64 protein-coding genes, 2 tRNA genes and 3 pseudogenes (1 of these 69 running past the window's edge) are annotated in these 56240 nt (G+C 52.4%); 11 read left to right on the top strand and 58 right to left on the bottom strand.

Translation table 11 applies throughout. The annotated features are described in order from the left end of the window. The first annotated feature begins 312 nt into the window (after window positions 1–312). From M1136_04590 to M1136_04605, 4 genes are all read left to right on the top strand, one after another. Entirely contained in the window at window positions 313–1563 is a 1251-nt protein-coding gene (locus tag M1136_04590) for an argininosuccinate synthase (GenBank protein MCL5074918.1), read from the top strand. Between the two features lie 160 nt (window positions 1564–1723). Continuing rightward, on the top strand, window positions 1724–3163 hold the full coding sequence (argH, locus tag M1136_04595) for an argininosuccinate lyase (protein ID MCL5074919.1): 1440 nt from the start codon (window positions 1724–1726) through the stop codon (window positions 3161–3163). A gap of 244 nt (window positions 3164–3407) precedes the next feature. Further along, window positions 3408–4760, top strand: a complete 1353-nt coding sequence (gene glmU, locus M1136_04600) for a bifunctional UDP-N-acetylglucosamine diphosphorylase/glucosamine-1-phosphate N-acetyltransferase GlmU (protein ID MCL5074920.1) — start codon at window positions 3408–3410, stop codon at window positions 4758–4760. A gap of 57 nt (window positions 4761–4817) precedes the next feature. Next, window positions 4818–6101, top strand: coding sequence for a hemolysin family protein (locus M1136_04605; GenBank protein MCL5074921.1), 1284 nt, complete (start codon window positions 4818–4820; stop codon window positions 6099–6101). A 125-nt stretch (window positions 6102–6226) separates the two neighbouring features. On the opposite strand, the gene M1136_04610 is transcribed toward M1136_04605, so the two are convergent. The 11 genes from M1136_04610 to rplS form a co-directional block, all read right to left on the bottom strand. Continuing rightward, entirely contained in the window at window positions 6227–7417 is a 1191-nt protein-coding gene (locus M1136_04610) for an LL-diaminopimelate aminotransferase (GenBank protein ID MCL5074922.1), read from the bottom strand. Next, the gene (gene dapF / locus M1136_04615; protein ID MCL5074923.1) at window positions 7401–8240 is read right to left on the bottom strand and encodes a diaminopimelate epimerase; all 840 of its coding nucleotides are present in this window, start codon (window positions 8238–8240) and stop codon (window positions 7401–7403) included. The genes M1136_04610 and dapF overlap by 17 nt, the downstream gene beginning before the upstream one ends. Window positions 8241–8260: 20 nt before the next feature. Continuing rightward, on the bottom strand, window positions 8261–9505 hold the full coding sequence (lysA, locus tag M1136_04620; GenBank protein MCL5074924.1) for a diaminopimelate decarboxylase: 1245 nt from the start codon (window positions 9503–9505) through the stop codon (window positions 8261–8263). Then, the gene (dapB, locus tag M1136_04625; GenBank protein MCL5074925.1) at window positions 9502–10317 is read right to left on the bottom strand and encodes a 4-hydroxy-tetrahydrodipicolinate reductase; all 816 of its coding nucleotides are present in this window, start codon (window positions 10315–10317) and stop codon (window positions 9502–9504) included. Before dapB ends, lysA begins: the two co-directional genes overlap by 4 nt. Before the next feature lie 5 nt (window positions 10318–10322). Continuing rightward, on the bottom strand, window positions 10323–11204 hold the full coding sequence (dapA, locus tag M1136_04630) for a 4-hydroxy-tetrahydrodipicolinate synthase (protein ID MCL5074926.1): 882 nt from the start codon (window positions 11202–11204) through the stop codon (window positions 10323–10325). Window positions 11205–11209: 5 nt separating this feature from the next. Continuing rightward, the gene (locus M1136_04635) at window positions 11210–12430 is read right to left on the bottom strand and encodes an aspartate kinase (GenBank protein ID MCL5074927.1); all 1221 of its coding nucleotides are present in this window, start codon (window positions 12428–12430) and stop codon (window positions 11210–11212) included. Between the two features lie 5 nt (window positions 12431–12435). Further along, window positions 12436–13458: an aspartate-semialdehyde dehydrogenase gene (locus M1136_04640; GenBank protein MCL5074928.1), complete on the bottom strand. Its 1023-nt coding sequence runs from the start codon at window positions 13456–13458 to the stop codon at window positions 12436–12438. A gap of 197 nt (window positions 13459–13655) precedes the next feature. Continuing rightward, entirely contained in the window at window positions 13656–14591 is a 936-nt protein-coding gene (locus M1136_04645) for a HEAT repeat domain-containing protein (protein ID MCL5074929.1), read from the bottom strand. Window positions 14592–14676: 85 nt separating this feature from the next. Then, window positions 14677–15066 (bottom strand): YraN family protein, encoded by a 390-nt coding sequence (locus M1136_04650; GenBank protein MCL5074930.1) that lies wholly within the window; start codon window positions 15064–15066, stop codon window positions 14677–14679. Next, on the bottom strand, window positions 15066–15662 hold the full coding sequence (locus tag M1136_04655; GenBank protein ID MCL5074931.1) for a ribonuclease HII: 597 nt from the start codon (window positions 15660–15662) through the stop codon (window positions 15066–15068). Before M1136_04655 ends, M1136_04650 begins: the two co-directional genes overlap by 1 nt. Before the next feature lie 137 nt (window positions 15663–15799). After that, window positions 15800–16144, bottom strand: a complete 345-nt coding sequence (rplS, locus tag M1136_04660) for a 50S ribosomal protein L19 (protein MCL5074932.1) — start codon at window positions 16142–16144, stop codon at window positions 15800–15802. Between the two features lie 319 nt (window positions 16145–16463). Between rplS and M1136_04665 the strand changes: the two genes are divergently transcribed. Continuing rightward, window positions 16464–17579 carry a glycosyltransferase family 4 protein gene (locus M1136_04665; GenBank protein MCL5074933.1) on the top strand — a complete coding sequence of 372 codons (1116 nt, stop codon included), beginning with the start codon at window positions 16464–16466 and terminating at the stop codon, window positions 17577–17579. Here M1136_04665 and tgt read toward each other — a convergent pair. Continuing rightward, window positions 17574–18752: a tRNA guanosine(34) transglycosylase Tgt gene (tgt, locus tag M1136_04670; protein MCL5074934.1), complete on the bottom strand. Its 1179-nt coding sequence runs from the start codon at window positions 18750–18752 to the stop codon at window positions 17574–17576. The two genes, M1136_04665 and tgt, sit on opposite strands and share 6 nt — an antisense overlap. 202 nt (window positions 18753–18954) lie before the next feature. Here tgt and M1136_04675 point away from each other — a divergent pair, with 202 nt between their 5' ends. The 4 genes from M1136_04675 (at window position 18955) to M1136_04690 (ending at window position 24962) form a co-directional block, all read left to right on the top strand. Continuing rightward, the gene (locus M1136_04675; GenBank protein MCL5074935.1) at window positions 18955–20178 is read left to right on the top strand and encodes an exonuclease SbcCD subunit D; all 1224 of its coding nucleotides are present in this window, start codon (window positions 18955–18957) and stop codon (window positions 20176–20178) included. Further along, window positions 20175–22733 (top strand): SMC family ATPase, encoded by a 2559-nt coding sequence (locus M1136_04680; GenBank protein MCL5074936.1) that lies wholly within the window; start codon window positions 20175–20177, stop codon window positions 22731–22733. Before M1136_04675 ends, M1136_04680 begins: the two co-directional genes overlap by 4 nt. Before the next feature lie 131 nt (window positions 22734–22864). Next, window positions 22865–23608, top strand: a complete 744-nt coding sequence (locus tag M1136_04685; protein ID MCL5074937.1) for a glycerophosphodiester phosphodiesterase — start codon at window positions 22865–22867, stop codon at window positions 23606–23608. Further along, window positions 23601–24962 (top strand): hypothetical protein, encoded by a 1362-nt coding sequence (locus M1136_04690; protein MCL5074938.1) that lies wholly within the window; start codon window positions 23601–23603, stop codon window positions 24960–24962. Before M1136_04685 ends, M1136_04690 begins: the two co-directional genes overlap by 8 nt. On the opposite strand, the gene M1136_04695 is transcribed toward M1136_04690, so the two are convergent. Continuing rightward, window positions 24963–25640, bottom strand: a complete 678-nt coding sequence (locus tag M1136_04695; protein MCL5074939.1) for an endonuclease III — start codon at window positions 25638–25640, stop codon at window positions 24963–24965. Between the two features lie 263 nt (window positions 25641–25903). Here M1136_04695 and M1136_04700 point away from each other — a divergent pair, with 263 nt between their 5' ends. Next, window positions 25904–28111 (top strand): UvrD-helicase domain-containing protein, encoded by a 2208-nt coding sequence (locus M1136_04700; GenBank protein MCL5074940.1) that lies wholly within the window; start codon window positions 25904–25906, stop codon window positions 28109–28111. Window positions 28112–28290: 179 nt separating this feature from the next. After that, window positions 28291–28680 (top strand): OsmC family protein, encoded by a 390-nt coding sequence (locus tag M1136_04705; GenBank protein MCL5074941.1) that lies wholly within the window; start codon window positions 28291–28293, stop codon window positions 28678–28680. A gap of 12 nt (window positions 28681–28692) precedes the next feature. On the opposite strand, the gene rpsI is transcribed toward M1136_04705, so the two are convergent. From rpsI to radA, 45 genes and pseudogenes are all read right to left on the bottom strand, one after another. Beyond that, on the bottom strand, window positions 28693–29100 hold the full coding sequence (rpsI, locus tag M1136_04710; GenBank protein ID MCL5074942.1) for a 30S ribosomal protein S9: 408 nt from the start codon (window positions 29098–29100) through the stop codon (window positions 28693–28695). Between the two features lies 1 nt (window position 29101). After that, a complete protein-coding gene (gene rplM / locus M1136_04715) occupies window positions 29102–29572 on the bottom strand; it encodes a 50S ribosomal protein L13 (GenBank protein MCL5074943.1) in 471 nt (156 codons plus the stop codon). A 39-nt stretch (window positions 29573–29611) separates the two neighbouring features. Then, the gene (gene truA / locus M1136_04720) at window positions 29612–30331 is read right to left on the bottom strand and encodes a tRNA pseudouridine(38-40) synthase TruA (GenBank protein ID MCL5074944.1); all 720 of its coding nucleotides are present in this window, start codon (window positions 30329–30331) and stop codon (window positions 29612–29614) included. A 61-nt stretch (window positions 30332–30392) separates the two neighbouring features. Beyond that, complete coding sequence (rplQ, locus tag M1136_04725) at window positions 30393–30734, bottom strand: 50S ribosomal protein L17 (GenBank protein MCL5074945.1); 342 nt, start codon at window positions 30732–30734, stop codon at window positions 30393–30395. A gap of 266 nt (window positions 30735–31000) precedes the next feature. Next, window positions 31001–31918: pseudogene (locus M1136_04730) on the bottom strand (DNA-directed RNA polymerase subunit alpha). 74 nt (window positions 31919–31992) lie between these two features. After that, complete coding sequence (gene rpsD / locus M1136_04735) at window positions 31993–32625, bottom strand: 30S ribosomal protein S4 (GenBank protein ID MCL5074946.1); 633 nt, start codon at window positions 32623–32625, stop codon at window positions 31993–31995. 93 nt (window positions 32626–32718) lie between these two features. Beyond that, complete coding sequence (gene rpsK / locus M1136_04740; protein MCL5074947.1) at window positions 32719–33114, bottom strand: 30S ribosomal protein S11; 396 nt, start codon at window positions 33112–33114, stop codon at window positions 32719–32721. Between the two features lie 151 nt (window positions 33115–33265). Then, complete coding sequence (gene rpsM, locus M1136_04745; GenBank protein ID MCL5074948.1) at window positions 33266–33649, bottom strand: 30S ribosomal protein S13; 384 nt, start codon at window positions 33647–33649, stop codon at window positions 33266–33268. Window positions 33650–33738: 89 nt separating this feature from the next. Next, on the bottom strand, window positions 33739–33852 hold the full coding sequence (gene rpmJ, locus M1136_04750; GenBank protein ID MCL5074949.1) for a 50S ribosomal protein L36: 114 nt from the start codon (window positions 33850–33852) through the stop codon (window positions 33739–33741). Between the two features lie 63 nt (window positions 33853–33915). Beyond that, window positions 33916–34134, bottom strand: a complete 219-nt coding sequence (gene infA, locus M1136_04755; GenBank protein ID MCL5074950.1) for a translation initiation factor IF-1 — start codon at window positions 34132–34134, stop codon at window positions 33916–33918. Between the two features lie 20 nt (window positions 34135–34154). Continuing rightward, window positions 34155–34907 (bottom strand): type I methionyl aminopeptidase, encoded by a 753-nt coding sequence (gene map, locus M1136_04760; GenBank protein ID MCL5074951.1) that lies wholly within the window; start codon window positions 34905–34907, stop codon window positions 34155–34157. A gap of 3 nt (window positions 34908–34910) precedes the next feature. Continuing rightward, window positions 34911–35564: an adenylate kinase gene (locus tag M1136_04765; GenBank protein ID MCL5074952.1), complete on the bottom strand. Its 654-nt coding sequence runs from the start codon at window positions 35562–35564 to the stop codon at window positions 34911–34913. A gap of 7 nt (window positions 35565–35571) precedes the next feature. Then, window positions 35572–36846 (bottom strand): preprotein translocase subunit SecY, encoded by a 1275-nt coding sequence (gene secY / locus M1136_04770; protein ID MCL5074953.1) that lies wholly within the window; start codon window positions 36844–36846, stop codon window positions 35572–35574. Between the two features lie 88 nt (window positions 36847–36934). After that, window positions 36935–37375: pseudogene (gene rplO, locus M1136_04775) on the bottom strand (50S ribosomal protein L15). A gap of 4 nt (window positions 37376–37379) precedes the next feature. Continuing rightward, on the bottom strand, window positions 37380–37565 hold the full coding sequence (rpmD, locus tag M1136_04780) for a 50S ribosomal protein L30 (protein ID MCL5074954.1): 186 nt from the start codon (window positions 37563–37565) through the stop codon (window positions 37380–37382). A gap of 194 nt (window positions 37566–37759) precedes the next feature. Next, window positions 37760–38236 (bottom strand): annotated as a pseudogene (rpsE, locus tag M1136_04785) (30S ribosomal protein S5). A gap of 63 nt (window positions 38237–38299) precedes the next feature. Continuing rightward, complete coding sequence (gene rplR, locus M1136_04790) at window positions 38300–38668, bottom strand: 50S ribosomal protein L18 (GenBank protein MCL5074955.1); 369 nt, start codon at window positions 38666–38668, stop codon at window positions 38300–38302. A gap of 33 nt (window positions 38669–38701) precedes the next feature. After that, complete coding sequence (gene rplF, locus M1136_04795; GenBank protein ID MCL5074956.1) at window positions 38702–39286, bottom strand: 50S ribosomal protein L6; 585 nt, start codon at window positions 39284–39286, stop codon at window positions 38702–38704. A gap of 19 nt (window positions 39287–39305) precedes the next feature. Continuing rightward, complete coding sequence (rpsH, locus tag M1136_04800) at window positions 39306–39704, bottom strand: 30S ribosomal protein S8 (protein MCL5074957.1); 399 nt, start codon at window positions 39702–39704, stop codon at window positions 39306–39308. A gap of 39 nt (window positions 39705–39743) precedes the next feature. After that, a complete protein-coding gene (locus M1136_04805) occupies window positions 39744–39929 on the bottom strand; it encodes a type Z 30S ribosomal protein S14 (GenBank protein ID MCL5074958.1) in 186 nt (61 codons plus the stop codon). Window positions 39930–39945: 16 nt separating this feature from the next. After that, window positions 39946–40437 (bottom strand): 50S ribosomal protein L5, encoded by a 492-nt coding sequence (gene rplE, locus M1136_04810; GenBank protein ID MCL5074959.1) that lies wholly within the window; start codon window positions 40435–40437, stop codon window positions 39946–39948. A gap of 132 nt (window positions 40438–40569) precedes the next feature. Continuing rightward, window positions 40570–40881, bottom strand: coding sequence for a 50S ribosomal protein L24 (rplX, locus tag M1136_04815; protein ID MCL5074960.1), 312 nt, complete (start codon window positions 40879–40881; stop codon window positions 40570–40572). A gap of 27 nt (window positions 40882–40908) precedes the next feature. Next, entirely contained in the window at window positions 40909–41277 is a 369-nt protein-coding gene (gene rplN / locus M1136_04820) for a 50S ribosomal protein L14 (protein MCL5074961.1), read from the bottom strand. Beyond that, the gene (gene rpsQ / locus M1136_04825; GenBank protein MCL5074962.1) at window positions 41258–41560 is read right to left on the bottom strand and encodes a 30S ribosomal protein S17; all 303 of its coding nucleotides are present in this window, start codon (window positions 41558–41560) and stop codon (window positions 41258–41260) included. Before rpsQ ends, rplN begins: the two co-directional genes overlap by 20 nt. 138 nt (window positions 41561–41698) lie before the next feature. Beyond that, window positions 41699–41890, bottom strand: a complete 192-nt coding sequence (gene rpmC / locus M1136_04830) for a 50S ribosomal protein L29 (protein ID MCL5074963.1) — start codon at window positions 41888–41890, stop codon at window positions 41699–41701. A 116-nt stretch (window positions 41891–42006) separates the two neighbouring features. Further along, a complete protein-coding gene (rplP, locus tag M1136_04835) occupies window positions 42007–42435 on the bottom strand; it encodes a 50S ribosomal protein L16 (protein MCL5074964.1) in 429 nt (142 codons plus the stop codon). 84 nt (window positions 42436–42519) lie between these two features. Further along, window positions 42520–43188 (bottom strand): 30S ribosomal protein S3, encoded by a 669-nt coding sequence (rpsC, locus tag M1136_04840; GenBank protein MCL5074965.1) that lies wholly within the window; start codon window positions 43186–43188, stop codon window positions 42520–42522. Next, on the bottom strand, window positions 43189–43530 hold the full coding sequence (gene rplV / locus M1136_04845; protein MCL5074966.1) for a 50S ribosomal protein L22: 342 nt from the start codon (window positions 43528–43530) through the stop codon (window positions 43189–43191). A gap of 17 nt (window positions 43531–43547) precedes the next feature. After that, entirely contained in the window at window positions 43548–43835 is a 288-nt protein-coding gene (gene rpsS, locus M1136_04850) for a 30S ribosomal protein S19 (protein MCL5074967.1), read from the bottom strand. A gap of 20 nt (window positions 43836–43855) precedes the next feature. Further along, window positions 43856–44692, bottom strand: a complete 837-nt coding sequence (gene rplB, locus M1136_04855) for a 50S ribosomal protein L2 (GenBank protein MCL5074968.1) — start codon at window positions 44690–44692, stop codon at window positions 43856–43858. A gap of 26 nt (window positions 44693–44718) precedes the next feature. Continuing rightward, window positions 44719–45003 carry a 50S ribosomal protein L23 gene (rplW, locus tag M1136_04860; GenBank protein MCL5074969.1) on the bottom strand — a complete coding sequence of 95 codons (285 nt, stop codon included), beginning with the start codon at window positions 45001–45003 and terminating at the stop codon, window positions 44719–44721. 36 nt (window positions 45004–45039) lie between these two features. Beyond that, complete coding sequence (rplD, locus tag M1136_04865; protein MCL5074970.1) at window positions 45040–45660, bottom strand: 50S ribosomal protein L4; 621 nt, start codon at window positions 45658–45660, stop codon at window positions 45040–45042. A gap of 41 nt (window positions 45661–45701) precedes the next feature. After that, entirely contained in the window at window positions 45702–46346 is a 645-nt protein-coding gene (gene rplC / locus M1136_04870) for a 50S ribosomal protein L3 (GenBank protein MCL5074971.1), read from the bottom strand. Window positions 46347–46399: 53 nt separating this feature from the next. Next, the gene (gene rpsJ, locus M1136_04875) at window positions 46400–46708 is read right to left on the bottom strand and encodes a 30S ribosomal protein S10 (GenBank protein ID MCL5074972.1); all 309 of its coding nucleotides are present in this window, start codon (window positions 46706–46708) and stop codon (window positions 46400–46402) included. Between the two features lie 3 nt (window positions 46709–46711). Further along, window positions 46712–47914 carry an elongation factor Tu gene (gene tuf, locus M1136_04880; protein ID MCL5074973.1) on the bottom strand — a complete coding sequence of 401 codons (1203 nt, stop codon included), beginning with the start codon at window positions 47912–47914 and terminating at the stop codon, window positions 46712–46714. A 54-nt stretch (window positions 47915–47968) separates the two neighbouring features. Continuing rightward, window positions 47969–48044, bottom strand: a tRNA-Thr gene (locus M1136_04885). 168 nt (window positions 48045–48212) lie between these two features. After that, window positions 48213–48288 (bottom strand) — tRNA-Thr (locus tag M1136_04890). 84 nt (window positions 48289–48372) lie between these two features. Continuing rightward, window positions 48373–49626 (bottom strand): MFS transporter, encoded by a 1254-nt coding sequence (locus M1136_04895; protein ID MCL5074974.1) that lies wholly within the window; start codon window positions 49624–49626, stop codon window positions 48373–48375. Beyond that, entirely contained in the window at window positions 49623–50375 is a 753-nt protein-coding gene (gene rlmB / locus M1136_04900) for a 23S rRNA (guanosine(2251)-2'-O)-methyltransferase RlmB (GenBank protein MCL5074975.1), read from the bottom strand. Before rlmB ends, M1136_04895 begins: the two co-directional genes overlap by 4 nt. Window positions 50376–50386: 11 nt before the next feature. Next, entirely contained in the window at window positions 50387–51778 is a 1392-nt protein-coding gene (cysS, locus tag M1136_04905; protein MCL5074976.1) for a cysteine--tRNA ligase, read from the bottom strand. Beyond that, window positions 51775–52488: a serine O-acetyltransferase gene (cysE, locus tag M1136_04910; protein MCL5074977.1), complete on the bottom strand. Its 714-nt coding sequence runs from the start codon at window positions 52486–52488 to the stop codon at window positions 51775–51777. The genes cysS and cysE overlap by 4 nt, the downstream gene beginning before the upstream one ends. 186 nt (window positions 52489–52674) lie before the next feature. Then, window positions 52675–53151, bottom strand: coding sequence for a 2-C-methyl-D-erythritol 2,4-cyclodiphosphate synthase (gene ispF / locus M1136_04915; protein ID MCL5074978.1), 477 nt, complete (start codon window positions 53149–53151; stop codon window positions 52675–52677). Window positions 53152–53179: 28 nt separating this feature from the next. Further along, a complete protein-coding gene (gene ispD, locus M1136_04920; GenBank protein MCL5074979.1) occupies window positions 53180–53899 on the bottom strand; it encodes a 2-C-methyl-D-erythritol 4-phosphate cytidylyltransferase in 720 nt (239 codons plus the stop codon). A 32-nt stretch (window positions 53900–53931) separates the two neighbouring features. Beyond that, entirely contained in the window at window positions 53932–54981 is a 1050-nt protein-coding gene (locus M1136_04925; GenBank protein ID MCL5074980.1) for a PIN domain nuclease, read from the bottom strand. A gap of 275 nt (window positions 54982–55256) precedes the next feature. After that, window positions 55257–56240 carry the 3' portion of a DNA repair protein RadA gene (gene radA / locus M1136_04930; protein ID MCL5074981.1) on the bottom strand. It continues 399 nt past the right edge of the window, so only the last 984 of its 1383 coding nucleotides appear in the window; the start codon falls outside the window, past its right edge; the stop codon is at window positions 55257–55259.

Here is a 56240-nt window from a genome sequence, read left to right on the forward strand (position 1 = left end):
CTGTATAGTACCAGCTGGTTCTCCCCTTGTGCTAGGCTGGGGATGGGACTTATCCACAACTTGGCCAACTTATGAGTCTCCCTCCCCCAGACCCCCTCCCTCATACTACGACTACTACTCATACCCCTGTACATCATGTATCTGAACTGGAAGGGGGGTTGTGTTGCATCCCATGACCTCCTTGTCAAATTGACAAAATAGAGGGGGTATATTAACATTGGCGTATTCTTGAACTATGTTGGATATCACCTTCCTGGACTAAAAGAGTATTGGTAAGAGGCAGAGAACGCCGATGATCGAGAGGAGACACGTATGGAGAGGGTAATCCTGGCCTATTCAGGCGGTTTAGATACTTCGGTAGCTATCAGATGGCTGGCTGAAAAATACAGCCTGGAGGTGATAGCCCTTACCGTTGACCTGGGGGCTAATGATCGTGACCTGGAAATGATCAGGGAGAAAGCATTAAAAATCGGTGCGATCAAGGCCGTGGTTGTAGATGCAAAGGAGCTTTTTGTGCGCCATTTCGTCTTCCCTGCGCTACAAGCTGGGGCCATCTACGAGGGCCAGTATCCCTTGGCCACAGCCCTGGCTCGACCATTGATTGCTAAGCTGATGGTTGACCTGGCTCGTGCAGAAGGGGCAACAGCCGTAGCCCACGGCTGTACTGGAAAAGGCAATGACCAGGTCCGTTTCGACGTCTCCGTAACCGCCCTGGCCCCTGAACTGAGAGTCATTGCTCCTATCAGGGAGTGGAAGATGTCACGCGAGGAGGAGATAGAGTATGCACTTAAGCACAATATACCGGTACCGGCGACGGTGCGCTCCCCTTACAGCACTGACCAAAACCTTTGGGGTCGGAGCATCGAGTGTGGCGTCCTGGAAGATCCCTGGGCGGAACCACCTGAAGAGGTATACGAATGGACGCGTCGGATAGAGGATACACCTGTGGAGCCGCTCTACTTGGAAATAGAGTTTGAGAAGGGCATCCCGGTGGCCATAGATGGGAAACGCCTGGACGGAGTGTCGCTTATCAGTAATCTGAACTATTTGGCTGGTGAACACGGCGTAGGGCGCATTGATCACATTGAGAATCGCCTCATCGGTATCAAGTCGCGTGAGATATACGAGGCCCCGGCCGCGGTCGTGTTGCATAAGGCACATCAGAGCCTGGAAGATTTAACACTGACCAAGGACGCTGCCCGCTTCAAGTCCAAGGTTGCGGCTGAATATGCTGACCTTATCTACAACGGATTATGGTTCTCTTCCCTTCACCAGGATCTAGCCGCCTATGTGGCCAGCTCACAACGTCACGTGACAGGCACAATCAGGATGAAACTATTTAGGGGAACCAGTCAGGTAGTGGGGCGCCATTCGCCAAAATCACTGTATAGCTATTCCTTAGCCACCTACGACAAAGGCGACCTCTTCGATTACCGGGCGGCGGAGGGCTTCATTAAGCTCTGGGGATTGCCTTTGAAGACACAAGCCCAGGTGCAGCTCTTCACCCCAGCGGCTGAGATCCCTGAGATTATGCCTCCAGAGGTGGGGATCAAAAACCCTTGAATCAGGGGAAATCCAGAGGGATGATACCTCTCTAGGCGAGGTTCGTGGGGCATTTTCTCTCCCGCTTAAGTCTTAAAGGCTGGGGTCTTTAAGCTGAGGGGTGCCGTTAAACACCTCTCAGCTTAAAGATCATTTGAATCAGGTTTGAAAGGCGATCAAGATGAAGTTATGGGGTGGAAGATTTGCCAAGGATACCAGCCGGCTGGTTGAGGAATTTACTGCCTCTATCCCCTTCGATCAGCGCCTCTACCGTTATGACATCGCCGGCAGCATCGCTCACTGTCGCATGCTGGCTAAGCAGCAAATCCTCTCCTCTGAAGAGGCGGAGACGATCTGTGCTGGCCTGCACGAGATCCTAGGCGAGATTGAGGGTGGACGATTGCAGTTTTGCCTTGATCTGGAAGACATCCACCTTACGATAGAGGCCCGCCTGCAAGAGAAGATTGGTGATCTGGCAGGCAAACTGCATACTGCTCGCAGTCGGAACGATCAGATCGCCCTTGACCTCTGTCTCTATCTGCGAGAAGCGATCGCTGACTCGGTTGAGCGACTCATCGGTTTGCAAAAAGCCATTCTTGATCTGGCTAAGAAGCATTGCGACGTAATCTTACCCGGCTATACTCATTTGCAGCGTGCCCAGCCGGTTCTCCTGCCCCATCATCTCCTGGCCTATTTCGAGATGTTCCAGCGAGACATCGCACGTCTCCAGGACTGCTACCAGCGTACTGATGTCTTGCCCCTTGGTTCTGGAGCTCTGGCTGGCGTTCCTTATCCGATCGATCGAGAGAGCCTAGCTCAGGAGCTACACTTTGCCTCCATAAGTCGCAACAGCATTGACGCCGTCAGCGACCGTGATTTCGTCATTGAATATTTGGCTGCTGCTAGTTTGTCTATGATGCATCTGTCACGCCTGGCTGAAGATCTTATCCTTTGGTCATCAAGCGAATTCGGCTTCATCGAGCTCGACGATGCCTACTGCACTGGCAGCAGCATTATGCCTCAAAAAAAGAACCCTGATGTGGCTGAGCTGGTGCGAGCCAAGACCAGCCGTCTCTACGGCCACCTGGTTGCTATGCTGGTGGTGCTTAAGGCCCTTCCCTTATCCTATAATCGGGATTTGCAAGAGGATAAGGAAGCCCTTTTCGATACTGTTGATACTTTGCTCTCGTGTCTAGCTATCTTTAGTCCCTTGCTCCAAACGATGAAGATACGTGCGACGCGCATGCGCACCGCGGCTGAGGCTGATTTCTCTTTAGCTACAGACATTGCCGACTATCTGGTACGGCAGGGGCTACCCTTTCGCCAAGCCCATGAGGTGGTCGGAAAGATGGTCTCCTGGTGCCTGGCTAACGGCCGGACCTTCGCAGATATGACCATTGAGGACTATCGCCGTTTCTCCCCCCTTTTTGCAGAAGATGTGTATCAGATCACGGTAGAAACAGCTGTGGCAGCGCGGGATTGTCCTGGGGGCACCGCTCCGAGACGAGTGGGCGAAGCCATTGAGGCAGACGAAGAGAGATTGAACCAGAATGCTGCCTGGCTTCAGAAAGTGAAACAGGATATCATCCTTCCCCTAATCTTTCGGCCCCACCAAACTTGACATTTAGACGATCGTCCCTTAGTATGTTCTCAGGCAGAGGTAAAGAGGTCTGCATAGGAAAGTCGTCGCGGCTCATCTTGTTGGCGAGGATGTTATTGTCACGTACGAGAGTGGCACCAATTCTAGCTTAGATAACAATGGTTAATCCATGGCGTTACAAACGGATAGTCGCCATCTCCAGCGAGGGTGACTACGCTCCGGTGAGTGATGGATTAACCATTATTTATTTAGAGGAGATGCGCCAGTGATAGGGGTCGTAGTTTTGGCGGCCGGACAAGGCGTACGCATGAATTCTAAATTGCCTAAGGTGTTGCACCGTCTCGCCGGCAAACAGATGATCACCTATGTCCTCGAGGCGGTACAGTCTATCGATGCCAAAGAGGTCGTCGTCGTGCTCGGCCGTGGTGGGGGGCAGGTGCGCCAAACACTTGGCGACACTCTCACTTTCGTCGAGCAAAACGAACCGTTGGGCACTGGACACGCCGTTTGGCAAGCCCAATCACGGTTGCAGGGCAGGGTTGAGACAGTGTTGGTGCTTTATGGTGATACGCCCTTGATCCGTGGAGCTACTCTTCAACATCTAAGCGATACTCACACCCAAAGTAGGGCCTGCATAACTATGCTTACCGGCATGGTCGACGATCCCATCGGCTATGGTCGGATCGTGCGCAGCGCAGATGGGCGGATGATGGCCATCGTTGAGGAGGAGGCAGCTAACTCCGAGCAGAAACTGATCAAAGAGGTTAACGGTGGTGTCTATTGCTTTACCGCTGATTGGCTATGGCAAAACCTATCTCTCCTCCCTATCAGCCGCAAGGGAGAATACTATCTGACGGATCTGGTCAGCATCGCCGTTGGTCAAAGGCAACTTGTAGAGACCTGTCCTGTCACCGATCTTGCTGAACTTAAAGGAATCAATAACCGCGTACAGCTTGCCGAGGCCGAAGAGGAGCTACGCTGGCGTGTGCGCCGAGATTTGATGCTCTCCGGAGTAACCCTGATCCAGCCGAGCTCCATTTTCATCGATGCCGATGTCCAGATAGGGCGAGATACGATTATCTACCCGAATACCTTTCTGGAGGGAAAGACGCGGATTGGCGAAGATTGCCTTATCGGTCCCAATAGCCATGTCATTGATTCTAGTATTGGCGACCGCTGCCGCATCGTCGCTTCGATGCTGGAGGAGGTTAGCGTTGCCGAAGGGGTTAATATCGGTCCGTTCTCTCACCTGCGTCTTGGTGCTCACCTGGCCGCTGACGTATTTGTAGGTAATTTTGCTGAGATCAAAAAGTCGCGATTGGGCCGCGCGACACAGGTGCATCACTTCAGCTATTTGGGGGATGCCATCATCGGTGAGCGCGCTAACATTGGGGCGGGCACTGTGACCTGCAACTATGATAGTGAGACGAAGAGGAAGAGCAGCACGGTGATCGAGGATGACGCAGCCATCGGCAGTGATACGTTGCTGGTAGCACCGGTACGGGTAGGAGCTGGGGCGGTGACCGGTTCTGGAGCTGTTGTTACCAAGGATGTGCCCCCAGGTCACCTGGTTGTTGGGGTGCCAGCCAGGGTGAAGCGGAAGGTGAAGAATATCTGAGGGGTTGCCTTCCTGCTAACCATCCCGCACATTGGCACCATTTGGAGTTGATTCGTCTTGGATTCTGAAACGTGGTTCGAAGCGGCCGTCGTAGTGGTAGCCTTGTTGTTAGCGGCCTTCGCCGCTGCCGCGGAGACTGCTGTACGCTCTATAAGCAAGACTAGAATTCAACATCAATTGGAGCTGCGTGGCTCGCGCAGCCAGGCCTTGAAGGAGCTCCTGGAGAGCCCCGTCGTCTTGGGGTCTACGGTAATAATTATCAATACCCTCGCCATGATCACCGCCGCCAGCTTTACTACTATCCTGGCGATGAGATTAGCACCAGGCAATTACCTTAACCTTGCAGCTATAGTTGTGACCTTCGTGATCGTTCTCGTCTTCTGTCAAGCGGTGCCTAGAAGTTTGGCCATGCATAATCCGGAGGTAACCTCCTTATGGGTAGCTGGCCCAATGCAGGTTCTGGCCACCATCATGCGCCCAATCGTTATATTGCTCAGTGGCGCCACCTGCTCGATTGAGAGGTTCCTTGGACTCAAGCCCACTCATGGTCCACTGGTTACGGAGGAGGAGCTGCGGATACTTGTAGGGGCTCGTGAAGGCGAAGGCCTTATTGAAGAGGATGAGAAAGAGATGATCCGTGGTGTCTTCGAGCTGGAGGAGACCACAGCGCGAGAGATAATGGTTCCACGCATAGACATCTTCGCTGTTGAGGCGGAGATGACTCTGGCTGAGCTCCTTCCCCATATCATCGATAATGGCTATTCTCGAGTGCCGGTGTACGAAGAGACTATAGATAACATAATCGGTGTCGTCTACGTCAAAGACATCTTCAAATACGTACAGGAAAGCAATCTGTCCATCAAAGTGAAGGAGATCGTGCGTCCAGCCTATTTCATACCAGATTCGAAAAAGATCGATGAGCTTCTCCGCGAGCTCCAGCAGCGAAAGGTGCACATGGCCATCGTCGTTGACGAGTATGGCGGTACGGCCGGACTGGTAACCATAGAGGATTTGCTTGAGGAGATCGTCGGGGAAATTCAGGACGAGTACGACCGCGAGGAGGTTAAGATTCAACAGATAAGTGAGGAGGAAGCCATCTTCGATGCCGCCATCACTGTTCATGACGTCAATGAGATACTCTCTCTTCAGCTTGATGAGGAGGAGGTAGATACTATTGGTGGACTCGTCTACAACAGGCTAGGCAAGATACCTCTACCCGGTGATGAGGTGAAGGTAGACGACGTAACCGTCTCTGTTATCTCCACTGATGGCCGCCGCATCAGGAAGGTTAGAGTCAAGCGCTCGGCGGCAGAGCAGCCGCTAGATGCAGCAGACGCTTAAATGCGAAGGGCAAGGGGCAGACGGGCTTTACCTTATTACCTCAGAGAGGGTCACAGATCTCCTCTAGTCCTCCCTCGGGGGTTCAAGGGTATTACTTAATAACCCATAGAAGCCTCATGATGAGACTACTGTAGAGCCTCCTGGATGCGTCGTCCTGCCTCGGCCAGGCGCTGAGTATCAGCTGTCAAGGCCATTCGCACATAGCCCTCACCATGAGGACCGAATCCACTGCCTGGGGTGCAAACGATGCCGGCCTTTTCGATCAAAAAAGCAACAAATTGGGCTGAGGTGAACCCCATCGGCACGGGTGCCCAGACGTAGAAGGTAGCTTTGGTTTTCTCTGTGACCAAACCTGCCGCATACAGGGCAACGATCAGGACGTCACGCCGCTCCTGGTAGATTCGGCTGTTTGCCTGCCCCACGGACTCTGCCTGACTCAAGGCTACGATCCCTGCCTGCTGGACGGCCTGGAATGCCCCAGAATCTAGATTGCTCTTAACTTTACCTAGGGCCCCAATGATCTCTGCTTTGCCAACGGCGAATCCGATTCGCCAGCCCGTCATATTAAATGTCTTGGAGAGGGAATGAAATTCAATGCCCACTTCTTTAGCTCCCGGGGACTGAAGGAAGCTGGGCGGGCGGTAGCCATCGAAGCTTATCTCTGAATAGGTGTTATCTTGGGCGATCACCACATTGTATCGCTGGGCGAACTCTACCACCTGCGCGTAGAAGTCGGAGGGGGCTACAGCGCCGGTCGGGTTGTTTGGATAATTGAGAAACATTAGTTTGGCCCTGGTCGCTGTTTCGGGGGGAATGGCCTTCAGGTCGGGTAGGAAATCATTCTCGCGGAGAAGGGGCATAAAGTAGGGCTGCCCGCTGGCAAAGACGGTTCCCGATTGGTAAACGGGATACGCCGGATCTGGAATCAAGACGATATCGCCCGGATCGACGAGGGCTAGAGGTAGATGTCCGATCCCTTCTTTAGCCCCGATTAGGGTCAACACCTCGCTTCCGGGGTCCAAATCTACGGAGAAACGCCTCTTATACCACTCGGCGCAAGCCTGGCGGAAGGAAGGGAGGCCCTCTGATTCCGGATAGCGCTGATTGAGGGGATCAGCTGCCGCCCTGGCCAGGGCCTCGACTATCTCGGGTGGTGTCGGCAGGTCCGGGTCGCCGATGCCCAGATTGATGATATCTACTCCTTTGGCGACGACCTCTTTTTTCTTGCGATCGATCTCCAGGAATAAATAAGGGGGTATCTGTTGGAGTCGCTGAGCTACAGAGACAGGAACACCCATCTTAATCTCCTGGCTCATAGAAATATTCTCCTAGACAGATGTACTTGGCCTCGCCTGTCATATAGACCGGTTCGTCCCTTCCAGACCAGCGGACGCCCAGGTTTCCACCGTTAAGGATCAGCGTGACCTCGGGATCGACTAACCCATGGATTTGCGCCGCTACGGTGCTGGCACAAGCCCCGCTGCCACAGGCGAGGGTCTCTCCAACTCCCCGTTCCCAAACGCGCATCCTTATCGTCCGGCGATCCAGCACGGCGCAGAATTCTACGTTCGTCCGCTGGGGGAAAAGAGGGTGCTTTTCAAGAAGTGGCCCGATCTGCTCCACTGCTAGCCTTTCCACCTCTCCCTGCTTGGGGAAAAAGATTACGGCGTGAGGATTACCCATAGAAAGGCAAGTAATCCGGTAAGCCTTACCAGCGACCTCGAGGGGATAGTCTTTAATGATAGTTTCTTCCAGGTTCACTGGGATGCGTGATGGCTCGAAGACTGGTCGTCCCATATCGACAGTGATACCCCGCACCTCGCCGTGCTCTATGTTCAGGAAGATATCCTTTGGGCCGGCCAAGGTGTCGATGATCAATCGCCCTTTCTCTGTCCAGTCTCGATCGTAGACGTAGCGGGCCAGACAGCGGATGCCGTTGCCACACATCTCTGCCTCGCTGCCATCAGGATTGAATATTCTCATCCTGAAGTCGGCTGATTTTGAAGTGTCCAGGGCGATTAAACCATCTGCTCCGACACCAAAATGACGGTCGCATACCTTCACGGCCAGGTCTTTCCAATCAAGATTCGGTTCACCCTGCGCGTCGACCAGAATAAAATCATTCCCCACACCGTGCATCTTGCAAAACTTGACCTTAATCACGCCTGATCCTCCCCCCGCACAAGATCCTCATAGGTCTCCCGTCTCCTAACTAATTTCCAGTGGTCACCGCTTACCAGTACTTCAGCGGCACGTGGTCTAGCATTGTAATTTGAAGACATCGAAAAGCCGTAAGCCCCCGCGCTCTGCACTGCCAGTAGTTCCCCTTGTTCCACTATGACCATCTCTCGTTCACGGGCCAAGAAATCGCCTGATTCACACACCGGGCCTACTACGTCCACTACCTCGGTTTCCCTCTTTTCCACCAGGGGGAGGATAGCATGGTAGGCATCGTAGAGAGCGGGTCGGATCAAATCATTCATCGCGGCGTCAACGATGACGAACTTTTTTAATTCGTTTCTTTTAATGTAGAGCACCCGCGTCAATAAAACTCCGGCATTGCCCACGATGAACCGTCCCGGTTCGACGATTAAAGTGCAGTCTCTTTCTTTGATCATAGGCACAATCGTCTTAGCCAACACCTGTGGACCCTCCGGCGCTTCATCCCGATAAGTGATGCCAAGCCCACCGCCGATGTCCACGTAACGGAGACTTAACCCCATCTCCCTTAGGTGATCATATACCTCAAGCAACTTCCGCGCCGCATCTACGATTGGTTGCACTTTCAAGAGCTGAGAGCCGATGTGCATCTGTATCCCAACCGGCTCAAGGCTCGGTAGCGTCATAGCTTGTTGGTAGAGGGTGAGTGCTTCCTCAGTGGGGATCCCGAATTTATACTGCTTCATCCCCGTCGTGATATAAGGATGCGTCTTCGCCTCTATATCAGGATTCAGGCGCAGGGCGATCGGCGCCCGACAATGCAGCCTTTCAGCGACGGCAGCGATGGTCTCCATCTCCGCCTGAGACTCAACGTTGAACATCAGGATACGGTTCTGGAGAGCGTATTCTATCTCGGGGACAGTCTTGCCGACGCTGGCGTAGACGATCTTGCCCGGGTCGAATCCGGCTTCGATCGCCTTGAAGAGCTCACCCCCAGAGACGATGTCTGCCCCTGCTCCCAACCCAGCTAATAGGCGACTGATGGCCAGGTTGGAGTTCGACTTGAGAGAAAAGCAAACAATGTGTGGCACGGCCGCAAAGGCGCGATCGATCTCCCGATAACTATGTGTGATGGCGGCCTGGCTATAGACATAGGTTGGTGTTCCGACCTCTTCGGCGATGTCAGCCAGGCGAACTCCCTCGCCATAGAGGTGGCCATTATGGTAGAAATAGGCTCCCGTCATGCCTCAGCCACCGCTGCAGCCAATATATCTTGCATGGAATAAAGCCCGGGCTGTTGTTGCACGATGTATTTTGCTGCCCGAATGGCTCCTAAGGCAAATGTTTGGCGACTATAACAACGGTGCAAAAGCTCGATCTGCTCTCCCTCGTTAGCAAAGAGAATGGTGTGTTCGCCGACGATGCCCCCGGCGCGCACGGCGTGGATGCCGATCTCTCCACTGGCACGTGGGGCTATCCCCTTGCGACCGTAGACCCCGATCTTGTCCATCTCAGCACCCAGCGCGGCGGCGATAGCCTCACCCAACTTCAGGGCTGTTCCAGAAGGAGCATCCTTTTTATGCCGGTGATGCGCTTCTATGATCTCTATATCGTAGTCCTTCCCCAAGGCCTGCGCTATCAAGGGCACCATCCTAAGAAGCACATTGACCCCTATGCTCATATTCGGTGATAAGAGGATCGGCACATGGGTGGACATCTGCCGGATGGCTTCCAGTTGGGCGGTATCAAAACCGGTCGTGCCGATGACAGCTGCCTTTCCATATTGGGTAACTATTTGCAGATGCTCGATAGACGCCGCTGGATTGGTAAATTCAACGATGGTATCTGCTTGGCGCAGGGCCTCTGCCAGGTTGTCGCTGACCAAAACACCTATCGGTGCCTGCCCACAAAGCAACCCCATGTCCTTGCCCAGATCGGGATGAGCGGAGGATTCTATCCCTCCCACTACCTCTATATCCTTGTCTTGGAGAGCGGCGGTCGCTACCTGGTGCCCCATCCTGCCAGCTACGCCAACGATCACTATCCTGGTCATCATCCCTCCTAAGCCACGGGAACCAACTGACAGGCAGCCAATGTCTCCTTCAGCTTCTTTAAGTTTGTCTCAGACATTGGACAAAGAGGCAGGCGGAATTCGAGCTCGCACAACCCCATAAGAGCGGCTGCAGTCTTGACCGGGATCGGATTGGTTTCGATAAAGAGGGCTTTGAACAGATCGAATAGCTGGTAGTGCATCTCTTTAGCTCGCTGCGGATCTCCTCGCAGGAAGGCGTCCACCATCGCAGCTACCTCGCGGGGGGCGATGTTAGCGGCCACCGAGACTACTCCCACTCCACCCAAGGCCATCATCGGTAGGGTTAAAGAGTCGTCGCCGGAGAGCACGGCGAAGTCTGGGCCGCAGAGATGCACGATAGCGCTCACCTGATCCAGGTTACCGCTAGCCTCCTTGATCCCAACAATGTTCTCAATCTTAGCCAGGCGCGCTACCGTCTCTGGCAACAGGTTCACCCCTGTTCGTCCTGGGACGTTATAGAGAATGAGGGGTAAACTTGTCTCCCTGGCCACTGCCTCATAGTGGCGGAATAGACCCTCCTGGGTTGGTTTGTTGTAGTAGGGTGTCACCAGTAGCGCCCCATCCGCGCCCACCTTCTGAGCGGCCAGCGTGTGCTTGATCGCCTTGGCTGTGTCGTTCGCCCCGGTCCCAGCGATCACCGGCACCCGGTGGTCCGCAGCCTCTATAGTGATCTCGATCACTCTTTGCTGCTCTTCACCACCGAGCGTTGCCGATTCACCGGTCGTGCCACACGGCACCAGAGCGCTGGTGCCGTTTTTGATCTGGAATTCAACCAGCGCACGCAGCTTTTTCTCATCGATTTGCCCATTCCTAAAGGGCGTAATCAAGGCTACGACTGATCCCTTAAACATCCTGGTTACCTCCCTTTCTCAAGCCCAAAGTCTTTGTGCAAACGCCTAACCGCTTCCTGAACCCGATCCTTGGCGATCACACATGTCACTTGTATCTCTGAGGTGGTCACCATTTCGATGCTGATCCCGGCCATGGCCAGGGACTTAAACATCTTTGCTGCGTAGCCAGGCCTATTCTGCATGCCCGTACCAATGATAGACACCTTAGCCAAGTTTCCCTGGGAGGAGATGCCCCCGGCTCCTATCGTCGCAGCCGCTTTTTCTACGATCGGGAGGACATGTGGTAGCTCCTTCTCTGATATGGTGAAGGAGACGTCGGATCTAAGGTTCTCGCCGCGGCTCTCAACGATGACATCTACGCTCACTTCAGCCACAGCCAGCGGGCCAAAAATCTGATGGAGCGAGTCAGGCTGCATCCTTACACCGGCAATGGTGATCCTGGCTACATCTAGATCGTAAGCAATCCCACTGATCGTATTAATTTTCTCCATCGAGTCCACCTTAGTAATGATAGTGCCCGGATTATCGTTGAAGCTGGAGCGCACAATGATCTCCATGTTGTAGAGCTTCCCCAGCTCAACGGCTCGGGGATGCAGCACCTTTGTTCCACGCCAGGCTAGCTCTGTCATCTCCTCATAGGAGATACGTTCCAGTTTTGCCGCCTCGGGGACAAGGCGTGGGTCAGCCGTATAGACCCCATCCACATCTGTATATATCTCGCAGCGGTCTGCACGCAATGCGGCGGCCATGGCTACGGCCGTTGTATCCGAACCACCCCGCCCCAGGGTAGTCACATCTGAGAGCCTGTTCACCCCCTGGAAACCGGCAATAATAACGACCTGTCCGGCGGACAGGGCTCGTCGCACCCTTTCGGTTCTGATCTGGCTTATCCGTGCCTTGCCGTAGCGTCCTATAGTGCGAATGCCAGCCTGGGCCCCACTCAGAGAGAGAGCCGGTAGGCCAAGGTCCTCAAGGGCCATAGCTACTAGGGCTACCGCTTGCTCCTCGCCGGTCGCCAGCAGCTGGTCAAGTTCCCGTAGAGAGGGACGGCGTGCCGTCTGGTAAGCCAGCTCGAGTAGCTTATCTGTGGTGTCTCCCATAGCCGAGACGACAACTACCAGATCGTTACCCTCAGCCTTAGTCTTGGCCACACGTTGGGCTACGGCCTTGACCCTCTCAACTGTTCCGACCGAGGTGCCTCCATACTTCTGCACGACCAGCGCCATCGTCGTCAGATGATCCCCCTTTGCCACAGAAGCTCGGCGATCTGTACGGCGTTAAGCGCTGCCCCTTTACGAATATTATCTGAAACAACCCACATGCTCAATCCATTCGGCAGGACATCGTTCCGACGGATCCGCCCGACGAATACCCCATCTCGCCCAGCCGCAGAGAGGGGCGTGGGGTAGATGGCGACCTGGGGATCATCTTGGACTACTACCCCCGGCGCGTCGCGCAGGATGGCCCTTACTTCCTCTGGGCTCATCTCCTTGGTCAGTCCGATGTGTACGGCCTCGGAATGAGCGAACATCACCGGCACCCGCACCGTGGTGACGGCCAACGGCAGGTCAGGCAGGTGCATTATTTTGCGCGTCTCATGAATCATCTTCCACTCTTCCTTACAGTAACCATCCCCAAGGAAGACATCTATATGAGGAAAAAGGTTGAAAGCGATAGGATGAGGGTAAACCTCAGGCTTAAATTGATCCTCTTTGTCGTCGAGCATCAACCTAGCCTGTGTTCGTAGCTCAGTTAGGGCTGCGCTCCCCGTGCCCGACACGGACTGATAGGTATCGACCACAACGCTCTTCAGGGGGTTGGCCTTGTGAATGGGATTAAGGGCCACTACCATCTGGATGGTCGAACAGTTGGGATTAGCGATGATGCCTCGCTGCCATTCAACATCTTTGGGATTAACCTCAGGTACCACCAGGGGCACGTCGTCGTCCATACGGAAAGCGGCACTGTTATCAATCACGACCGCCCCGGCTCGTGCGGCCTCAGGGGCAAGCTGGCGACTTACCTCGGTTCCAGCCGAGAAGAGGGCAATATCGATCCCGGCGAAGGAATTTTCCTTGGCCTCCTCGATTGTATAAGTGTTACCCTTCCAGGGCAAAACAGTGTCCGCCGAGCGGGCCGAGGCCAGAGGCCGTAGATGTTTTACAGGGAAGCGGCGTTCTTCCAGGACCGCCGCCATGGTTTGTCCTACTAAACCGGTAGCCCCTACGATGGCTACATTGAACTCTCGTCGCATACCTCACCTTTATCAGTATCAAAAATAGGCATATTTTCCAGGTATCATGAAGAACAAAATAGAGATACCTGAAACGCGTTTCAAGCGTCCAGGATCCCACGGTGTACGTAATCTAACATATTCAAAAATTGTGGTCAAGATTGCGAAAGGCTGTTGAGAACGAAGAAGGGGACGTAGGGAGGAGTGTTTCGGGACTTTCAGTTTAGGTGGAAGTGCAACGGATCCTCGAGTACTTCTATCTGCTCCAAGGTTTCTTGGGCAGCAGCGCGAAGATGCTCATCAGGGCCATTGGCCCAGCGTTCCAGGATCTCCTTCGCCAGCTGTCCACCGATCTTACCCAGTGCGCTGATGGCCGCCAAGCGCACCTGGAGATCTTCGTCTTCCTTAATCGTCTCATTCAGGCGAGGTATGGCTCTTCTATCCTCCATCTCCCCACAGGCCTGTGCTGCCTCATAGCGCATCTCTGGGTCAGCGTTGTCTAGTTCCTTAAAAATCGTCTCTAGCCAACGCGGATCACAGTTGCGCCCCATTCCGGAGACGGCCGAAATGTGCATCTTCGGGTCTGGATCAGCATACGCCCGCTCGATGATCTCCTTGATCTGATTCTCGCTCAAGTAGGAGATGGACTCAACGGCCCGCCGACGCACTCCCACTGGCTCCTTTTGATCGGAGATTATTCTGAGGAGGGACTCCTTGACCTTAGCACTGGTGGGTGGATCTAGTCTTTCCATCTCGGCCAAATAGACGAAATGTCCCAGACAGCTGGCTGCCGCTGCGCGTACCATTGGAGAGGCGTCCTTCCCCAGGACGGCTAATAACAGGTCAGCTGTGTCAAAAGCGTTGTCTTCCCAAAGCCCCTCGACAGCATGCAAACGCACTTCGGCATCGCTGTCCTCGAGGCAAAACTTAAATACATCGTTAAAGTCTAGCTCCACGTTATCTTCAGCCAATTCGACTAAGGAGGCCACAATTTTGCGCCGCTGTTCAAGAGCGATATCAGGCCACGCTTGTCTCAGGAGGATAAGATCCTGAGCTGATAGAGCTGACAGCGCCTGCAACCCAGCCATAGAAAGGGGTCTGGTGCTATCCTTGAGCCTGTGCAATGTCTGGGTGAAATCCCATTCGAGACTCATCGCCTTAGCCTTCTACCTGCAAAATCATTACCATTATATCTGTAAATGAAGGATGACTGGCTTCACCCCTAGCCAGAGCCATTTGCTATTTTGCCCAGATGGCATTCTTTATTAATTCGATGCGTTGGGTGACTCCCTCAGGCGCGAAGTCGATCGCCACGACATCGATACGATAGGATGGAAATGAGTTGGGCTGAGCACTCAGGTAATACTCGACCAGTTGCCGCAACTTTCGCTGCTTGATCCTCGTCAGCGACTCCTCGGGAGCCCCAAATCCTTGCCCTTGGCGGGCTCTGACCTCGATGAAGATCAGGCAATCTTGTTCCATGGCTACGATATCGATCTCGCCAAGGGGACAACGAAAGTTTCTCTCGCGTATGACGTAGCCATGGGACAGCAAATAGTCCGCTGCTACCGCTTCTCCTAATCGCCCTAATCGCCCTTTTTGTCCCACCTGGTGTGGTGGACTACCCATTACTCTCTCTCATCGTCAAGCATATCCCGCACCGGGGCGAACGAGTGGCGGTGAAGGGGACATACGCCGAGCCGTGCTAAAGCCCGTAGATGTTCTGGGGTGCTATACCCTTTATGGCGAGCGAAGCCATAACCAGCATAACAGATATCTTGCTCGATCATCAGGCGATCCCGCCTTACCTTGGCCACGATAGACGCAGCGGCAATCGAAAGGCAAAGCATATCGCCATCTACTATTGATTTCTGGGGGATCGATAGAGCTGGTAATCCTAAGTAATCTATAAGGAGGAAATCTGGGCGCAGAGGTAGGTTCTTCACCGCGGCTATCATAGCCAACCTCGTGGCAGCGACGATACCAACCTCATCAATCACCTCGGCCAACACCGCCCCCACCCCAATGCCAATAGCTTCGGCTTCTATCTCGGTAAGGGCCGCTTTGCGCTGTTCTGGAGTCAACAGCTTCGAATCCCGCACGTTTTCTAAACGCCCTAAGGCATGATAGCAACGATGTGGTAGAATAACGGCCGCAGCCACAACCGGCCCAGCGAGGCAACCACGACCGGCCTCATCAATACCGGCCACTATATCGTAACCCATGCGCAACAGAGAGAGCTCTTCCTGTGTTGTTGGGTGGCGGCAATCCTTCGTGGTAGTCCTCGTCACTTTCACGTACCTGAGTCATTCTATAAGATGGGGCAATGATCCTGTCGCTGTCCCCTCAGGATGCTGTTCTGCTACCGTTTCTCCTTGATCCGTGCTGCCTTGCCAATTAGGCCTCGCAGATAATACAATTGCGCCCGTCGCACCTTTCCGCGTCGCAGCACTTCGATTTTAGCCAAACGTGGGGAGTGCAAGGGGAAGGTTCGTTCAACCCCAACACCGTGGGAAATACGCCGAACAGTGAAGGTGGTATTGAGACCGCCGTGACGCAGCCGCATCACTATGCCCTCGAAGATTTGGGTGCGTTCCCGATTGCCTTCAACGACTTTGAAGTGAACCCGGACTGTATCGCCGGAATGGAATTCTGGCACGCTCTCTTTGAGTTGTTGTTCCTCTACAGATTTGACTAAATCGACCAACCTCTGCCTCCAAATTCAACCTCTTAAACGACCGCCATTATAGCATAGAGGACGTAAGGTAGGCAAATTTAGTCTCGAGGACGTTGAATAGCCCCCCCAAATCCGCCTTCGGGGGACTTTGCACTCCCCATCCAGCGAGAGAAATGTTGGGCTCTTGTTCTACAAGCATATGGGCGCAAGCTATAGCGTCTACAAGACCTATCGAAGGGAGAAATTGCATTACATTTTCTCTGGCGTAGGAATAATAGAGGTGAGGCCGAATAAAAAGTGGCCGTGTTATAATGAGAGCCAGTGAGAGATTCGAGGAGGGCCACGGTAGTTGAGGATATTACACATCGTTCGCCAGTTTTATCCCTGCGTTGGGGGCATCGAGAAGTTCACCCTTGATCTCTGTCGTGGGCTGGTGGCCAGAGGACATAACAGTGATGTGGTCACCCTTAACCGGGATTTTGGCTCAGGGGCAGTGCTCTCCTCCTACGAATGTTTTGAGGGCATCAATATTTATCGTATTCCCTACTACGGGCCACGCCGTTATATCTTAGCCCCCAGCGTATTGTCCTATTTGACTGATTACGAGGTAATTCACGTTCACGCTATAGATTTCTTCATCGACTTCTTGTCTCTCACTAAGCCCATCCACCGCAGGCCATTGGTGGTCTCTACCCATGGCGGGTTCTTCCATTCTGCCTGGGGCTCACGCCTTAAGGTGAAGCCACTGTACTTCGTCACCATCACGCGGCTGGCCCTCAAGGCTGCCGATAAGGTCATCTGCGACAGCGAGGAGGATCTTCGTCTCTTCGCTCAAATTGCCCCTCAAAAAGTACAGTTGATTGAAGATGGTGTGGATTTTTGGAATTTTGCCCAGGTAAAGAAAAAGATAGAGCCGGGTTTGCTGGTGTACGTTGGCCGCACCGATTGGAATAAGCGCCTGGACAGGTTGATTGAGGCTATCGCTTGGGTGAAGCCAAAATATTCCCAGGTTCGCCTGGTCATCGTTGGCCCAGATTGGCTGGGCATACGCCCTCAGCTGGAATCACTGGTGCATAGACTGAGGCTCGGCGATAATGTCATCTTCGCTGGTTACTGTCCTGAGGAAGAGTTAAAGGAGTACCTGAGCAAGTCTCATCTCTTCGTGTCTGCTTCGGAGTACGAAGGGTTCGGGATCGCTGTAGTTGAGGCGATGAGCACTGGCACGGTACCCTTGCTACACAATAGTGAGCGATTTCGTTCCCTTCTAGAGGGGGGCAATCTAGGTTTCCTGGCTGATTTTAGTCAGCCAGGAGAGGCTGCTGAAGTCATTCTGGAAGCGCTGGCAAGGGACGAGAATGAGCTCGTCAGACTCGGCCAACGGGCTAAGGAGAAGGCTGCTACCTATTCTTGGGAGGCGGTCACCCCCAAGTTTGAGCAGATTTATAGCCAGGCGATCGTCCTATAAGACACAGTTTTTGGCTCGCTGAGATTCGATCCATCTCTGTTTCTGGGCAACTCTCACCTGCTGATCTGTCACCCGATGATGGGCCAGAAATTCCTGTTTGTAAGCGGCGAAATTATCGGCGAGGATCGTCTGTGTTATCTCTCCCATTAACTTGATCAGAAACCTTAGGTTGTGGATGCTGGCCAGGCGATAACCTAGCATCTCCTCGCAACGGAACAGATGATGCAGATAAGCTGCACTGAAGTGCTGGCAGGTATAGCAGTCGCAACCAGGTTCGATGGGCTGATCCATGGACCTGAAGATGGCATTGCGGATATTACGCCTGCCTTCTCGACCGAACAGTGCCCCATTCCTGGCCACGCGGGTGGGGAGGACGACGTCGAACATATCCACTCCTCGGGCCACACATTCCAGTAGATCCTCGGGCGACCCGACGCCCATCAGATAGCGTGGCTTGTTGGCCGGCAGAATGGCATTTGTCTCCTCCAACATTTCGTGCATGAGCTCCTTTGGCTCACCCACGCTTAAACCGCCGATGCCATAACCAGGGAAGTCCAGGGAAGACAGAAAGTGCGCACTCTCCCGTCGCAGCTCGGTGATGGTGCCACCCTGAACGATGCCAAAAAGGGCCTGATCAGGGCGGCGTTTGGCACGTAGACAGCGCTCCGCCCAGCGATGAGTGCGCTCCATAGCTTCTCTTGTATAGGCGAAATCGCAGGGCTGTGGGGCACATTCATCAAAGGCCATAATGATGTCGGCCCCAAGCTCCTCCTGGATGGCGATAACGCGCTCTGGGGTGAAGAGATGTTCGGAACCGTCGAGGTGTGAACGAAAGAGGACTCCTTCGTTATTTGTGCGCCCCAGGTGGGCGAGACTGAAGACCTGAAAGCCGCCACTATCCGTCAGGATAGGGCCTGTCCAGGACATGAAGCGATGCAGCCCACCGAGGGCGGCGATAAGTTCTGAGCCAGGTCGGAAGTAGAGATGATAGGCGTTGCTCAGGATGATCGTAGCGCCAACCCCCCGTAGCTCCTGAGGGGTAAGCGTTTTGACGGTGCCATGGGTACCGACGGGCATGAAAACGGGTGTCGGAACATCGCCGTGTGGGGTATGTATCAAGCCAACTCGCGGTGTCGTTTGACCGCCCTTAAGGAGCTCGAAGCCGAAACACATTGGCAAATTCTCCTGTGATGATGCCATTTCTCCTCCGCTCCATTTTCGCTATTTATCCTACAGGTGTCAAGGCAGTGGGGTTAATATGGTATAATCATGCTAGCCCAGTATCCTGACACTGTTATTGGTCGCTGTTAGACTTAGGTTGCGTTCGGTGATCTCCGGCCACTATTACAGCCGTTAAAGGGATAAGGAACGTTCGTTGGGTAAGATCAGGTTACTGCACCTCGCCGATATCCACTTGGGCATCGAGACTTATGGACGGCTCGATACGACAACTGGGCTCAGTAGTCGTTTACATGATTTCACGGCCGTTTTTGATGAGGCCATTGAGTATGCTCTGCATAACGACGTTGATTTTGTTCTTTTTGCCGGAGATGCTTATCGAACGCGTGATCCTAATCCCACTTATCAACGTGAATTTGCTAGGCGTATCCGCCGTTTGACCGCTGCTGGAATTCCCACCTTCCTGTTAATCGGAAATCACGATGTGCCGCTGTCTGCGGGACGGGCTAATACTGTAGATATCTTTAAGACGCTGGACGTAGAGAATGTTTACGTTGGAAGCAAACCGGATACACACATCATCCAAACGCGGCGTGGGCCGTTACAGCTTGTGGCCCTTCCCTGGGTGACGCGGAGCTTGATCCTGAGTAAAGAGGAATATAAGAACAAGACATTGGATGAGATTAACAGTCTGATAGCTGAGAAGATCCAGACTATTATCAGAACCGCAGTCTCCCAGCTCAACCCAGCGCTTCCTACCATTTTAGCCGCTCACCTATCCGTGATGGGGGCAACCTGGAGCTCGGAGAAGAGCGTAATGCTTGGGCAGGATGTGGTTCTGCCAAGAAGCGAACTGGCTAGCCCTGCCTTCGACTACGTGGCCCTTGGACACGTGCATAAACACCAGGTTTTGAGCAATCATCCCTTAATGGTCTATGCTGGCAGCCTTGAACGGATAGACTTTGGCGAGGCGAAGGAGGAGAAGGGCTTCGTGATCGTGGACCTGGAGAGGGGGTCGGCTGATTTCCAATTTATCCCTGTGTCTGCGCGACGGTTCGTTACCATCGAGGTATCGGCTTATGGTGATAATCCCCTACAGCAGGTGCTGCAAGCCATCGAAGGGGAGGATGTTCGTGGTGCTATAGTGCGTGTTTGGATTCACACGTCGGCGGAGAAGGAAGCGCTTATTCCTTATAAGGAGGTTCGCCATGCTTTAAGGGACGCCTATTACGTGGCGGCCGTTCGGAAAATAGTCCAGCGCGAGCGTCGGACTCTGTTTGGTGGCCGATTGATAGAGGGAATGACACCCCTTGAAGCCCTGGAGTGTTATTTGAGGAGCAGGAGTAGCCCGCCCTCCCCAGAGCGGCTGAAAATCCTGCTGGATTATGCGGATAAGATCATACAGGAAGGGATGCAATGATTCCTTTGCGATTGCAATTACGTAATTTTATGTGCTATACGGACAACGTGGCCCCACTCGTCTTGGATGGCATTCATATAGCCTGCTTAGCTGGTGATAACGGACATGGCAAGTCGGCGCTGCTGGATGCCATAACGTGGGCCCTTTGGGGCAAGGCCCGCTCTAAGAATGATGATGAGCTTATCCATATCGGCAAGACGGAGATGGAGGTGGAGTTCGAGTTCGAGTTGGAGGATAATCGCTATCGCCTTATCCGGAAGCGGAGCTTGAAGGGTAAACGAAGCCTGCCGCACCTGGAGTTTCAAATTTATAGCCGAGATGGCTATGTCCCGATCACTGGCAATACCATCCAGGATACGCAGCGAAAAATCAGCGATGTTTTGCGTATAGAATACGAGACTTTCATCAACTCTGCCTTCATATTGCAAGGCCGAGCAGATGAGTTTACTGTTAAACCACCGGCTGAGCGCAAGAAGGTGCTTGCCGAGATACTTGGGCTCAGCTTTTATGATCAGCTGGAGGAGAGGTCGAGAGAGCAGTCAAGGCGCTGCGAGACGGAGCGCCGTGAGCTGGCCAGCGCTATCGAACAGATCGATTTAGAGCTATCCCGTAAGCCTGAATATGAGGTAGCATTGGAGGCCGTCCAACAACAGTTGAGGGACCTGGAGGAGGCGGTTAAATCTGTGGGGCAGGAGCTGGCTGAGCTGCGGGAAAAGAAGAATCAGCTGGATCTTAAGGTGAAGCAAAGGGAAGAAATTGAATTCAGAGTAAGACAAGCCCAACACGACCTGGCCGAGACCGAAAGGCGGATCGATGAGCACGAGAGAAAAATCGGCGAGTATCAGAGGATCATTGCCGAGAAGAAGATGATTGAGGATGGCTATCATAGATTCGTCCAGCTGAAAGAGATGAGCGATGACCTTAACGCTAAGCTGGCTCAGTGGGCCAAATTAAGTGAGCAGAAAGCGAACTTGGAGAAGGTAATCAGCGAGAAGAGGAGCCAATTGCTGGCTGGGCAACAACTTCGCACTAACACCATCGCTGCTCTACAGAAAAAGTGTGAACAAACATCCGTCTGGCAGCAGGAACTACAGGTGACTAAGCAAAAACTCGAGGCTCTGGCTGGCCTGGAAGCTGAGCGGGATCGCAACCGTGATCTTCGGCAATCTGAGGAGAGTGAGATCAAAGCCCTGAAGGAGAGAAACGTCCTGATCCAACAGGAAATAGGGGAACTAAAGGAAAAACGGAATATGCTCAAGACAGCCGCTGCAGTCTGCCCCGTATGTGAAAGCAGCCTGGGGGAGGACGGCCGAGAGCGTCTCATAAGCAAGTTCGAGATGGAGCAGCAGAGGTATGAGGAGGGGTACCGAAATAATCAGTCTCGTGTGAGAGATTTGGTGCGGCAGATTGAGCAGGTGCAAAAGCACATTGGGGTGATAGAGAGCGCCTTGCGTGAAAAAGAGGCTCTCCAGCGTAAAGCGGTTGCGTTAGAAAAAAATTTGATTGATGCAGAAGAAGCAAGCAAGCAAATTGCCCTTGAACAGGAGCAGCTCGAGTGGCTGAGGGGGCAGCTGGCACGTTCTGAGTACGCCTTAGCTGAGCAGGAGGCGCTGGCCGCTCTACAGAACGATCTGGCGAAGATTGGCTATGATAAGGACCAACACGACCGGGTGAGGGATGAGCTGGGTGGTCTGCGAAAATACGAAGATCTAAGGTCAAAGCTGATGCTGGCCGAGCACTCCCTTGTTCAGGAGCAGGGTGCCTTAGAGCAGACCCGAAAAACTGAAGGGCGCTGGCGCCAGATGCTGGCCTCTGATTTGCAGGCTAAGGAACGCATTGAGCAAGAATTAGCCGCCTTACCTTCTCTATCGGAACGGCTTAGTGAGACTGAAAAGAATCTCGATTTGTTATTAAGACAACAGGCCGATGCCCGACAGCGCTTGGGACAGACCCAGCAGATGCTTAATCATTGTCGATACCTGGAGGAACAGCGCCAGATAAAAGTGGTGGCTTCAGCCAGGGTGATCGAGGAGAAGTCTATATGTGATGACTTGACCTTGGCCTTCGGTAAGAAGGGTATCCAAGCTATCATGATTGAGAATGCCATCCCTGAGATAGAGGCTGAGGCCAATGCGCTCCTATCCAGAATGACTGATAACCGGATGCACGTTACCTTTGAGACACAGCGTGATACGAGGTCTGGTGATGGCGTGATCGAGACCCTGGATATAAAGATAGCGGATGAGCTGGGCACGCGTAGCTATGAGCTCTACAGTGGCGGTGAGGCCTTTCGGGTGAACTTCGCTATCAGGATAGCTCTTAGCAAATTGCTGGCTCGGCGGGCGGGGGCACGTCTACAAACTTTGGTTATAGACGAGGGCTTCGGAACGCAGGATACCAGCGGACGAGAGCGGCTGGTGGAGGCGATCAACAGCATCCGTGATGATTTTGATAAGATTCTGGTCATCACCCATGTTGATGAACTAAAAGATGCCTTCCCTGTGCGTATCGATGTGGTTAAAACAGCGGAGGGTTCACAGATCATTTTTGGCTAGCCTCCGTATTATTAATTCGTCCTGTAGTCCACCGTCTGCAGCAATCCCCGCTACCTCTTCTATTCCTCCAGCGGCGATGGGGCGGTCTGGAGGGATAAAGCGCTATGATAGACTGAGGAGGACCCGAATTAATGTTGAATCATCTCCTGAAGAAGCATCCCGGTATCATTGGCCATCGCGGTGCTATGGGATATGTCCCTGAGAACACGATGGCATCATTCCAAAAGGCGCTCGACTTGGGTGCTGACTTAGTGGAACTCGATGTCCATATGACAAAGGATGGGGTACCTGTAGTCATCCACGATGTCAGGCTGGAGCGCACCACTACCGGCTCGGGCTACGTTAAGGATAAATCTCTTGATGCCATCGTCCAGCTTGATGCAGGCTCTTGGTTTGGTTCTCAATTTGCGCGAGAGCGTATCCCCACATTGGAGGAGGTGCTCGTCTGGGCGAAGGGGAGGATCGGTCTGGTCATTGAGATTAAGAATGGACCGATCTGGTACGATGGTCTGGAGGTGAGAATTGTTGATCTGGTCAAGAGGCACAAGATGAATGAGGAGATTATCATAACCTCATTCGATCATCTGACGGTTAAAAAAGTGAAGGAGAAGGGTGAGGGAATAAAGACGGGAATAATCTATGTGGGGAGGCTTGTTGACACGGTAGCTGCGGCTCGTTTGGCCCGAGCGGAGGCGGTCTTTCCCCATTGGAGTATGGTAGATAGGGTGGTCGTAGAAGAGTGCCATCGGTCTGGCTTGAGCATCAACCCCTGGGGTGGGCGAGATACACTTGACATAAAGAAGTTAAGAGATCTTGGTGTGGATGGTATTGTGGTAGATTGTCCGGATATATTGAAAGGGTTAAGGGATGGCTGACTATCTCAGAAGATGTTTACCATTGAGAGGGGAGGGGAATCCCAAAATCATCGTTCTTTGTTTTGCCCTTCTGGTCGGAAGCACGATCGTTCAGGGCTGTCGCCTTAACCTCTTTCCACCACCGCTGTCGAAGCCTACCGAGGTCGCCTTGGCCGTGACACCAGCTGCTACCACCGTACCTCCCCAGGTAGCCACGGCGACACCATCTTTGGTGGCTACCCCTTCGCTAACAATTATGCCTATTCTTACGCCTACCAGGACCCCTATCCTTGTGCCCTTTCCCACGCCTACCGCAGTTCTCCTTACGACACCACGCCCCGCCAGCGGAGGCGAGCTGGCCTTCGTGCGTGATGGTGATATTTGGGTGTCGGCCAGTGATGGAACGCAGGCAAGGCGCTTGACGTTCGATGGAGGATGTTCATCGCCCCAGTGGTCTCCGGATGGACGTTATATCGTCTTCGTGCGCGGTAGTGGCGCCAATTCTGAGATATATCTAATTGGAGCGGATGGCCGCGATGAAAAACGGCTAACCCATAATAATGTAGTTGACTCCCAACCTGTTTGGTCCCCGAGGGGGAGCTGGATAGCCTACACGCGACGTGCTGATAACACGGGTGATGGAAAGATTGATGAGCGTGATGCGGCCGAAATTTGGCTGACGGCCACGGATGGAGGAGGGCAAAGGAAGATAGCTGATGGTCTGGACCCCGCCTGGTCTCCGGAGGGATTGCGCCTGGCCTTCGCCACAAATGGTGAGCTAGAACCAGGTGGTGGTTATAGGCAGAACAATAGCGTTCACCTGATTAACACGCAAGGTAAAAACGAGTGGGAGCTGGTAGGAGTCAAGGATATCCCTGCTGACCTAAGTAAGTATAACTTTCCCTTTACACCGGGAACGATTAGCTTGCGTTACCCGGCCTGGTCCAGCGATGGTAAGATTATCGCTTTTATGGCTCTAGGGCATACTGGTTTGATCGGGATCATAACGGACAAGGCTAAAGATTTAACGATACTTGATTTCAACTACGAGGGGGGCTTCGGTCGACCGTCTTGGTCGCCTAAGGGACGAGGTCTGGCCTATGAATCCCTTCCGGCTAGCGGTATCAACCATGTGATCATTCGGGATCTGACAACTGGGACGAAAACCGATATCGGGGATGAGCGATCCGGGTTAAGCGTCGCTTCGCCCTCTTGGGCTCCGGATGGAAAACGGTTGGCTTTGGTAAGGATAAAGGGAGTTGGTCAGACGAGGCAAATGTACCTCTCGGTCGTGGACGTGGATGGAAGCAATCTGCGACGGATGGTCGAAGGTAAAGATCCTCATTGGAATCCCGTGAGCGTTGTACCAAGATAGTTAGGTTGGGTATTTATCCGGTGATGGCTGCTGGCTATCGCATTCAGGTTTTAGGATACAAATCGGACATTTTGGCCGTTGGGCCGTGCAGATGAGACGACCGTGGGCGATCGTGTTCAGGTGAAAGCTATAGATTGCCTCCGCTGGGAGTGTTTGTTCAAGGGCGGCTTGCGTTTGCTCCGGCGAGGCCCGATCTCCCACGAGCCCTAATCGTTTACTGATCCGATGGATGTGAGTGTCTACGGGCATAACGGGCCGTCCCAGGGAAAATAGGAGAACGCAGGCCGCTGTCTTTGGCCCGACCCCCTTCATTGAGCGCAACCATTCTTGTGCTTGTTTCGCGTCCATATCCTGGAGAAACCTAAGGCTGAGCTCTCCGCTTCTTGTCCAAAGTTGATGTAGACAGCCCTGAATGCGTCTTGCCTTGATGTTGGCTAATCCGCTGACCTTGATAGATTGAGCGAGGGCGGCCTCATCAGCCCTTAATACAGCCTCCCAGGAAGGGAAGGTCTTGATCAGTTGCTGGAATGCACGGTGAGAGTTTGTATCGGCTGTGTTTTGCGAGAGAATCGTAAGGATCAGCTCACTTAATGTGTCGTGATGGGGTCGCCATTGGTGCTGGCCGTATTGCCCCAATAAGAGTGTATAGACACGTAGGGCTTTATTGTTCACCCTCATTAAGGTCTCCTCCGTCCACTTGGACCTGAGTGGATGCTCCACTGCCCCTTTTGATTTTCATTCCCGATTGTGGATTTATTATATCACGGGGTTGATTCTCTATCTCTGTTGGGGCACATCCCCAGATCCGCCGTCCGCCGAAGGTCCGCCTTCGGCGGACGCCCCCTTGGAACCTCCCTTAGTTCAATATTTTCTCGACGTTTGTTGCTGGACGGAGGATCAAAGTGTTATAATTTGGTTGCCAGTCACGGCTAGGAGTGAATATGGATATCCTTGCCTCTCTCAATGCGGCCCAGCGGCAGGCTGTGGAGTCTATAGCTGGACCGCTTCTCATTCTTGCGGGCCCTGGTTCAGGCAAAACCAGAGTGATCACCCATCGTATCGCCTATTTAGTTCTGGTCTGCGGTCTTAACCCCCACAACATTATGGCTGTTACATTCACCAATAAGGCTGCCCAGGAAATGCTTAACCGTTTGACCCAGTTGGTCCCCCATAGCATTGAAAATCTGACACTGGGCACCTTTCACGCTATTTGCGCCCGCATCCTTCGTCGGGAGGGCCAGAGTATAGGCTTAGATCTGCACTTCGTCATTTATGATGACGACGATCAGATCGCTCTTATCAAGCAGGTATTGAGGGAAATGAATCTTGATGAGAAGAAATATCAGCTACGAGCGCTACAAAGCTATATTTCGGCGGCCAAGAGTGAGTTGCGAAATTACTGGGAATACGCCGAGCAGGCACGCACTTATTGGGAGGAGATCGTAGCCCGTGTTTATAAGCGCTATCAGGAGCTGTTGCTCCAAAATAAGGGACTTGACTTTGATGATCTGCTGATGACAACAGTACGTCTATTCCGGGAGAGTCCTGATGTGCTTGAGCGCTATCAAAGACGCTACGTCCACATCCTCGTAGACGAGTTTCAGGATACTAACATCGCTCAGTATGTTCTGGTGAAGCTTCTAGCTGCTAAGCATCGTAATATCTGTGTAGTAGGCGATGAGGATCAGTCCATCTATGGCTGGCGCCAGGCGGATATTCGCAATATCCTGAATTTCGAGAGCGACTTCCCTGATGCGCGGGTGATTCGTCTTGAACAGAATTATCGTTCTACTAAAACTATTTTGACTGCTGCTCGCCAGGTGATCACCGTAAACCGTATGCGTAAAGAGAAGAATCTCTGGACAAGCAACGAAGAGGGGCAGCCCGTGACCATCTTTGAGGCCTACGATGAACAGGAGGAAGCTGGCTATGTAGCCAGAGAGATCGAGCGTCTAGTTACTCGGGACTCTCTTCAGCCGCGCGACTGTGCAGTAATGTATCGCACTAATGCCCAATCGCGGGTTCTAGAGGAGACATTTTTGCGATACAGACTGCCCTATAAATTAGTTGGGGCAACGCGCTTCTATGAGCGCAAAGAGGTAAAGGATATACTGGCATACTTACGTGTTATTTATAACTCATACGATACGGTCAGCTTGAATCGGATAATTAACGTACCGGGGCGAGGTTTAGGTCAAAAAACGTTGCTGGAGCTTGATCGTTGGTCACGCCAGGTTGGTTTGCCCTCTCTTGCTGCCCTCCGGCTGTTGCGGGGTGAGCAGGAAGGGACCGAGGCATCTGGACGTCCTCGTTTCAATCGGCCGGAGAGCCCTTTTGGTACACGCACCGAGCATGTGCTCCTTAATCTTCTGCATCTGTTTGAGGAGTTGATTGCCGCCAGTCAGCAGTTGAACCTGGTGGAGCTGATGGATCTATTATTAGCAAAGTCTGGTTACGCCGAAATGATACGGGATGGGACGGAAGAAGGTGAAGAGCGTTGGGAGAACATTAGGGAGCTAGCCTCGGTGGCTGCAGCTTACCGGGACCTTCAACCAAGAGTCGGATTAGCCAGATTTCTTGAAGAGGTAGCTCTGGTCTCGGAGGTAGATAATTACGACGAGAAAGCAAGCGCGGTTACGCTGATCACCTTGCATGCCGCTAAGGGTTTGGAGTTTCCGGTCGTCTTTATTGTTGGTATGGAGGAGGGGATCTGTCCTCATAGCCGTTCCTTTGATGACCCCGCGGCGATGGAGGAGGAACGACGTTTATGCTACGTTGGCATGACGCGGGCTATGCAGCGTCTGTATCTGGTCTATGCCTTTCGACGTACCCTCTATGGTGCTCCAATGCGTAATGCGCCCTCTCGATTTTTGGCCGATATTCCGTCCCACCTGCTAAAAGAGGCAGCGCCGGCGAACAAGGGTCTGGGCTATGAGTCAGAGGAAGCGTTGAGGGTGGTTGCACCAGAGACACGAAATGAGGGAGCTCCTAGGTTCAAGTCCGGCGATAGGGTGAAGCATGCGAAGTTTGGTGAGGGCGTTGTCGTGAGCAGCACCATAGTCGGAGGTGACGAAGAGGTGACCGTAGCTTTTCACGATGTAGGTGTAAAGCGGCTCTCGCTGAATTTCGCTCCTTTACAGCTAATCTGATCCATACCGCATCTTGATAGAGGGTGTTGAGCGGCACTATCGGCCTCTGAACCCCAATCTTGGGGGACTTATGAGGAAAAAATGGGTTGGGGGAAGTCCCTAGAATCCTGGCCAGGGGTCCCCATTAAACATATTCTGATACAGTGGTCGAGAGATTGATCGAAGAGCAGGAGGGTAATATGCGCGTAACCTTGCGTCAAATCGAGGGGATGCAGTTCCTGGGCGTGGCCAATGAGCATGCCTTGGTCATCGATCAAGGTTTGGATGGAGGGGGTCAGAACACCGGCTTTCGTCCCACGGAATTGTTGCTTTTGGCCCTGGGGGCGTGCATGATGGCGAACATCGTGGGTTTGGCCAGAAACCAAGAATTCCAGCTCGGCGGGTTGGAGCTGGCTTTAGAGGATGAAGTATTGTTGGCCCCAACCAGGATTAGCCAGATAAATATTACTATGAAGATCGCCGACGGACTGAGTGACAAGGAGAAGATGCGGCTCGTACGTTCGGCTGAACACTGCAAGATTCACAATACCCTTAGCACACCGCCACGAATAAACTTGAGCGTAGTTTGAGGATTGGGTGCTTTAACGTTTCGTGTATTGCGGTGCCTTTCGGGCCCGTTTTAGACCGTATTTTTTCCGCTCTTTCGCTCGGGGGTCGCGTGTTAATAGTCCAGCCTGGCGTAGGAGAGGGCGCAAACTATCGTTCAACTGAGTCAGAGCACGGGCTATACCGTGCCTAATGGCCTCTGCTTGTCCAGAGCATCCTCCCCCGGCGACCTTGGCTATGACGTTGATCTTGTCGGCCATATCCGTTAAATGCAGTGGCTGCTGAATCAGCACTTGCCAGGCCTTGCGAGGGAAAACCCCCTCCAGCGGCTTGTCGTTAATTGTAATTTGGCCGTCTCCTGGATACAGTCTAACGCGAGCTATGGCTGTTTTACGTCGTCCTGTACCGTAATGGTAGGCTTTATCATCCACTTTATCATTCATATTATAGTTTTAGCTCCTCTGTTATTCGTATCTTTCCATCAGCTTCCATTTTTAACTCCTTGGGCATCTGGGACTGATGCGGATGCGAGTTACCCTCATAAACCTTTAGTTTCTTGAACATGGCCCTACCCAAGGTATTATGAGGAAGCATACCTCGCACAGCCATCTCTATTACACGTCTTGGTTTCCGTGTCAGGAGGCTGCCCAAGCTTTCGCTTTTTAATCCTCCGGGATAGCCGGAGTGACGATAATATATTTTTTGGGTGAGTTTCTTTCCGGTAGTTTTGATCTTACTGGCGTTGATCACGATCACATAATCACCGGCATCCAGATGCGAGCTGTAGATGGGCTTATGTTTTCCCTTCAATATCTGAGCGATCCTAGTGGCCAGACGCCCGAGCGTTTGACCGGTTGCATCGATGACATACCACTGACGCTTAATTTCTGAAGCCTTTACCGCATGTGTTTTCATTCGGGACTCCCCTTTTGTTGCTTTTACAATTCTAGAACTCTAGTAATTCACTCTGATCAGGCATAATCCATGGGCAGGAGCGGTCGGTCCAGCTAGGGTCCTATCGCGGGCAAGTAGAATATTTTCGAAGCCGGCTATGTCCAATTTGCCCCCACCCACCCAGAGCAGAGTGCCAACGATATTCCTTACCATATGTGGCAAAAAGGCGTTAGCTTCCAGGTCTATATATATCTTATCGCCGTCTTTTTTGCAATCAGCACGCTGAACTTGGCGTACCGTATTGACCGCATTGGTACCTTTGCTGAAAGAGGCGAAGTCGTGTGTACCTACCAATAATTGGCACGCCTTACACATCGCCTCGACATTCAGTGGATGGCGATAGTGATAAACGAGGTGTCTCACTAGCGCCGACGGGAACGGACGGTTAAGGATCACATAGCGATACTCACGATTGCGTGCGCTGTGTCGGGCGTGAAAGTTTGTCGGAACCTGTTTGGCCTCCTTAACGACTATATCCCGCGGAATAAGGCTCTTGAGAGCCCTGATAAACACTTCCGGTTCCAGTTTGGAGGCGGTCTTGAAATTGACTACCTGGCCGGCGGCGTGAACACCGGCATCTGTGCGTCCAGCTCCAATGACGCGGATTCGCTCTCCGGTTATCTGTGAAAGTGCTTGCTCCAGTTCACCCTGTATTGTTGGCAGTCCTCGTTGCAGCTGAAACCCACAATAGCCGCTACCGTCGTATTCTACAACCAGCATCACATTATTCATAATATAGGGTTGCAGGTTGTACTTTGCGTAATCTCCCTACTCTCTCAACCTATTCGACCAATTCGATTTGGGCCATTGGAGCTGCATCGCCTAGGCGTGGTCCCAACTTAATGATGCGTGTGTATCCCCCTTGCCTCTCAACATACTTGGGTGCGATCACCGCAAAGAGCTTTTCAACGATTTTCGGGTCATAGATATAGGCTAGGGCCTGGCGGCGGGCGTGTAGATCGCCTCTCTTAGCCAGGGTAATCATTTTCTCAGCTTGACGCCGAGCCTCTTCTGCCTTGGCTTCGGTTGTTCTGATTCGCTCGTATCGGAAGAGGTCTGTTACCAGGTTTCGTAACAAAGCAAGTCGCTGACTTGTTGGTCGGTTAAGCTTGCGGCCTGCAATTCTATGCCTCATTTTCGCAGCTCCTTCCTTCGGGCTCGACGCCCCCTATGCTTCCCCTCCTCTTCCTCCTCTTCGTAAACTAGCGGGTATTCCTCCTCTTCCGCTTCGGGAACATATTCCTCTGTCATAGCAACAGCTTCAGGGATTTCTTCTGGAGCTATGATGGCTTCTTCTTGTGTAGTCGTCGGGGGCACGGCCTCTTCTTCAGCCATTTCTTCTTTTGGAACCTCGGCCAAGGCGCTCGCGGCCAAGCGTGAGCCGTCTAAGAGTCCTCTGACCGCTAATCGGTCACGCAACTCCTCATAGGACTTGTGACCAAAGTTTCGCACATGCAACAGGTCTTCCTTGGTCATTTCTAGAACCTGGCCGACCTTGGTGATCCCCGCCCGCTTTAGGCAATTATGAGCCCGTATGCTGAGATCCAAGTCTTCGATGGGTATGTCATAGACTTTAGGAGGGATACTTGCAGGTCTCAGAAGGGGCTTTTCGAGACGCGTTATCGGTTTAGCACCAAGCTCCTCAAGCACAGTTAGGTTCTTTATAAGGATTTGGGCTGCCTGAGCAATCGCTTCATCTGGCGCGATGGTTCCGTCTGTCCAGACTTCCAGTATCAGGCGGTCATAATCCGTTATTTGACCGACACGTCTACGTTCGACTTTAAAGTTTGCTTTTTTAACAGGGGTATAGATAGCGTCGACTGGTATGACTCCGATTTCTGATCCAGAACGGTCATCGGCTGGGACATATCCCCTTCCCCGCTCGGCTGTGAGCTCCATGTGCAGCCTAGCCTCGTCTGAGTCGAGCGTGGCAATGTGTAACTCGGGATTGACGATTTCTACCTCAGGCGGGCAGATCAGGTCAGCTGCGGTGACCTTTCCAGCGCCGGTGGCTTCGAGGAACAATTGTACCGGATGATCCGAAAAGCAGCGCAATCGCAGCTGCTTAATATTCATTATAATCTCGATTACATCTTCACTCACGTGAGGTATACCAGAGAACTCATGATACACGTTATCTATCTTTAGCGAAGTTATGGCAGCGCCAGGAAGCGCTGAGAGCAAGACACGGCGCATCGCATTACCGATGGTTATGCCAAAGCCTGGCTCAAGGGGTTCGATCTGGTAGCAGCCGTAGTTCTCTGAAGTAGTTACAACCTGTGTCTTAGGCAAAACTATGTCAATCAACTAGAGTCAGCCTCCTTAGGCGGTGACAGAAAGGTCGGGTGGGGTCGTCTGACCCACCATATCCCTTTAACCGTCTACCGCGAGTAGTACTCAATAATTAAGTGCTCTTGAATGCTGGCATCGATGTCCGAACGCGTTGGGGCAGATAGCACTCGTCCAGATAACGTAATTGGATCAAGGCTTAGCCAGGTAGGTGCGGATTTATGTGGGATCTCTTGCTGTAGAGCTTTAAAATACTCCGTTTCTCGGCTGTTTTCTCGGATAGCGATGACGTCTCCCGGTTTGACGATGTAAGAGGGGATATCGGTTTTCTTACCATTGACGGAAAAGTGTCCATGTCTAATTAGTTGACGAGCCTGGCGCCGAGATTCGGCAAAGCCAAGCCTAAAGATGACGTTATCCAATCTGGATTCTAATAATTGCAATAGATTTTCTCCGGCAGCACCTGGCCGCCTTTTAGCAGCGTCAAGGTGCTTGCGGAACTGTCGCTCTAGGACACCATATATATATTTAACCTTCTGTTTCTCTTGTAGTTGTAGGCCGTATTCGGAAACCTTATGCCGGCGTTGAACTTGTCGCCCTGGTGGATAGGGACGCTTATTCGGCTCCACAGCGCATTTCGGCGTAAAACAACGATTTCCTTTAAGCAGCAACTTAGTGCCTGCTCTTCGGCAAATTTTACATGCCGGACCGGTATATCTACTCATTATGCCTCCTCGCGTTACAGTCCAAGAGGGATGCAATAATGCTTTCTATCTTGAGCTTACCTCTAGCCCTCCTGGTTATGCTCCGAACTGTTCTTATACTCTCCGTCTTTTTGGTGGACGACAACCGTTGTGAGGTATAGGCGTGACGTCCGTGATAGCAGTGACGGCTAAGCCGGCGGCTTGCAACGAGCGGATGGCTGCTTCACGTCCAGAGCCGGGACCCTTGACGAAAACGTCGACTTGCCGCATCCCGTGTTCCATTGCCTGTCTAGCGGCCTTCTCTGCAGCCACGCCGGCAGCGTAGGGGGTACTCTTGCGGGAACCCTTAAAGCCCGCTCCTCCACTGCTGCTCCAGGTGATAACGTTTCCGTTAGGATCGGTGATGGTAACAATAGTGTTATTGAAGGTAGATTGGATGTATGCTCGGCCGACAGGTATCTGTTTCCGCACACGGCGTCGTGGCCGTGCCCCTTTTCTTCGCTCAGCCATTCCAACTCCTCTCGCATCCTATCCCCGAAAGGGAATTATCAAGAATTCTTTAAAGCCTGTTTTTGATTCAGCGGGTTTATATAGAATAATCTCTGGAATTACTAAGAGAGCCCAGACGGGGCTCTTGAGCATCGATCGCTGAGTGTTGGATTTATTTCTTTGCGGTGGCCTTGCGCCGCCCGGCTACAGTCTTCCTTGGTCCGCGCCTAGTACGGGCGTTGGTACGGGTCCGCTGTCCACGAACGGGTAGTCCCCTGCGGTGGCGGATCCCGCGGTAGCAACCTATCTCCATTAAGCGCTTGATGTTGAGGTTGACCTCACGCCGTAAATCGCCCTCGACTTTATACTCACGGTCAATAAGATCGCGAATACGTCCTATCTCTTCCTCCGTTAGGTCCTTTACTCGTGTATCTGGATTTACCTGCGTGCGCTCCAGGATTTGTTTGCTCAATGTTGGCCCTATACCGTAGATATAGTGCAAAGCAATTTCTACTCGCTTATCCCTAGGGATGTCAACCCCAGCGATTCTAGCCATTCCTTCCCTCTCTCATAGAAAGTAATAAACCCCTAATACATTCGATTGTCCATCAGTAGATGTGCTGTGGTGAACAATTGAGTCTATCACTATCCTTGTTTCTGCTTGTGTTTGGGATTTGAACAGATGATCACCACAGTCCCTTTGCGGCGCACAATCTTACATTTTTCACAACGTGGCTTAACTGATGCTTGTACTTTCATTTGTTCCTTGTTTACTGACGGAATTCTGGGATATTTTACATAAAATGGATGTATTTTGTCAATTCACTTAAGACGATAGGTGATTCGTCCACGGGTCAGATCATACGGTGATAACTCGACAAGAACACGATCTCCAGCGACTATCTTAATGAAGTTTAGGCGAAGCTTGCCAGAGATATGAGCAAGTACCCTATGTCCGCTAGCCAGCTCGACCCGGAACATAGCATTAGGTAGCGCCTCGAGAACTTTGCCCTCCACCTCAATGGCGTCCTTTTTCGGCATACAAACTCCTGCCCTCTATCTCACGGGCGCGTCAAAATTTGTGGCTCGCCATCAGTGACAGCTATGGTGTGTTCGAAATGAGCTGACAAGCTCCGATCCTGGGTTATCACCGTCCATTTATCGTCAAGAACCATTGTTTCATATCTCCCGGCGTTGACCATCGGCTCGATAGCTAGCGTCATGCCTGGCCGTAAGACTGGGCCGTGATTGGGAGGCCCAAAATTGGGAATCTGAGGTTCCTCGTGCATGCTGCGCCCAATGCCGTGACCGACATATTGGCGTACTACGGAGAAACCGTGCGATTCCACGTAGGACTGGATAGCCCAAGAAATGTCACTGAGGCGTTTACCGGCTATCGCCTGTGCTATGCCCATATAGAGGGCTTTTTCCGTGGTTTCCAAAAGCAACTTGGCTTCTTCGCTGACCTGGCCAACGGGAACGGTGATAGCTGCATCAGCGTGTAATCCATTATAAATGGCCCCCAGATCCAGACCAACTATATCCCCTTCGCGCAGGACACGGCGCCGCGATGGTGGGCCATGAACTACCTCCTCGTTGATGGAGACGCAGAGCGAGGCAGGGAAACCATTGTATCCCTTAAATGAGGGGATAGCGCCTTGTTTCCGAAATGACTTGTTCACGATAGCATCGAGCTCAGCGGTGCTGATCCCTGGCCTGATCTTCTCTTGCAAAAGTGCTAAAGTTATGGCCACAATTCTCCCGGCCTGGCGCATAAGCGCTAACTCTTCGCCTGATTTGATGATTGCAGCCATATACTATACAAACTGCAGCTGGAGGGCTGCCAGAATATCTCGCTGGACATTCTCAACTGACTGCTCGCCGTTTATCCTGATAAGCAATCCGCCTTCCTCGTAATATTTGATTAGGGGTGCTGTCTCCGTAAAATATACCCCCAATCTTGTACGGACGGTCTCTTCCTTGTCATCAGGGCGCTGATATAGCTCTCCTCCACATTGTGGACATACCTTCGGCTGTCGTGTTGGGTGCTTTCTATCATTATAGTCTGCTTCGCAGTTCCGACATAACCATCGGCCTGACAGTCGCTCGACCAGCTTATCCTCTGAGACATCAATGTAGAGTACCCTCGTTATTGATTTTCCTATTTCGTGCAGAGCTGCGTCAAGAGCCTTGGCCTGGTTAATGGTGCGGGGAAAACCGTCCAATATCGCTCCCCGGCCACAGTCTGGCTTGGCGAGCCTCTCGCGAATAAGGTCGATCGTAATCTCGTCTGGAACTAATAAACCACGCTCCATATATGATTTAGCCAGCTGGCCAAGCTTTGTGCCGTGTCTAAGTGCTGCACGGAACAGGTCTCCTGAGGAGATATGAGGTGCCTGCAACTGAGTAGCTAACATCTTTGCTTGTGTGCCTTTGCCAGCCCCTGGAGCGCCGAGTAAGATGATGTACATTTTGCCTCTACCTAATGAACCCTTCGTAATGTCGCATTAATAACTGGGATTCGAGCTGTCTCATGGTATCTAAAACGACGCCGACTACAATCAATAACCCTGTGCTGCTGAGAACTAGCTGTGTGCCGATACCACGGGCGAAAAAGGGAAGAACAGCGATGATGCCGAGAAAGATGGCCCCTAACCATGTTATGCGGTTAAGTATCTGCCTCAAGTACTCCGCCGTAGGCCTTCCTGGGCGGATACCCTGAACAAAGGCGCCATATTTTTGCAGGTTATCGGCAAGGTTTTGCTGTTCAAAGATGACTAGAGTATAGAAGAATGTAAATCCAACTACCAGTACGAAATATAGCCCCCAGTAAAATACCCCGCTGGTATTAAAAGTGTCAAACACCCACTTTGCTGTTGAGCCTATCGTTCCCTCGGAGGCCATAAAATAGCTCGCTACCGTCCCAGGAAATATCATAATCGACATGGCGAATATTAATGGGATCATCCCGGCGGAATTTACACGCAATGGGATATATGTGCTTTGCCCGCCATACATTCTTGTGCCACGAATACGCTTTGGATAGTGGACAGGGATACGCCGCTGGGCCTCCTGTACCACGACGATAGCACCAACGGTGATGACCCCCAAAAGGGCAAAGAAGGCGAGCGCCATGTAATCGCTGCTGATTAGTGATTGCCCTAGCATTTGGGGCAATCTGGCGACGATGCCGGCGAAGATAATGATCGATACACCATTGCCGATACCATTCTCACTGATCAGCTCACCTAACCACACCAGCAGGATCGTTCCCGCGGTCATAGACATAATCATTGCGCTAGTGGGTAGGAGCGTCTCCCCTGAGAGGCCAAAATTGGTGATAATGCCTTGGCTATGCAGGAGTGTCGCTGTTGCATAAGCCTGTAGGGCGGCGAGGGGAACGGTGAGCCAGTGGGTATATTGGTTGATCCTTTTTCTCCCGGCTTCGCCTTCCTTGCCCAATTCCTGTAGATGGGGAATAATGGGATGGAGCAGCTGCATGATGATCGAGCTGGTAATGTAGGGGTAAACACCCATAGCAGCTACAGAGAACGTGGTCATCGCCCCACCTGAGAATAGGTCGAGCATACCCATAAGCTGATTTGTTTGGAATAGCTGCTGTAATTTCTGGAAATCTACCCCGGGCACCGGAATATGGGCGATCAAGCGGAAGAGGATAAGCATACCGATAGTGAAAATGATCTTTCGCCGCAAGTCCGGCAATTTAAAAGCATTCAGCATGGCCTGTAACATAGCTTTACGTCTCCCGACGAGTGTTGGTATCCTCAGCCGTGCCTATAGCGTTGGCCTTGGATTTGATTATTCCCCTTCCCTTAGCAGCGATCTCTATCGCTGTTCCTCCAGCGGCTTCGATCTTCTCCTTAGCACTGCGGGAAAATTTATGGGCCATGATGGTAAGGGGCTGCTGGAGGTCACCGTGACCAAGTACCTTCACCAAGCGTGAGGAAGAAGCAATAAGTCGCCTGCTAGCCATCTGTTCTGGTCCAATGCGTTCTCCTGCGTCAAACTTAGTTAGCTGTCGTAGGTTGACTACGGAGTATTCCGTTCGGAATTTGTTCACGAAACCACGTTTATGGGGCAAGCGTTTCATCAGTGGTGTTTGTCCACCCTCGAAGTGAGGGTGAATCTGCCCACCAGAACGTGCTTTCTGTCCTTTAGTACCGCGGCCAGCGGTCTTTACACGGCCGGAACCGTGTCCCCGCCCCACTCTTTTCCGGTTTTTCCTTGACCCCGCTGCTGGCCTTAGATCGTGAAGTCTCATCAACTTACTCCTCTGCTTCCTCCACCTTAACCAAGTGACGAACCGTCTCGATCATCCCTCTGACTGAGGGGCTATCTTGGTGTTTGATAGTTTGATTAAGTCGCCGTAGCCCGAGGGACTTAATCGTTTCCTTCTGGCGTCTGGTATGTCCAATAGCACTTTTCGTCCAGGTGATGCACAACTTAGTCATTACCCTTAACCTCTCTGTGTGGCTGTGGATGGCTTTTTCTTCCTTGGACTGGGGTGCCTCGTTGGGCCTGTTGTCCTTGGAGTTTGTGCCTCAGGGTCTTGAGGAATTGGGGGCGATGGCTGTGTTGCCGCTGTTTCACTGGTAAGGGTACCGCCGGAAGAGACAGTGAATGTACCTTGCTCATCGATACTCGGCCTTCCTCGTCGCCTTATTTCCTCCTTGGGATTACGCAGTTGTCGTAGTCCCAGGAGGGTTGCTTGGGCGACGTTAACTGCGTTTGGGCTGCCGAGTGATTTAGTTAAGATGTCCTTTATGCCGGCGGATTCAACGATGGCGCGCACCGCTCCGCCAGCGATGACACCTGTACCGGTGGCTGCTGGCTTGAGTAATACTATGGCAGCCCCAAAGGAGGAGACGACCTCGTGGGGGATTGTTGTTCCAACGAGTGGTACCGCGATAAGGCACTTTCGCGCCTCTTCAGCACCCTTGCGGATCGCCTCAGGCACTTCTCTTGCTTTGCCAAGTCCAACACCAACGTGACCGCAGCCATCCCCGACAACAACAACGGTACTAAATCTGAAGCGTCGTCCGCCTTTTACGACCTTAGCCACGCGATTAATACGGATGACACGATCTTCTAAGTTCAATTTAGATGGGTCTATCTTCGGCATTAATCCCCCCACTCAAAAAATCGGATGGTAAGCATTCGCTGGATCCGATAGCGTTACCACAGATCAGAACTCTAGCCCAGCGGCACGTGCCGCGTCGGCCAGGGCCTTTAGACGGCCATGGTAGCGGAAGCCACCCCTATCAAAAACGACACGCTTAACGCCATGTTCTAGTGCTCGCTTGGCCAGTAACTCTCCGACTAATCTGGCCTGATCGGTCTTACTTAAACCGTCCTGCTGCTGTCGTATCTTCGATTCCAGGGTCGAAGCAGCGGCAAACGTATGGCCGTGATCATCGTTGATCAATTGGGCATAGATGTGCTTCAGGCTACGGAAAACGGCCAGGCGTGGTCGCGCCATTGTACCAGCCACTTTTTTTCGCACCCTTCGGTGTCTCCTTATTCGGGCAGTTCTAGGGTTTGTCTCCTTACTCATCGATGCTGATCCTCACTTCTCTTAGCAGCATGACTACTTTTTGCTGGTGGCTTTAGCGGACTTACCAGCCTTACGGCGCACTCGCTCACCAGCGTATCTAATGCCCTTACCTTTATATGGCTCGGACTTCCTGATAGCTCGAATCTTAGCTGCCAGATCGCCAACCTTCTCTTTATCTATCCCTCTGATAACGAAACGGCTAGAGAGCCAATCATTAGTAGATGTTGGGGTGAAGGTCTCTAAATCCGTAATCTCGATCCCATCCGGCGGGGTGATCTCTACCGGGTGAGAGAACCCCAGCTGCAAAATGAGCTTATCCCCTTGTTTCTGGGCGCGGTAGCCGATCCCATAGATTTCCAGGGCCTTTTGGAAGCCCTGCGCCACTCCCGTGACCATGTTAGCCAGAAGGCTACGCGATAGCCCATGTAATGCACGGCGCATCTGATCATCAGATGATCTGCGCACGGTTATTTGCCTATCGTGGATCTCGATAATGATTTCAGGACTGAATCTCCTGGTTAGCTCTCCCTTAGGCCCTTTTACAGTTACCTCATTGCCGTCAATATGAACCTGAACGCCATCTGATATTTCGATGGGCATTCGTCCTATTCGTGACACAAATGGAACCTCCTGGCGTTTACCAAATGTAGCAGAGTACCTCGCCACCAACATTCTGTCGACGCGCTTCCTGGGCTGTCATTACTCCCTTTGGGGTAGAGACGATGGCGATGCCTCGTCCACTCTTGATGCGGGGCATTTCACTGCTTTTTGCGTACACGCGCAGCCCAGGCTTGCTGACACGCTTAATCTCACTGATCAGTGGCTGCTTACGGCCTGTATAGCTAAGCCAAATACGCAACGTGCCCTGTGGGTTATCCCTAAACACCTCGTAGTCCTTAATGAACCCCTCTTCTTTAAGGATTTTGGCGATAGAAATTTTAAGATGTGAGGCGGGTATTAATACTTCTTCGTGTTTGGCCATTATGGCGTTGCGGATACGCGTGAGCATATCCGCTATTGGGTCAGTTATATTCACACTCAACGTCCTCCTCGGCAACCCCGATTCGATCATTTCTTACCAGCTAGACTTGATGACCCCCGGTATTTCCCCAGCGAGGGCTTTTTGGCGAAAGCAAATACGGCAGAGGCCAAATTTGCGTATGTAGGCACGTGGCCTACCACATAGATAGCAGCGATTGTGCTGTTGTACCTTGAAGTGCCTGGGGCGCTTAGATTTGACTATCATCGACTTCTTGGCCACTTCTACCCTCTTTTGACTAATTTTGGAATGGCATACCCATCAATTGTAATAGTCGACGTCCCTCCTCGTCGGTTTTGGCCGTGGTGACGACGCTGATCTCCATACCGCGCATCTTATCGATTTTATCGTATTCGATCTCGGGGAATGCCAATTGCTCCTTCAATCCAAGAGTATAATTGCCGTGTCCATCGAAGGAATTGCTTGATATGCCGCGGAAGTCGCGTTGTCGTGGCAAGGCCACATTGATCAGCTTGTCCAGGAACTCATACATACGGTCGCCACGTAGGGTTACCATTACTCCAATCGGCATACCGGCACGCACCTTGAAAGCGGCGATTGATTTTTTGGCTCTCGTAATGACTGGGCGCTGCCCGGTAATAGTGCTCAGATCATGCACGGCAGCATCCATAGCCTTGGCGTTCTGTGTAGCTTCGCCGACCCCGATATTTATAATGATCTTTCGGAGACGGGGAACCTCCATTATATTTCTGTAGTTGAGTTCACGCATCAGCGTGGGTATGACTACCGTCTTATGGTGTTCTTTTAGTCTTGGTGACAATGGTTGACTCCTTGGGATGGTCTTCCGCTGACCGGCCTCCGGGAAAAATTTGACTTGGGTCAGCGCCCTCTTATTTTCAATTTAACTGATGATCTCGCTGCAAGACTTGCAGAAGCGAACCTTTTTACCATCACTTAGGAAGCGATAACCAACTCTGGTAGCACGGTTACACTTGTCGCAGACGACGGCTACATTGGAGATGTGGATTGGTGCTTCCCGTTCGATGATACCGGCCTGGCGAGCCGTTCCTCTCGGTTTAGTGTGTTTTTTTATGATATTTATGCCAGAGACTAGTACTTTATTTTCCTTTGGCAGGACGCGATGGACCTTACCCCTTTTACCTTTATCTCGACCGCTTAACACTAAGACGGTATCGTCCTTCTTAACCTTCATCAGTCTCTGATCTCCCCTCTTTCCTACCTAAAGCACTTCGGGGGCCAAGGATACGATCTTCATAAAGTTCTTATCACGCAGCTCACGCGCCACTGGACCGAAGATACGCGTTCCCTTCGGGTTGTTCTTATCGCTCAGGATCACGGCCGCGTTTTCGTCAAACTTGATATAAGATCCATCCGGTCGGCCATATTCTTTAGCTGTACGTACTACGACAGCCTGGACAACAGTCCCCTTCTTAACCGACCCGCCCGGCACAGCCTGCTTTACGGAGGCAACGATAACATCTCCAATCTCTGCATACTTTTTATTGGAGCCACCTAAGACTCTGATACACATGAGCTCGCGTGCCCCGGTGTTGTCAGCCACCTTTAATCTACTCAATGGCTGTATCATTGCTGGCCTCCTTCTCGGCCAGGCTTATGTCCTCGCCATGCTTCAAAATTTCTGCGACAGCCCAGCATTTTTCTTTGCTCAAGGGGCGAGTTTCGATGATTCGTACAAGATCGCCAATCTTGCTTGTGTTATGCTCATCATGGGCCTTGTATTTGACTGTATGGCGCACAGATTTACGATAGAGCGGGTGTCGTTTCAACACCTCGACCGCGACGACGACAGTCTTTTGCATCTTGTCACTAACGACCCGACCGATTCTTGTTTTGCGCTTTTTTTCCACTATGTTCTCCTTTGCGCCTGGTTCTGGCCGAATGGGCGTGCTCTCAAAGAGCAAGGAAACAGGGAACGCTGCCAGTCCCTGTGTGGAGACCTTCCCAGAAACGTTCCCTCTGGATCTCCTCTTGGTATCCTCCTATGGCGCTTATGGCCGTTCCCGTTCGTGCATTATAGTTTTTATTCTGGCGATAATCTTCCGTAACTCAGGCAGGCGGGCATAATTCGCTTTCTGCCGAGTGGCCATCTGAAAGCGCAAATTGAAGAGCTCTTTATGGGCCTCATCCAATTTCATTCGTAGCTCAGCCTGGCTAAGTTCTCGAATCTCTTTTGCTTTCATCGTTTACCCCTAGATTTTTGGCTTCCAAATTATAGCAAATGGACGTCGATATGTCATTTTTGAGCGGCGGACAGAGAACAATTTTGGAAGCCATACTGGGAGAGTTTGACATCCTCTTAGTCGGTGGTGGCCTGAAGCGTTTCCTTGGTCACAAACATTGTCTTGATAGGCAGCTTATGCGCGGCTAAGCGCATGGCCTCTCTGGCGGCTTCCTCTTTTACACCACTGACTTCAAAAAGTATCCTGCCCGGTTTTACTACAGCGACCCAGTGATCGAGGGCGCCCTTACCGCTACCCATGCGAGTCTCGGCGGGTTTGGCTGTTACTGGTTTATCCGGGAAGATGCGGATCCAAACCTTGCCATCTCGTTTGATGTGGTGGGTAATGGCACGACGAGCGGCTTCGATTTGGCGACTATCTATCCAGCTCGCCTCCAGGGCCTGTAAACCAAAATCTCCGAAGGCAACGGTAGTACCACGGCTTGCCCTTCCCTTCATTCGACCTCGTTGGGCCTTACGGTATTTTATCCTTTTTGGTTGTAACATCTAAGATCTCTCCTTGGAAGATTACCTGGGGGCGGCTGTTATTACAGAGCTGCTTTTGAATACTCTGTTGGTGAGTAATCAGGGCTAACTAACTATGGGCGCTGGTTTGGGCTCCTCCCCCTTCTTCTCTGGAAGAATATCCCCTTTGTATATCCAGACCTTTACTCCGATAAGTCCGAATGTAGTCAAGGCTTCGGCAAACCCGTAGTCGATATTGGCACGGAGTGTATGTAGGGGAACCTTTCCCTCTACCTCTCGTTCACGTCGGGACATTTCAGCGCCAGCCAGACGTCCGGAAACAACAATCTTAACGCCCTTAGCCCCACGCTGCATCGCTCTGGTTATAGCCTGCTTCATGGCCCGCTTGTAGGTAACCCTTCTTTGGATCTGCTCAGCTATGCTCTTAGCCGTGAGATAAGCGTCCAGTTCTGGCTGGCGAATCTCTTGGATGTTAACACGAATCCTCTTGCTGGTAAGTCTTTCAAGATGCTGTCGCAGGTCTTCAACCTTAGTACCGCTTCTGCCGATTACGATACCAGGCTTAGCCGTATGAATGGTGACCGTAACCTGGTTGCCGGATCGTTCGATCTCGATCCGTGATATACCGGCATCGGCAAGTCTCTGTTTGATCATTCGTCGTATGTTCAGGTCCTCGTGAAGCAGCTCTCTGTACCCTTTTTCGGCATACCACTTAGCGTCCCAGCTCCTGGTGATACCGAGCCTAAATCCGGTAGGATGGACTTTTTGACCCAATTACTCCTCCTTTTCCTCAACGATGACGGTGATATGGCTAGAGCGTCGGCGAATAGGATGGGCTCGTCCACGGGATACAGCCCGAAATCGCTTGGGCAGCGTTGGCCCTGGGTCAGCTGTAATATGACTAATGAACAGATCAGCGATTGACAGATTGTAATTGTTATCTGCGTTAGCAGCGGCGGACTTCACCACCTTAGCGACAGCTTTAGCAGCTGCATTAGGAATGAATTGCAGGATGGTTAAGGCCTCATTGACTGATTTGCCACGCACGGCATCCACCACGAGACGGACTTTGCGTGGTGACATACGTACATACTTGGCTACAGCTCTTACTTGCACGTTTCTCTCCGATGTTCCTATTTCTTAACCGTTGTGGCTCTTTCTGACCTGGAACTATGTCCCCTGAAATGACGTGTGGGGGCGAATTCACCAAGCTTATGGCCGACCATATTCTCGGTGATATAGATGGGAACGTGGCGCCTCCCATCGTGTACGGCGATCGTATGGCCGACCATTTGCGGGAAAATGGTCGAGTCGCGAGACCATGTTTTAATTACCCGTCTCTCACTGCTCTTATTGAGGAGTTCTATCTTTTTCAACAGCTTGGGATCAACGTACGGTCCCTTTTTTAGTGATCTGGACAATGGTCATCCTCCTTAACCAGCTATTTCTGACTTTGCTTCCTTCGCATCACAATCATCTTATTTGAGACCTGACGGCGCCGGGTCTTAACTCCCCTAGCTGGTTTACCCCAAGGTGTTTTGGGGGAGGGCATCCCAATAGGAGCCTTGCCCTCTCCGCCCCCGTGAGGATGATCACGAGGAGTCATAGCCGAACCACGTACAGTTGGCCGATGCCCAAGCCAGCGGTTCCGACCAGCCTTGCCCAGCTTGATGTTCTTATGTTCCACGTTACCAACCTGCCCGACAGTAGCCATACAACGGGCATGCACGTAGCGCAGCTCACCGGATGGTAAGCGGATAAGAGCTCGATTTTCCTCTTTGGCCACCAATTGGGCAGCTGTTCCGGCGCTGCGCACTATTTGCCCACCTCGGCCGGGCTGAATCTCGATATTGTGAATCAGCGTGCCAACGGGCATATGACTCAAAGGCAAGCTGTTGCCGACTTGTACCTCGGCGTTTGATCCTGATTGGATCTTGTCACCCACTTTGAGCCCCAAAGGGCACAAGATATACCTCTTCTCCCCATCGGCGTAGTGTAACAAGGCAATACGGGCCGACCGGTTTGGATCATATTCGATAGCAGCCACTTTAGCCGGTATATCGAGCTTATCACGTTTGAAGTCAATTATCCGATATAGTCGCTTGTGACCACCACCACGATGGCGAATGGTAATGCGTCCATGCGCATTACGTCCTGCCTTCCTACGTAAAGGCGCTAGCAGAGAACGCTCTGGTTCTGTCTTGGTGATCTCTTCGAATGTCGAAGGGACCATCCCTCTTCGCCCGGGGGATGTCGGCTTATACTCTTTTATTGGCATGCGCTAAGGCCTCCCCCCTTCTCCATTTAACGACCTTCAAATATCTCAATCCTTTGTCCTTCTTTTAGCGTGACGATAGCCTTTTTCCATGGTGATGTCACCACGTGGTGTCTTCCCACTCGCTGTGGTTTGCCCGGTACCTTGATTATGTTTACGGCGACAACATTAACCTTGAAGATTTGCTCTACCGCTTTCTTAATCCCTATCTTGTTGGCCTCCCTGGCCACTTCAAAGGTATATTTATTCTGTCCACTCAGGAGCATACTCTTCTCGCTGATTATGGGACGTCTTATAATTTCGTAAACATTCATTCGGGATGGCCCCCTTCTGTTTTGGTGATGGCTTGCTTAACCAAGAGTCGCCTCCACTTGGCGCACAGATTCTACCGGCATTAGAAGGTAATTATAGCGCAATATGTCAACTACGCTTAGGCTTTGGGCAGTAATAGTTTTCACATTTGGGATGTTGCGTGTGGCCAGCTCTACACTTGAGTCAGGTTTAGGCAGGACGAGCAGGGCTGATGAGGTAATCGACATCTTTCTTAATATCTCCAGCATCTCCTTGGTCCTGGGCTGCTCCATCTCCAGCTGTTCCAAAATAATTAGCCGTTGGTTAGCTACCTTAGCCGAGAGAGCGGACTTAATCGCTAAACGCCGGGCCTTTTGGGGCATATCCTGTTTATAGCTGCGAGGGTGTGGCCCAAAGGCAACGCCACCTCCTTTCCAATGAGGTGCCTTGCGAGAACCTTGTCTGGCCCGTCCGGTACCTTTTTGTCGCCAAGCCTTGGCCCCACTGCCAGAGACCTCGCCTCTCGTCTTTGTCGACGCCGTGCCCACACGGGCATTGCTGAGCTGTCGAACAACAGCCTGATGTAGAGATGGTTCGTTGATGGACCTGTTGAAGATATCATCGTCAAGGTCGATTGTACCAACAACCTGAGCGTCTTTATTGTATATGGGGACTTCCACCTTGTTATACTCCTGTCTTTGCAGTTAGATCACCGTTTTGACTATTTTTGCGGTCCAGCCGCCACCCTCATTTTTCTTGCCCTCTTGACTAAGAGGAGGCTATTCCTCGCTCCTGGTACAGCTCCCTTGACTAATAGCAGATTTCTTTCAGGGTCGGCTTGTACTACTTGTAGGTTCTGAACAGTCACCCGTCTGTGGCCCATTCGCCCAGCCATTCTGGTTCCCTTGAGAACACGACCCGGTGTAGTAGTCGCTCCTATGGAACCAGGGGCTCGATGACGGTCCGATTGCCCATGTGTTTTAGGGCCACCGGCGAAATGATGTCGTTTGACAACACCGGCAAAGCCCTTGCCTTTGGAGATCCCGGTAATATCTACTAACTCACCTGCTTTGAAGATACCGACGTCGATCTTCTGCCCGATCTGTAAAGGCTCTATGTCTTTGGCCTTTATCTCCCGTAGGTGGCGCAACACAAGCAACTTCTTCAGATGTCCTCTCTCGGGTTTATTTAGCCTCTTGGCTGCTGCAAAGCCGAGCTGAACGGCTTCATAGCCATCCTTCGCAACGGTTTTGATCTGTGTTACATAGCACGGCCCGGCTTCGATCACAGTTACCGGCATAACGATCCCCGTTGGATCGGAGATACGGGTCATTCCAACCTTGCGTCCTAAAATGCCTTCGACCATAGTTATAGCCAAGGAAATGCATTCCTATGATGCCATCCCTTGGTTCCAGCCTCCTATAGCTTGATTTCGATATCAACCCCTGCTGGCAGGTTAAGGCTCATAAGAGCGTTCACCGTCTTTGAGGTTGGTTCCCAAATATCAATCAGGCGTTTATGGGTTCTTATCTCGAACTGTTCTCGGGAATCCTTATCAATATGCGGAGAGCGGATAACGCATATCTTCTCGATCCTCGTTGGAAGGGGGACAGGCCCGGCGACATGAGCCCCCATCCTTTCGGCTGTTTCGACGATTTGTTTTGCTGATTGATCAAGCAACCTGTGGTCATAAGCCTTAAGCTTGATTCTAATACGTTGCCTTGCCATAAACTACTCCAAGGTCTTAGTGATGACGCCGGCGCCGACGGTATGTCCTCCCTCTCGGATAGCGAAGCGCAGTCCTTCCTCGAGGGCTACTGGCTGGATCAATTCGATTTCCATGCGGATGTTATCCCCTGGCATGACCATCTCCACCCCCTCGGGTAGGCGGGCTTCCCCGGTCACATCCGTTGTCCGCAGGTAGAACTGGGGGCGGTAGCCGCTGAAGAAGGGGGTATGTCGTCCCCCCTCCTCCTTGGTGAGGACGTAGACCTCGGCGGCGAAGTGGGTATGGGGGTGGATGGAGCCTGGCTTGGCCAGCACCTGTCCTCGCTCCACCTCATCGCGCTCCACGCCTCGCAGGAGGCAGCCGATGTTGTCCCCGGCCTGTCCCTCATCGAGGGTCTTATGGAACATCTCCACCCCGGTCACCACCACCTTACGTGACTCTGGGGCGAAGCCGACTATTTCCACCTCGTCGCCCACCTTTATGCGTCCGCGCTCCGCCCGGCCGGTGACCACCGTTCCTCTCCCCTTGATGCCGAAGACGTCCTCGATGGGCATCAAGAAGGGCTTATCGATGGCCCTTTCTGGGGTGGGGATGTAGTTATCGACGGCCTCGAGGAGTTGCCAGATGCACTGGTACTCTGGGGCGTCTGGGTTGGTGGCGGGTGATTCGAGGGCTTTGAGGGCGCTGCCGCGGATGATAGGTAGCTCCTCTCCGGGGAAGCCGTACTTAGAGAGCAGTTCACGCAGTTCCATCTCCACCAGTTCCAGGAGTTCTGGGTCGTCCATAGCGTCCACCTTATTGAGGAAGACGACCATACTGGGGACCTCGACCTGTCTAGCGAGGAGGATATGCTCTCGTGTTTGGGGCATAGGTCCATCGGGGGCGGAGACGACCAAGATGGCCCCGTCCATCTGGGCGGCCCCGGTGATCATATTCTTGATGTAGTCGGCGTGTCCTGGGCAGTCGACGTGGGCGTAGTGGCGCTTATTCGTCTCGTACTCCACGTGGGCGATGGCGATGGTGATCCCCCTGGCCTTCTCCTCCGGGGCGTTATCGATGCTGTCGAAGGAACGAAACTCGGCCTCTCCCTTCATGGCCAGCACTTTAGTGATGGCTGAGGTGAGGGTGGTCTTGCCGTGGTCCACGTGTCCGATGGTGCCCACATTCAGGTGGGGCTTGGTTCGCTCAAATCTCTTCTTGGCCATTTATCCCTCTTCCTCCTTAAAGTTCACTTGAATAAAACACTGCACTATTCTCCCTGGAGCCCACGACCGGGATTGAACCGGTGACCTCATTCTTACCAAGAATGTGCTCTACCTACTGAGCTACGTGGGCGTCCCCTGTCGGCTACCGGCTAACTATATAGAAAAAAATATTCTCCCTCAGGGTTTATTGTTTCCCACCCAATGCCAGCTTGACCTGATAGGGGAAGCCAGGCTCAAACTGACTAGCCATTTCAGGTAACAACTCTGTGCCTTTTGGCGATAGCCCTCCCCTATTGGGTGGAGCCGACGATGGGACTCGAACCCGCAACCGGCGGTTTACAAAACCGCTGCTCTGCCAATTGAGCTACGTCGGCCTAAGACGATAATTATACGTAAAAAAGCGCCCAGGTCAAGGGCACCACCGTTATTATACGGCATAATATTTGCAAATGTCAAATTTAACGACTCTTAGCCAATCCCCTTCTCACCTGTGAGCCGACGGTCAATAGCCAGCCAAGACATAGCAAATAGAGTACAGAATCGACGACGAAGACGCTTCGTAGGTTGAAGCTGGCCAACGAACCGCTTACCATTGGACTCAGGGCATTACCTAACATCACGGCGCTGCCCAATAAGCCAAAGCCGATCCCCCGGCAATGGAGCGGAATGATCGAGCCTCCCAGCGAATAGATGAGGGTTAAGACGCCTCCGGCGGCTAAGCCAAGCGATACTCTGGCAGCCAACAGCTGCCATGGCGTCTGAACAAAGGCAATAGGCAGGACGAGGAGAGCTCCCCCGCCAATGGCGAGTGGGAGAAGATATCCCGGGAAGGTACGGGTGGCCAACCGACCCATAAAGGCGGCCGATAGGGCGGTCGCTACTGCCCCTAAGGAGATGATTAATCCGGCTATCGAGGCAACCGCATAATCAGGCGTACCCAGCATAGCCACGTACAGTGGCAGGATGGGTGAGAAGCTCTTGTCGACGAAGGAGGCCAAAAACAGTAGCAAAACCAAGGTGGTGAATCCAGGCAATCGCAGCATATCGCGCCAGGATAATTGAGGGTTGTGTTCGTCGGCCACGGCTAAACAAGGGCCTCTCTCCTGATACAGGGCAGTGACGATGATAGCGGCTAGCAGACACATGCTGGCACCGATGAAGAAGGTATGTCGTAAGCCGAGAAGGTCAGCAAGCATGCCACCAACCAGTGGACCTATGGCCAAGGATGACACCTGGGCGGCCTGTACCATCCCGACCGATTCGCTGACCTTGTCCCGGGGGCAGGAGGTCGTCACCAGAGCCATAGACATTGCTCCAACACCACCCAGGATGCCGATGGCCATGCGTAAAATTAGCAGCTGCCAGACATTGTTGACGAGGCCCATCAGGAACAAGAACACGACAAAACTGAAAAGTGAGCGCTGCACCATCATCTTGCGCCCATAAAGATCACCAATCCTACCCCAAAAGGGGGCCAGAAGTGAAGCCAGAAGGGGATTAACACCGAAAAGTATCCCTGACCACAAGGCTACCTCCCTGACATCGGTTACCCCCAACATTTGGACATACAAGGGCAGGAAAGGTATCACAAAATCAAAGCCGGTGAAATTGATGAATACGGCCAGGGCGATGGCATACTGATTGCGCCTCCATTGCTCATCAGGAATGGCCGATCGAAGTTGCCAGTTGAAAATCTTATTCGGTAGCCTCATCCTGAGGACTCCTCTCCTCTCTTCCTCTGTTGCCAGACATGGTAGAGTACTAGAGACCCCGCCACAGCCGCATTGAGCGAGCCTACTAACCCCCGCATCGGTATTTTCACCAACAGGTCACAGTTTTCCCTTACCAGGCGGCTGATGCCTGTCCCTTCTCCACCAACCACCAGGGCCAATGGTAAGGTTAAATCGACCTCGTCGTAACTGCGTTCACCAGCTAAGTCAAGGCCAATTACCCAAATCCCCTGGGCCTTTAAGAATCGTAGACAGCGAGTAAGATTAGTAACTCGCGCTACTGGTACGTGCTCCACTGCTCCGGCAGATGACCTCACCACAGCCGCCGTAACCTCAACGGCACGATGTTTGGGAATGATTACCCCGTGTGCCCCCACGGCCTCAGCTGTACGCAGCAATGAACCAAAATTCTGAGGGTCCTGGAGGCTATCGAGGATTAAGAGCAGCGGCATCTCAGCACGTTTTTGAGCCTCGGCGAGGATGGTGTCAACATCAGCATAGCTATATGCTGATACCTCTACAGCCACACCTTGGTGATCGTGAAGTCCAGTGATTCTATGTAGGGCCTGTCCATCCACTACCTGGAGGGGGATACCACGCTGCTGAGCAAGGTCTACGATTCGGGCCACAGCGGCCGTCGGCTTCGCCTTGGCCAACAGATAGACCATTTTTACCGTCCGTCTACCCCGTAAGACCTCGTAGACGGAGTTCCTACCCCAGATAATGTCCATACGAACGAGACCTATCTCAGCCTGTGCCAGGTCGTCCCATCGGGCCGATCTTCAAGCTGGATGCCCAGTTCCGCCAATTGACTCCGTATTTTATCTGCTGAAGCCCACTGCTTGGCCGATCTCAAATCGGCTCGCACCGCAATCAATAGCTCGATCAATGGCTTAGCAGCCAAATCCCTAGCGCTGGTCGGTTCTGTCAGGGTCAGCCCTAAGACAGAGGCGAGTTCTCGTAAAGTTGATTGAGCTTCCGCTAAGGATTCCTTCGGAGCTCCCTGTTCCGCAGCCCGGTTGATCTCCCTTGCCAGATCGAAGAGATGTCCGATAGCCGCGGCTGTATTAAAATCATCGTCCATGGCGGCTACAAAACGCTGTCGGGTCTCTTGGGCTATTACTGTTACAGGCGAAGGGCTAAGGTCGCTTGGCGAAGCCGCCATATCTCTGACCACGGCACGCAACCGTTCAATCCCCCGCTCAGCGGCGATCACCGCCTCATCGCTATAAACGATAGGGCTTCGGTAATGCGAGGAAAGAACGAAAAGACGTAATGCATCAGGACTGAAACGCTGTAGAGACTCTTTTACGGTTACCAGATTGCCCAGCGATTTAGACATTTTCTCTTCGCCCAAGCGCAGGAGGGCATTGTGAACCCAGTAACCTACGAAGGGAACCACCCCGGTATACGACTCTGTTTGAGCCAGTTCGTTCTCGTGATGCGGAAAGATTAGATCCTGTCCTCCACCGTGGATATCGATCTGTTCACCGAGATATTTTAAGGACATGGCCGAGCACTCGATGTGCCACCCCGGTCGGCCCATCCCCCAAGGGCTCTTCCAGGCCGGTTCTCCTTGTTTCGCTGCTTTCCAGAGGACAAAATCTGCCGGGCTGGCCTTTCGCGCATCCACCTCCACCCGAGCGCCGGACACCAATTCATCTAAAGGACGACCGGATAGCTTACCATAGTCTGGATCAGAGTTCACGGCAAAATAGACATCGCCATTGGCAACGTAGGCGTGTCCCTTCGTCAACAATCCCTCGATCAGATGAATGATAGCGTCGATCTCCTGCGTCACCTTTGGGTAGACATCAGCACGTTTGATATTCAGAGCGTCCATGTCGGTGAAATAATCGTTGATATATTTCTCGGCCAGTTCATCTGGCGAGACGCCCAATTGCCTGGCCCGGGCGATGATCTTATCATCCACATCAGTAAAGTTTTGCACGTATTTAACCCTATAACCGCGATATTCGAGATAACGGCGGATCACGTCGAAGGCGATGTAAGACATAGCATGACCCACGTGTACGGCATCATAGGGTGTGACCCCGCAAACATACATCTTAACCGGCTTGCCGAGTGGCCGAAACTCCTCTTTCTGACGTGTCATCGTGTTGTAGATTTTCATTCCCCTCTCCCTGAAAGAGGATCTTGGGATAAAACGTCACGACGGTTGTCCTCTGGCAATTGCTCTAGTCTGCTCTCTGACCATTTGTGCTCCAGGGCTGATAAGCGATCCTCCAATTCCAGGATCTTGTGCTGCAGGCATGCAAGCATCTCTGCCTCCGGATCCGGCAACTGCACCTTCGTAGTTGAGCCGGTGCGGGGATCACGAAACGTCACTATCTTAGCTGGCACCCCCACGGCTGTGCAGTTGTCTGGCACATCACGTAGTACCACTGAACCGGCCCCGATAGTGACGTTGTTACCAACTACGATAGATCCTATCAGCTTGGCCCCGGCACCAATAATGACGTTATTCCCGATAGTGGGGTGGCGTTTACCCTTCTGCAAGCTGGCGCCACCGAGGGTAACGCCTTGATACATTGTCACATCATCCCCTATTTCTGCTGTTTCGCCGATCACGATCCCCATGCCGTGATCGATGAACAAGCGCCGGCCAATCCTTGCCCCCGGGTGAATCTCAATCCCGGTCAGCAATCGGTTAAGGTGTGAGATGAGTCTAGGGATGACGGGGACACGGTGGACGTGCAACCAATGGGCTATGCGATGTATCCAAACAGCGTGCAACCCGGGATAAGCCAGCAATACTTCCCAGATGTTAGCGGCTGCCGGATCGCGCTCGAAAGCGGCTTGTATATCTTCGCGGATGGACATGTTGAACCTCCTCCATAAAAGATCACTGCATTGGCGATATAGCGGGCCTTCAAACAGGGGTATTGCTAGCCGCAATACCCCTTCAGACATACGCACCGCAGGGTACGAAAGGCCTGTCTGTCCAGGCGTCCGCCACGTTCTTTAAGGAGAAAGGTTAACACCTATCAGTCCATCTCCTCAAGGGAACTATTTGACCTTCTCTAAAGCTACAACAGCGTAGGCTGCTATGCCTTCTCCTCGCCCAAGAAAACCGAGCCCTTCGCTGGTTGTGGCTTTGATGCTCACCCGTTCTATATCTATGCTCAGTTGTCCAGCCATCTTCTCTCGCATCGCTGTGATGAAAGGGGCCAGCTTTGGTTTCTCCGCGATCACTGTAGCATCCATATTGGCTACTTGCCACCTGTGCCTCTCAAGCAAAGCGGCCACATCTCTCAACAAAATCAAGCTAGAGATGCCTTCGTAGCATGGATCATCCGCTGGGAAATGCTGGCCAATATCACCAAGGGATGCTGCACCAAGGATGGCGTCGATAACGGCGTGAATCAGCACATCCGCATCAGAGTGCCCCTCTAGCCCAAGCTCATAAGGGACAATCACGCCACCTAAAATAAGCCTTCGACCTTGGGCCAAGCGATGTACATCGTAGCCAATACCAACTCGCATAGCTAAGACCGTCTCTATTACACCCTTTCTAGCGAATCGCCTCAGCTTGACGCTTCAGAATCATCTCAGCTAGAGTCCAATCCTCCGGAGTGGTGATCTTTATGTTATCGTATGATCCCATGTAGACCTTCACCGGGTGCCCCTGACATTCGAGCAGCGTGGCCTCATCGGTAACCTCAGCTGTGCCCTCCTGATAAGCGGCCGTGATCAGATCATAGCGAAAGACCTGGGGGGTCTGAATGACCCATATGCCGGATCGCTCAGGAGTGGATAGGACGATGCCCCGCGCATCAACGATCTTAATCGTATCCTTGACTGGAACACCAGCGATGGCCGCCCCAAACTGTTTGGCCTCAGCCAGACCACACCGGATCAAGTGTTCAGAAACGAATGGCCGAGCTCCATCGTGGACGATGATCCACTTACAGTTCTGCAGTGAACACAGACCGTGCCAGACGGAATCTTGGCGACGCTCGCCCCCCAGGCATAGCTGCCGCACCTTCCACCAACCGGAACCCTCCACAAGTCTGCGCCCAAGGTCAAAATTTGATTCGTTGAGAACGATCACGATATCGTCCACTTCAGGGCAACGCTGAAAAACCTCCACTGTGCGTGACAAGAGCGGCATCCCACCGAGTTTGGCGAAGAGCTTGTCGTTTCCCATACGCGCGCTCCTCCCAGCGGCGACGATAACCGCAGCGGTGCGGTCGATTTCCTTAATCTGATGGTCAGAACCGTCGATGGCCATCCTCCTCAAGAACCCCAAGCAGCTGGAATACCCTATTCGCCTTTCAGATGAGCGAAAATCATCCGTCCGGCGACGGTTTGCAGCACTCTCGTCACGACGACTTCTACCTCAGTGTTAAGGTGCTTGCGTCCATCTTCCACCACAACCATCGTGCCATCATCAAGATAGCCAACGCCCTGACCTATCTCCTTCCCCTCCTGGATGAGCTGAATCGTCATCTCCTCGCCTGGTAACACAACCGATTTAACGGCGTTGGCCAGTTCGTTGATGTTGAGTACGCGCACACCCTGTAACCCAGCCACCCGATTAAGATTGTAGTCATTAGTGATGATGGGGCAACGGAACTGTTTAGCCAGCTTGACCAGACGATTGTCCACATCGCCGGAGCCATCCACTTCGCTATCGATGATTTTGATTGGAACAAGTGACTCCTTCTGCAATCTGTTCAACATATCCAGCCCACGTCGACCCCGGTTACGACGTAAGGCGTCTGGAGAATCGGCGATATGTTGCAGCTCATTAAGTACAAACCTGGGCACCATTAGTGTTCCCCCAATGAATCCGGTCTGGCTAATATCGGCGATGCGTCCATCGATAATCGCACTTGTATCGATGAGCACCTGCTCCGAGGAACTGCTTTGGCGCCCCTCCATCAGCAGCTGCCAAGGGGAGGTCAGTAGGGCGAATATTTCCCTCTTCCGCATCACCATGACAGAGATGCCCAAATAGGAGAAAACAACCGTAGCTGCCAGGGGAAGAACTTTGCCCAAGAAGGATGGTAGCATGGATAGGGGAATAGCGAGAAGGGCTGAGATGATAAGCCCTATGAGCAAACCGATTGTAGCTGCCAGTAGCTCCTGCGCCGATACCCTGTGGGCCCGTTCCAACAACCACAGAGTGGGGCGTATGGTTGCGTAAGGGGTCAGGGCTAATCCGATTCCCAGCCCCAATATCCCAAAGATGAGTCCGAGGATGATCTGTTGTCCCTGAATAATCTCAGGAGTAATTGAGCCCCCAAAACTCCAGCCTAAATATCCCAGAGTGACCGCGCCAAGAATACGAACGATAAGATCAATCTTCATTGTACTCCCCTCCCAGCACCCACTGCGACGGCAACATCTCTCTAGATGGCTTGATTTAGGAATAAATATAGTGTACCGAAGTACACTTGCAAGATGACTATCCTTTCTTCTATGGAATTAAGCGATAAATAATTAATAGATAATACCTTTGATGCCTGCTCAGTCAAGCACTTGCCAATGTCGGTTCGGTAACAGTTCCCCTATTCAATTAGAGTCCAATGACATCCTTATAGGTATTGTTACGTTATCAATACTAACACGGAGATGGAGCCTTGTCAAAAGGCTTTTGCCCAGGCGATATCAAGGGCTTGACTCACTGTTTCTGCTCTGAGAGTCTCGATGCCCAGACTCTGGGCTAGCCGGACATTATCCATAGACTTGGGCAACAGGCACCGGCTGAACCCCAGCTTGGCTGCCTCGGCCAGGCGTTTCTCCAGCTGCCCAACACGGCGCAATTCACCTGACAGTCCTATCTCTCCGATGGCCACTAAATCTGGGGGGATCGGCCTCTCACGGAAGCTAGAGGCAATGGCCAAGGCCACACCCAAATCGGCCGCAGGCTCACTGATGCTCAATCCGCCAACGACATTTACATAAATATCCTGATTGGAGAGGCCCAGTCCCACACGCTTGGTCAGCACTGCGGTAAGCAATAACAGACGATTAAAATCGATCCCATTTACTGTGCGGCGAGGGAGTCCAAAGCTGGTTGTACTAGTCAGACTCTGTACCTCCACCAACAGGGCTCGTGTCCCCTCCAAGGTGACCACAACCGCGGAACCCAGGGCTGTTGCCGGACGCTCGGCCAAGAAAACCTCTGAGGGGTTAGGCACCGGCACCATGCCCTCAGCTTGCATTTCAAAGACACCAACCTCATTAGTAGAACCAAAGCGGTTCTTCACCGCCCGCAATAGTCTATAAGAGTGAAACCGTTCCCCTTCCAAATAGAGCACCGTATCCACGATATGTTCCAGGACACGTGGACCGGCGATCGCCCCTTCCTTCGTGACGTGCCCGACCAGGAAGATTGAGATATTGCTGGATTTAGCCAGGCGCATCAAACACATCGTACACTCACGCAACTGCCCAATGCTGCCCGCCGCTGATGCTAACTCTTCCAGATATACGGTTTGGATGGAGTCGATGACGACTATCACCGGGTTGAGCTCCTCAATCCTATTGATGATCACATTCAGATTGGTCTCGGCCAAGACGTAGAGGCGCTCAGATACACTGTTTAAGCGATCGGCGCGCATCTT

This window comes from Chloroflexota bacterium (genome assembly GCA_023475225.1).
Classification (GTDB): Bacteria; Chloroflexota; UBA6077; order FW602-bin22; family JAMCVK01; genus JAMCVK01.

Bases quoted from the DNA above. Each gene is read 5' to 3' on its own strand.
- M1136_04765 (MCL5074952.1), bottom strand. From the start codon at position 35,564: ATGTACATCATCTTACTCGGCGCTCCAGGGGCTGGCAAAGGCACACAA.
- truA (MCL5074944.1), bottom strand. From the start codon at position 30,331: ATGCTGGTTGTAGAATACGACGGTAGCGGCTATTGTGGGTTTCAGCTG.
- rpmD (MCL5074954.1), bottom strand. From the start codon at position 37,565: ATGACTAAGTTGTGCATCACCTGGACGAAAAGTGCTATTGGACATACC.
- rpmC (MCL5074963.1), bottom strand. From the start codon at position 41,890: ATGAAAGCAAAAGAGATTCGAGAACTTAGCCAGGCTGAGCTACGAATG.
- rpsJ (MCL5074972.1), bottom strand. From the start codon at position 46,708: ATGGCAAGGCAACGTATTAGAATCAAGCTTAAGGCTTATGACCACAGG.
- dapF (MCL5074923.1), bottom strand. From the start codon at position 8,240: ATGCACGGTGTGGGGAATGATTTTATTCTGGTCGACGCGCAGGGTGAA.
- cysE (MCL5074977.1), bottom strand. From the start codon at position 52,488: ATGTCCATCCGCGAAGATATACAAGCCGCTTTCGAGCGCGATCCGGCA.
- argH (MCL5074919.1), top strand. From the start codon at position 1,724: ATGAAGTTATGGGGTGGAAGATTTGCCAAGGATACCAGCCGGCTGGTT.
- M1136_04650 (MCL5074930.1), bottom strand. From the start codon at position 15,066: ATGGGTAGTCCACCACACCAGGTGGGACAAAAAGGGCGATTAGGGCGA.
- rpmJ (MCL5074949.1), bottom strand. From the start codon at position 33,852: ATGAAAGTACAAGCATCAGTTAAGCCACGTTGTGAAAAATGTAAGATT.
- M1136_04590 (MCL5074918.1), top strand. From the start codon at position 313: ATGGAGAGGGTAATCCTGGCCTATTCAGGCGGTTTAGATACTTCGGTA.
- rplW (MCL5074969.1), bottom strand. From the start codon at position 45,003: ATGAATGTTTACGAAATTATAAGACGTCCCATAATCAGCGAGAAGAGT.
- M1136_04645 (MCL5074929.1), bottom strand. From the start codon at position 14,591: ATGAGTCTCGAATGGGATTTCACCCAGACATTGCACAGGCTCAAGGAT.
- M1136_04695 (MCL5074939.1), bottom strand. From the start codon at position 25,640: ATGAGGGTGAACAATAAAGCCCTACGTGTCTATACACTCTTATTGGGG.
- ispD (MCL5074979.1), bottom strand. From the start codon at position 53,899: ATGGCCATCGACGGTTCTGACCATCAGATTAAGGAAATCGACCGCACC.
- M1136_04680 (MCL5074936.1), top strand. From the start codon at position 20,175: ATGATTCCTTTGCGATTGCAATTACGTAATTTTATGTGCTATACGGAC.
- tgt (MCL5074934.1), bottom strand. From the start codon at position 18,752: ATGTGTTTCGGCTTCGAGCTCCTTAAGGGCGGTCAAACGACACCGCGA.
- M1136_04705 (MCL5074941.1), top strand. From the start codon at position 28,291: ATGCGCGTAACCTTGCGTCAAATCGAGGGGATGCAGTTCCTGGGCGTG.
- rplN (MCL5074961.1), bottom strand. From the start codon at position 41,277: ATGATACAGCCATTGAGTAGATTAAAGGTGGCTGACAACACCGGGGCA.
- lysA (MCL5074924.1), bottom strand. From the start codon at position 9,505: ATGACGGGAGCCTATTTCTACCATAATGGCCACCTCTATGGCGAGGGA.
- rplB (MCL5074968.1), bottom strand. From the start codon at position 44,692: ATGCCAATAAAAGAGTATAAGCCGACATCCCCCGGGCGAAGAGGGATG.
- rplC (MCL5074971.1), bottom strand. From the start codon at position 46,346: ATGGTCGAAGGCATTTTAGGACGCAAGGTTGGAATGACCCGTATCTCC.
- M1136_04700 (MCL5074940.1), top strand. From the start codon at position 25,904: ATGGATATCCTTGCCTCTCTCAATGCGGCCCAGCGGCAGGCTGTGGAG.
- ispF (MCL5074978.1), bottom strand. From the start codon at position 53,151: ATGCGAGTTGGTATTGGCTACGATGTACATCGCTTGGCCCAAGGTCGA.
- infA (MCL5074950.1), bottom strand. From the start codon at position 34,134: ATGCCGAAAAAGGACGCCATTGAGGTGGAGGGCAAAGTTCTCGAGGCG.
- map (MCL5074951.1), bottom strand. From the start codon at position 34,907: ATGGCTGCAATCATCAAATCAGGCGAAGAGTTAGCGCTTATGCGCCAG.
- M1136_04635 (MCL5074927.1), bottom strand. From the start codon at position 12,430: ATGGCGCTGGTCGTGCAGAAGTATGGAGGCACCTCGGTCGGAACAGTT.
- rplR (MCL5074955.1), bottom strand. From the start codon at position 38,668: ATGAGTAAGGAGACAAACCCTAGAACTGCCCGAATAAGGAGACACCGA.
- secY (MCL5074953.1), bottom strand. From the start codon at position 36,846: ATGTTACAGGCCATGCTGAATGCTTTTAAATTGCCGGACTTGCGGCGA.
- rpsI (MCL5074942.1), bottom strand. From the start codon at position 29,100: ATGAATGATAAAGTGGATGATAAAGCCTACCATTACGGTACAGGACGA.
- tuf (MCL5074973.1), bottom strand. From the start codon at position 47,914: ATGGCCAAGAAGAGATTTGAGCGAACCAAGCCCCACCTGAATGTGGGC.
- rpsM (MCL5074948.1), bottom strand. From the start codon at position 33,649: ATGGCTAGAATCGCTGGGGTTGACATCCCTAGGGATAAGCGAGTAGAA.
- rpsK (MCL5074947.1), bottom strand. From the start codon at position 33,114: ATGGCTGAGCGAAGAAAAGGGGCACGGCCACGACGCCGTGTGCGGAAA.
- M1136_04895 (MCL5074974.1), bottom strand. From the start codon at position 49,626: ATGAGGCTACCGAATAAGATTTTCAACTGGCAACTTCGATCGGCCATT.
- M1136_04690 (MCL5074938.1), top strand. From the start codon at position 23,601: ATGGCTGACTATCTCAGAAGATGTTTACCATTGAGAGGGGAGGGGAAT.
- rplP (MCL5074964.1), bottom strand. From the start codon at position 42,435: ATGTTACAACCAAAAAGGATAAAATACCGTAAGGCCCAACGAGGTCGA.
- M1136_04640 (MCL5074928.1), bottom strand. From the start codon at position 13,458: ATGCGACGAGAGTTCAATGTAGCCATCGTAGGGGCTACCGGTTTAGTA.
- rplM (MCL5074943.1), bottom strand. From the start codon at position 29,572: ATGAAAACACATGCGGTAAAGGCTTCAGAAATTAAGCGTCAGTGGTAT.
- dapA (MCL5074926.1), bottom strand. From the start codon at position 11,204: ATGTTTAAGGGATCAGTCGTAGCCTTGATTACGCCCTTTAGGAATGGG.
- rplX (MCL5074960.1), bottom strand. From the start codon at position 40,881: ATGAAGGTTAAGAAGGACGATACCGTCTTAGTGTTAAGCGGTCGAGAT.
- M1136_04685 (MCL5074937.1), top strand. From the start codon at position 22,865: ATGTTGAATCATCTCCTGAAGAAGCATCCCGGTATCATTGGCCATCGC.
- M1136_04610 (MCL5074922.1), bottom strand. From the start codon at position 7,417: ATGAGCCAGGAGATTAAGATGGGTGTTCCTGTCTCTGTAGCTCAGCGA.
- dapB (MCL5074925.1), bottom strand. From the start codon at position 10,317: ATGATGACCAGGATAGTGATCGTTGGCGTAGCTGGCAGGATGGGGCAC.
- rpsD (MCL5074946.1), bottom strand. From the start codon at position 32,625: ATGAGTAGATATACCGGTCCGGCATGTAAAATTTGCCGAAGAGCAGGC.
- rlmB (MCL5074975.1), bottom strand. From the start codon at position 50,375: ATGGACATTATCTGGGGTAGGAACTCCGTCTACGAGGTCTTACGGGGT.
- M1136_04925 (MCL5074980.1), bottom strand. From the start codon at position 54,981: ATGAAGATTGATCTTATCGTTCGTATTCTTGGCGCGGTCACTCTGGGA.
- cysS (MCL5074976.1), bottom strand. From the start codon at position 51,778: ATGAAAATCTACAACACGATGACACGTCAGAAAGAGGAGTTTCGGCCA.
- M1136_04655 (MCL5074931.1), bottom strand. From the start codon at position 15,662: ATGGGTTACGATATAGTGGCCGGTATTGATGAGGCCGGTCGTGGTTGC.
- rplE (MCL5074959.1), bottom strand. From the start codon at position 40,437: ATGCGTGAACTCAACTACAGAAATATAATGGAGGTTCCCCGTCTCCGA.